Genomic DNA, 57,671 nt, shown 5'->3' on the forward strand with positions numbered 1-57,671 from the left:
GCAAAAACCTAAGTCGTTTCGACTTAGGTTTTTTTGTGTTTATTTTTATTTACCGAAGGTTAAAATCCATAAATTTAATAATCCTAAAGACGAAAAAAAGAATGAAATAGAGGCAGTTTAAAATAATGGTAATGATTTTTTGTGCTCCGGATTTTTCGAATGCTCCTAAAATAATCCCTAAGAATAGGAAAGATTATTTCTATCATAATAATGAGAGTAGAAAAAATGGGATGATATAAATAAGCATTCAATAATTACAGCAATTACTGCGATGGAGAAAAATAAATAGGATAATAGCACAGTTATTTTTTTCACGGTTATTCCTCCTTTGAAATTAAATCGTTATAATATAGGTTCTATCGATGTATAGAACACAAGAGAGTATATATATTGATTAAAACATACTGAAGTATTATATAAATAGTTATACGTAAAATAGATCTCTAGAAATATATATTCTAATTCCCTTTCCTTCTTGCATATAGTTGCAATTCTTCTTTTGAATATAACTAAAACACGAACGTTATCGATGACTAATAAAAAAACATTCGATTATTTATTGACATTGTTTATGAAATATTGTTAATATAGCCATAGAAACAATAATATATAAGACCTCATATAATCGCGGGGATATGGCCTGCAAGTCTCTACCTAACGACCGTTATTCGTTAGACTATGAGGGAAAGTCACTCGGTATTTTTCTATTCACAAGGGATACGTATGCCTGAGTAGAGCACTTTCTCTCATAGTAAAAGAGAAACTGTTCTATTTCAGGCTTTTTTTATTTGAATCGGGGGGATTCTAATATGAAATCACTAGTTGGAGTCATAATGGGAAGCACGTCAGACTGGGAAACAATGAAATATGCTTGTGACATTTTAGATGAATTAAATATACCGTATGAGAAAAAAGTTGTATCCGCTCATCGGACTCCGGATTATATGTTTGAATATGCAGAAACAGCTCGTGAACGTGGAGTAAAAGTTATTATTGCTGGAGCTGGTGGAGCAGCGCATTTACCAGGAATGGTTGCAGCGAAGACAAATCTTCCTGTAATTGGTGTTCCAGTTCAATCAAAGGCGTTAAACGGCCTAGATTCGTTATTATCCATTGTCCAAATGCCAGGAGGGGTTCCAGTTGCAACTGTTGCAATTGGTAAGGCTGGTTCAACGAATGCTGGATTACTTGCTGCACAAATACTTGGATCATTTCATGATGATATACATGATGCATTAGAGTTGAGACGAGGAGCTATTGAGAAAACTGTGCGTGAAGGTAGTGAGCTAGTATGACGAGAATCATTTTACCTGGAAAAACAATCGGCATTATTGGAGGCGGCCAGCTTGGAAGAATGATGGCGTTGGCAGCTAAGGAAATGGGTTATAAAATTGCTGTTTTAGATCCTACAAAGCATTCACCATGTGCACAAGTTGCTGATGTTGAAGTCGTTGCACCATATGACGATTTAAAAGCAATTCAGCATTTAGCAGAGATAAGCGACGTTGTCACATATGAATTTGAGAATATTGATTATAGATGTTTACAATGGCTTGAAAAACATGCTTACTTACCACAAGGTAGTCAGTTGTTAAATAAAACGCAAAATCGTTTTACAGAAAAGAATGCAATTGAAAAAGCTGGGTTACCAGTAGCATCGTATAGATTGGTTCAAAATCAAGATCAACTTACAGAAGCAATTAAGGAGTTATCTTTCCCTTCTGTCTTAAAAACAACGACAGGTGGATACGATGGTAAAGGGCAAGTGGTTTTAAAGAGTGAAGCTGATGTTGTGAGAGCAAAAGAACTTACTAATAAAGCAGAGTGCATTCTAGAAAAATGGGTGCCCTTTGAAAAAGAAGTATCAGTTATTGTAATTCGTAGTGTAAGTGGTGAAACGAAAGTATTTCCGGTAGCGGAAAATATTCATGTAAATAACATTTTGCATGAATCTATCGTTCCAGCCCGCATTACAGAAGAACTTTCTCAAAAAGCAATTGCTTACGCAAAGGTACTTGCGGATGAACTAGAACTTGTGGGAACACTAGCGGTAGAGATGTTTGCTACAGCTGACGGTGAGATTTACATTAATGAATTAGCACCAAGACCTCACAATTCAGGACACTATACACAGGATGCATGTGAAACGAGTCAATTTGGTCAACATATTCGAGCAATCTGTAATTTACCACTTGGAGAAACAAATTTGTTAAAACCAGTTGTCATGGTAAACATTTTAGGCGAACATATAGAAGGGGTCCTAGGACAAGTGAATAGACTAACCGGGTGCTATTTACACTTGTATGGAAAAGAAGAAGCAAAAGCACAGCGAAAAATGGGGCATGTTAATATTTTAAATGATAATATTGAAGTCGCTCTAGAAAAAGCGAAGAGTTTGCATATTTGGGACCATCAAGAACAACTGTTGGAGGGAAAAAGATGATTAATCGTTATACACGCCCTGAAATGGGTGCGATTTGGACGGAAGAGAACAAATTTAAAGCGTGGTTAGAAGTTGAGATTTTAGCGTGTGAAGCATGGGCTGAGCTTGGCGATATTCCAAAAGAAGATGTGAAAAAAATTCGTGAACATGCATCATTTGATATTGATCGTATTTATGAAATTGAAAAAGAAACACGTCATGACGTAGTTGCTTTCACTCGTGCTGTATCAGAAACACCAACATTAGGCGAGGAACGTAAATGGGTTCATTACGGTTTAACATCTACAGACGTAGTAGATACAGCGTTATCTTATATCTTAAAACAAGCAAATGAAATCTTGTTAAAAGACTTAGAAAACTTTGTTAGTATTTTAGCTAATAAAGCGAAAGAGCATAAATACACGATCATGATGGGAAGAACACACGGTGTACATGCAGAGCCAACAACATTTGGTTTAAAACTTGGTCTTTGGTATGAAGAAATGAAACGTAACGTAGAGCGTTTCAAACAAGCTGCTGATACAGTTCGCGTTGGTAAATTATCTGGTGCGGTTGGTACATATGCAAATATTGATCCATTCGTAGAAAAGTATGTTTGTGAAAACTTAGGATTAGAAGCAGCACCAATTTCAACACAAACATTGCAACGTGATCGTCATGCACATTACATGTCAACACTTGCACTAATCGCAACATCTGTTGAAAAGATGGCAGTTGAGATTCGTGGTTTACAAAAGAGTGAAACACGTGAAGTTGAAGAGGCTTTCGCAAAAGGTCAAAAAGGTTCTTCTGCAATGCCACATAAACGTAATCCAATTGGATCTGAAAATATGACTGGTTTAGCTCGTGTTATCCGCGGTTATATGATGACAGCTTACGAGAATGTTCCGTTATGGCATGAGCGTGATATCTCTCACTCTTCTGCAGAACGCGTAATTTTACCAGATGCTACAATCGCGTTAAATTACATGTTAAATCGCTTTGGTAATATCGTTAAAAACTTAACTGTATTCCCAGAGAATATGAAACGCAATATGACAAGAACATACGGCTTAATTTACTCTCAGCGCGTAATGCTTACACTAATTGACAAAGGTCTGGTACGTGAAGAAGCTTATGATATCGTACAGCCTAAAGCAATGGAAGCTTGGGAAACACAAGTACAATTTAAAGAGCTTGTAGAATCTGACGAGCGTATTACAAGTAAGTTAACGCAAGAAGAAATTAACGAATGTTTCAATTATGAACATCATATGCAACACGTTGATACAATCTTTGAACGCCTTGGATTAAACGAAGCGTAAAATTTCATATGGCACAGAATAGAGTCATTCTGTGCCATTCTTTATAAAAATATTATTCACATTTTTCAAACTACAGGGGGCTTGCGAAATGCAAAAGCTAGAATTGCTGTATGAAGGTAAGGCAAAAAGAATTTATCGTACAGAAGCAGCAGATATGGTTTGGGTAGAGTACAAAGATAGTGCGACTGCTTTCAATGGGGAGAAAAAAGCGACAATTACAGGAAAAGGTCGTTTGAACAATGAGATTACAACTTTATTGTTCAGAAAGTTACAAGAAGTTGGAATTAAAACACACTTTGTGGAGAAGTTATCTGATACAGAACAACTTGTCAAAAAGGTGAGTATTATTCCATTAGAAGTTGTCACAAGAAACGTAATTGCAGGTAGTCTTTCAAAAAGACTAGGAATGGAAGAAGGAACTGCTCTTACAACACCAATCGTAGAATTTTACTACAAAGATGATGATTTAGGAGATCCACTTGTAACGGAAGATCATATTCGTTTGTTAAATGTTGCAACACCAGAGCAAGTAAGCGTATTACGAGATGCAGCTCTACAAATCAATCAAGTGATGATTGAGCATTTCGCAAGCTGTCGTGTAAGATTAGTAGATTTTAAATTAGAGTTTGGCGTAACAGAAGAAGGGGAAATCATATTAGCAGATGAAATTTCACCAGATACTTGCCGTTTATGGGATGAAACGAGCAATGAAAAATTTGATAAAGATGTATTCCGTCGTGATCTTGGGAATTTAACAGAAGCATATGAAGAAATTTTAAAACGTTTAGGGGGAGCTTCACATGTATAAAGTTAAGGTATATGTAACGTTAAGAGAAAGTGTATTAGATCCACAAGGAACTGCGGTAAAGGGAGCGCTTCATAGTCTTTCGTTTACAGAAGTACAAGACGTTCGAATCGGAAAATATATGGAATTAACAATTGATAAATCAGTATCTGATCTGGATAGCAAGGTAAAAGAAATGTGTGAAAAATTATTAGCAAACGTTGTAATGGAAGACTTCCGTTATGAAGTTGAGGAGGTTGTCGCACAGTGAAATTTGCAGTCATAGTATTCCCAGGTTCGAACTGTGATGTCGATATGTTCCATGCAATTAAAGATGAGCTTGGTGAAGAAGTAGATTACGTTTGGCACGATAGAGAGAATTTAGATGAATATGATGCAATTTTACTACCAGGTGGATTCTCTTACGGTGACTATTTACGTTGTGGTGCTATTTCTCGCTTTGCTAACGCAATGAAAGCAGTGCAAAAAGCTGCTGAGCAAGGAAAGCCAATTTTAGGAGTGTGTAATGGATTCCAGATTCTTGTTGAATCAGGATTACTACCAGGAGCATTAATGAGAAACGAAAACTTAAAGTTTATGTGCCGTACGGTTCAGTTACGTGTTGAAAATAATGAAACTATGTTTACATCACAATATGAAAAAAATGAAGTAATCAATATTCCAATTGCACATGGTGAGGGGAATTACTATTGTGATGAAGCAACTCTTAAACAATTAGAAGAGAATAATCAAATTGCATTCCGTTACGTAGAAAATCCGAATGGAAGCGTTTCAGATATTGCAGGTATTGTAAATGAAAAAGGAAATGTTCTTGGTATGATGCCACACCCAGAGCGTGCTGTAGATGAATTACTTGGCGGTGCTGAAGGGTTAAAAGTCTTTCAATCTATCTTAAAACAGTGGAGGGAAACATATGTCGTTAATGCTTGAGCCAAATCCAACACAAATTAAAGAAGAGCTTATATATGCGGAAATGGGGCTAACAGACGAAGAGTTTGCCATGGTTGAAAAGATTTTAGGCCGTTTGCCGAATTATACAGAAACGGGACTATTCTCTGTTATGTGGTCTGAACATTGTAGTTATAAAAATTCAAAGCTAGTTCTTCGTAAGTTTCCAACGACAGGTGAGCGTGTCTTACAAGGACCTGGAGAAGGCGCTGGAATTGTAGATATCGGTGATAATCAAGCGGTTGTATTTAAAATGGAAAGTCATAACCATCCTTCTGCAATTGAGCCATATCAAGGGGCAGCGACAGGTGTCGGTGGTATTATTCGCGATGTATTCTCTATGGGAGCACGTCCGGTAGCTCTATTAAACTCACTTCGCTTCGGTGAATTACAATCACCACGCGTGAAATATTTATTTGAAGAAGTAGTAGCAGGAATCGCAGGATACGGTAACTGCATTGGTATTCCTACTGTTGGCGGCGAAGTACAGTTTGATCCATGTTATGAAGGAAATCCACTTGTAAATGCAATGTGTGTAGGCCTAATTAATCATGAAGATATTAAAAAAGGGCAAGCACATGGTGCTGGTAATACAGTAATGTACGTAGGAGCATCAACTGGTCGTGATGGTATTCACGGTGCAACATTCGCATCTGAAGAGTTATCTGAAAGCTCAGAAGCGAAGCGTCCGGCAGTTCAAGTAGGGGATCCATTTATGGAGAAACTTCTTATTGAAGCATGTTTAGAACTTATTCAGTCTGATGCACTTGTTGGAATTCAAGATATGGGAGCTGCTGGTTTAACATCATCTTCTGCAGAAATGGCAAGTAAAGCAGGTATGGGTATTGAAATGTACTTAGATGATGTACCGCAGCGTGAAACTGGAATGACTCCATATGAAATGATGTTATCTGAATCACAAGAGCGTATGTTAATCGTTGTGAAAAAAGGTAGAGAGCAAGAAATAGTAGATTTATTTGAGAAGTATGGTCTTGCAGCAGTTACGATGGGGAAAGTAACTGAAGATAAAATGCTTCGATTATTCCATAAAGATGAAATGGTAGCTGAAGTACCAGCGGATGCTCTTGCAGAAGAAGCACCAATTTATCATAAACCGTCAAAAGAAGCAGCATACTTTGCTGAGTTCCAGCAGATGAAAATGGAAACACCAAAAGTAGAAGATTATAAAGAAACGTTATTAGCTCTATTACAACAACCAACGATTGCAAGTAAAGAGTGGGTATATGATCAATATGATTATCAAGTGCGCACTAGCACAATCGTTACACCAGGTTCAGATGCAGCGGTTATACGTGTACGCGGCACAGAAAAAGGATTAGCAATGACGACAGATTGTAACTCTCGCTACATTTATTTAGATCCAGAAGTGGGCGGTAAAATTGCAGTAGCAGAGGCAGCACGTAATATCGTATGTTCTGGCGGGGAGCCACTTGCAATTACAGATTGCTTAAACTTCGGTAACCCAGAAAAACCAGAGATCTTCTGGCAAATTGAGAAATCAGTAGACGGTATGAGTGAAGCTTGCCGCAAGTTACAAACGCCAGTTATCGGCGGGAATGTATCAATGTATAACGAGCGTAGTGGTGAAGCTGTATATCCAACACCAACTGTTGGGATGGTTGGACTTGTACACGATTTAAAACACGTAACAACACAAGAATTTAAACAAGCTGGCGATTTAGTTTATGTAATTGGAGAGGCGAAAGCTGAGTTTGGTGGAAGTGAATTACAGAAAATGATCTACGGAAAAATTTTCGGTCAATCACCAAGCATCGATCTAGATGTAGAATTAAAACGCCAAAAGCAAGTACTAGCAGCAATTCAAGCTGGCCTTGTTCAATCTGCACATGATGTTGCAGAAGGTGGTTTAGCAGTTGCAATTACTGAAAGTGCAATTGGTGCTAACGGTTTAGGTGCTACTGTGAAATTAGACGGAGAAGCAACAGCAGTATTATTTGCAGAATCACAATCGCGCTTCGTTATAACTGTAAAACGTGAAAATAAAGAAGCATTTGAGAAAGTGGTTGAAGCAATTCAAGTTGGAGAAGTGACAAATACAAATGAAGTAACAATTCATAATGAAGAAAATGAAGTATTACTTACAGCAAATGTAGATGAAATGAGAAAGGCTTGGAAAGGGGCAATCCCATGCTTGCTGAAATAAAGGGGTTAAATGAAGAATGTGGCGTTTTTGGAATTTGGGGGCATGAAAATGCAGCACAAGTTTCGTACTACGGATTGCACAGTTTGCAGCACCGTGGGCAAGAGGGCGCAGGCATTGTTGTAAATAATGGGGAAAAAATCATCGGTCACAAGGGGTTAGGTTTAATATCAGAAGTGTTTTCAAGAGGTGAGCTAGAGGGATTAAACGGGAAATCAGCAATTGGACACGTACGATATGCAACAGCTGGTGGAAGTGAAGTTGCTAACGTTCAACCATTATTATTCCGTTTTTCCGATCATAGTATGGCGTTAGCTCATAACGGAAATTTAATTAATGCAAAAATGCTTCGTCGTGAATTAGAGGCAGAGGGAAGTATTTTTCAAACAAGTTCAGATACAGAAGTACTTTTACACCTCATTAAGCGTAGTACAAAAGATTCTTTAATTGATAGTGTAAAAGAGGCTCTAAATAAAGTGAAAGGTGCGTTTGCATATCTTTTACTAACTGGAAATGAAATGATCGTTGCGCTAGATCCAAATGGATTCCGTCCTCTTTCAATTGGAAAGATGGGGGATGCTTACGTTGTAGCATCGGAAACATGTGCTTTCGATGTAGTTGGTGCAACATACATTCGTGATGTAGAACCTGGTGAATTGCTTATTATCAATGATGAAGGAATTCACGTAGATCGTTTTACAAATGAAGTAGACCATGCGATTTGCAGTATGGAATACATTTACTTTGCACGTCCAGATTCTAATATCGCTGGTATTAATGTTCATGCAGCACGTAAAAACATGGGGAAACGTTTAGCGGCGGAAGCTCCTATTGAAGCTGATGTTGTTACTGGTGTACCAGACTCTAGTATTTCAGCAGCAATTGGTTATGCGGAGGCGACAGGAATTCCGTATGAGTTGGGGTTAATTAAAAATCGTTACGTTGGACGTACGTTTATTCAACCTTCTCAAGAACTGCGTGAGCAAGGGGTTAAGATGAAGCTTTCAGCAGTAAGAGGCGTAGTTGAAGGAAAACGAGTTGTTATGATTGACGATTCTATCGTAAGAGGAACGACAAGTAAACGAATTGTTCGTATGCTTCGCGAGGCTGGAGCGACAGAAGTCCATGTAAGAATTGCTTCACCACCTCTTAAGTATCCATGCTTCTATGGCATTGATATTCAAACGAGAAAAGAATTAATCGCAGCAAATAATTCAATAGAAGAAATCCGTCAAATCATCGGAGCAGATTCACTAACATTTTTAAGTGAAGATGGATTAGTAGATGCAATTGGACGCCCATATGAAGGGAAATACGGTGGTCTATGTATGGCTTACTTCAATGGAGACTATCCAACAGCTCTTTATGATTATGAGCAAGAGCTTTTAGAAAGTATGAAATAAGAAGAAAAAAGCTTCTACTTCTTTTGATGTAGAAGCTAGCTTCTTTCTTAAAACGGCCGCCCTGGATGGGGAGAAATTAAAAGACGAGGTGTAAATAACGATGGCGAATGCATATAAGCAAGCAGGAGTAGATATTGAAGCTGGATATGAAGCGGTATCTCGCATGAAAAAACACGTACAAACAACAATGAGAAAAGAAGTGCTAGGCGGTTTAGGCGGTTTTGGAGGTATGTTTGATCTATCAAAATTTGCATTAGAAGAACCTGTATTAGTATCTGGAACAGATGGCGTGGGAACGAAATTGATGCTCGCTTTTATGGCAGATAAACATGACACAATTGGTATTGATGCAGTAGCAATGTGTGTAAATGATATTGTTGTCCAAGGAGCAGAGCCGCTTTTCTTCCTTGATTATATTGCTTGTGGTAAAGCTGAACCTAGTAAAATTGAAAACATCGTCAAAGGTATATCAGAGGGCTGTCGCCAAGCTGGTTGTGCATTAATTGGTGGAGAAACAGCTGAAATGCCAGGAATGTATTCTACGGAAGAATACGATTTAGCTGGTTTTACAGTTGGAATTGTTGATAAAAAGAAAATTGTAACAGGTGAAAAAATTGAAGCTGGTCACGTATTAATTGGCTTAGCATCTAGCGGTATTCATAGTAACGGTTATTCTTTAGTAAGAAAAGTGCTACTAGAAGATGGAGAACTATCTTTAGATCGTATTTACGGACGCTTAGAACTACCTCTTGGTGAAGAATTATTAAAACCAACGAAAATTTATGTCAAACCTATTTTAGAACTATTGAAGAAACATGAAGTATACGGTATGGCACATATTACAGGTGGTGGATTCATTGAAAATATTCCACGTATGTTGCCAGAAGGAATCGGTGCGGAAATTGAATTAGGATCTTGGCAAGTTCAACCGATTTTTAGTTTACTTCAAGAAGTTGGAAAACTAGAAGAGAAAGAAATGTTCAATATTTTTAACATGGGTATTGGTATGGTAGTAGCAGTAAAGGAAGAAGAGGCAAAAGATATTGTTCGTCTTCTTGAGGAACAAGGCGAGAAAGCTCATATTATTGGACACACTGTACAAGGGTCTGGTGTTACCTTTATTGAGGGAACAGAAGTATGAGTAGATTAGCAGTTTTTGCTTCTGGGAGCGGCTCTAACTTTCAATCTCTCATTAATGCGGTAGAAGACAAAATATTGGATGCAGATATTAGTTTATTAGTATGTGATAAACCAGAGGCACGCGCTATTGGACGGGCACACTATCACCATATTCCGTGTTTTTCCTTTTCAGCGAAAGCATATGAGTCAAAAGAAGCATTTGAAAAAGAGATATTAAAAAAGCTAGAAGAGTATGAAATTGATTATGTTATTTTAGCTGGATATATGCGTTTAATTGGAACGACTTTACTAGAAGCGTACGGCGGGAAAATTATTAATATTCATCCATCACTACTACCGAGTTTTCCAGGGAAAGATGCTGTTGGTCAAGCGTTAGAAGCGGGTGTGAAAGTAACCGGAGTAACGATTCACTATGTAGATGCAGGTATGGATACAGGTCCAATTATTGCGCAAGAAGCAGTAGTTGTTTCTGAAGGGGATACGAGAGAAGGCTTACAAAAGAAAATTCAACAAGTTGAACATAAATTATACGTAAATACAGTGAATCAAATTGTTCAGTCTGTGAAAAAAACAACTGTTAACTAACATATAACCAGGGGTGAAGGATAAATGAAAAAGCGTGCATTAGTAAGTGTTTCAGATAAAACAGGAGTAGTAGAATTTGTTAAAGGTTTACTTGAACAAGGGATTGAAGTTATTTCAACAGGTGGTACGAAAAAATTATTAGAAGAAAACGGCTTGCAAGTAATTGGTATTTCTGAAGTAACTGGTTTCCCAGAAATTATGGATGGTCGTGTAAAAACATTACATCCAAATATTCATGGTGGTCTATTAGCAGTTCGTGATAATGAAATGCATGTAGCGCAAATGAATGAATTAGGTATAGAGCCAATTGACTTTGTTGTTGTTAACTTATACCCATTTAAAGAAACAATCACTAAGCCTGATGTAACATTTGCTGATGCAATTGAAAATATTGATATCGGTGGCCCAACAATGATTCGCTCTGCTGCGAAAAATCATAAATTTGTATCGGTAATTGTAGATCCAGTAGATTATGATGTTGTATTAGCAGAACTGAAAGAGAACGGTGAAGTAACAGAGGAAACGAAACGTAAATTAGCAGCGAAAGTATTCCGTCATACAGCGGCATATGATGCGTTAATTTCTAACTACTTAACAAAGCAAATGGGCGAAGAAAGCCCTGAAACAGTAACGGTGACATTTGAGAAAAAACAAGATTTACGCTATGGCGAAAATCCACATCAAAAAGCGACATTCTATAAAACGCCATTCGCAGCAACTTCTTCTGTTGCATACGCAGAACAATTACACGGTAAAGAATTATCTTATAACAATATCAACGATGCGGATGCAGCACTTAGCATCGTGAAAGAATTTACAGAACCAGCAGTAGTAGCGGTAAAACATATGAATCCATGTGGTGTTGGAGTAGGAACTGATATTCACGAAGCATATACTCGTGCTTATGAAGCGGATCCAGTATCAATCTTCGGCGGTATTATTGCAGCAAATCGTGAAATTGATAAAGCTACAGCAGAAAAGTTACACGAAATTTTCTTAGAAATTGTTATCGCTCCTTCGTTCTCGCCAGAAGCTTTAGAAGTGTTGCAAAGTAAGAAGAACTTACGCTTACTAACTGTAAATATTGAAAAAGCGACAAGTGCAAGCAAAAAACTAACTTCTGTACAAGGTGGTCTTCTTGTTCAAGAAGAAGATACGTTATCATTAGATGAGGACGCAATTTTAATTCCAACGAAACGTGAACCATCAGAGCAAGAATGGAAAGATTTAAAACTAGCTTGGAAAGTTGTAAAACATGTGAAATCAAATGCAATTGTTTTAGCGAATGATAACATGACAGTTGGTGTAGGCGCGGGACAGATGAACCGTGTAGGTTCTGCAAAAATCGCAATTACACAAGCTGGCGAAAAAGCACAAGGTAGCGCACTTGCATCTGATGCTTTCTTCCCAATGCCAGATACAGTAGAAGAAGCAGCAAAAGCTGGAATTACAGCAATCATCCAACCAGGCGGATCGATTCGTGATGAAGATTCTATTAAAATGGCAGATGCGTATGGGATTACTATGGTGTTCACTGGCGTACGTCATTTCAAACACTAATAGAGGATGTTAAAAAAGTCCGGTCAAGATAACTGTCGCATGTCGTCGTTGCAATGCCAGTGCGGTACTCATGTAGGAAAGCTACACTCCGTGTCCTCCTGGCGAATGCGCCTTGACCTGCTCGGTTCTCTTGATCCTCCTTTTTAACTTTCTATTGATACGGTTGTTAAAAAAGTCCGGTCAAGATAACTGTCGCATGTCGTCGTTGCATAGCCAGTGCGGTACTCATGTAGGAAAGCTACACTCCGTGTCCTCCTGGCAAATGCGCCTTGACCTGCTCGGTTCTCTTGATCCTCCTTTTTAAACTTTTATTGATATGAAAACAAACTAGGAGCATAGCTTCTAGTTTGTACTTATTTAATTATTGGGGGATGAAATATGAATGTTTTAGTAATCGGCCGTGGTGGACGTGAGCATGCTTTAGTTTGGAAATTTGCACAATCTGAAAAGGTAGAAAAAGTATATGTAGCGCCAGGTAATGAAGGTATGCGAGATGTTGCAACACCAGTTGATATTGATGAGAATAATTTTGATGCATTAGTCTTATTCGCAAAAGAAAACAATGTAGGCTTAACTTTCGTTGGACCAGAAATTCCACTTATGAATGGAATCGTTGATCGCTTTAAGGAAGAGGGACTTCGTGTATTTGGACCTAATAAAGCGGCTGCGGTTATTGAAGGTAGTAAAGCTTTTACAAAAGAATTGATGAAAAAGTATGGTATTCCAACTGCGGCATATGAAACTTTTACAGACTATGAAGAGGCAGTAAAGTACATTCAGAAAGTTGGTGCACCGATCGTAATTAAGGCAGATGGGTTAGCTGCTGGTAAAGGTGTAACAGTAGCAATGACGCTTGAAGATGCATTACAAGCTGTGAAAGAAATGCTGCAAGATGTGAAATTCGGTGAAGCAAGCAAGAAGGTCGTTATTGAGGAGTTTCTAGATGGACAAGAATTTTCATTAATGGCATTCGTAAATGGAACAACCGTACATCCGATGGTAATTGCTCAAGATCATAAACGCGCTTTTGATGCTGATAAAGGTCCGAATACAGGCGGAATGGGTGCATATTCTCCAGTACCACAAATTCCAGAATCAGCAGTTCAAGAAGCGATTCAAACAGTATTACACCCAACTGCCAAGGCGATGATTGCAGAAAACCGTTCGTTTACAGGTATTTTATACGCAGGTCTTATTTTAACAAATGATGGTCCAAAGGTAATTGAGTTCAATGCACGCTTTGGCGATCCTGAAACGGAAGTTGTATTACCACGCTTAGAAAATGATTTAGTTGATGTATGTAACGCTGTATTAGATGAAAGTGAATTAACGTTACAATGGTCAAAGGAAGCAGTTATTGGTGTCGTACTTGCTTCGAAAGGATATCCAGAAGCATATAAAAAAGGTGAAATTATTAACGGATTAGATGCACTGCAAGATGTAATAGTTTTCCATGCGGGTACAGCGATGAAACATGGTGACTTTGTAACAAACGGTGGCCGTGTATTATTTGTTGCTTGTAAGGCGAATAGTTTACAAGAAGCGAAAGATAAGGTCTATAAAGAAATCGGTAAAATTGAGAGTGATGGTTTATTTTACCGAAGTGATATAGGATATCGTGCAATTGGGCATGAGATGATGAAAAGCTAATGTATAAAAAATCCCGCTGATTTCTCAGCGGGATTTTTATGCATCTTTATCTTTTTTTAATTTCCCTTTTTGCTTTGCCATTTCTCGAAGTAAATACTCGATGTGTGCATTGACGCTACGAAACTCATCATTCGCCCATTTTTCGATGACTGCGTGTAATTCAGGATCAATACGTAATGGAAAGCTTTTCTTTTTGGCCATAATCACTTACAACCTTTAGTATAGGCTTCCTGTATTAATAACTGGTTGCGCACCTTTATCTGAAACGATGGCAACTAATAAATTGTTCACCATATTTGCTTTACGCTCGTCATCGAGTTCCAGTACGCCTTCTTCATCTAACATATGGATTGAATCTTTCGCCATCTTCACAGCACCTTCAACAATCTCTTTTCTAGCAGCTAATACTGCTTTTGCTTGTTGACGCTGGAGCATTGCATGGGCAATTTCTGTTGCGTAAGCTAAATGTGTTAAACGAGTTTCTAATACTTCTACGCCAGCGATTTCAAGTCGTGCTTCTAACTCACGCTTTAATTCTTCAGAGATCTCTTCAGTATTTCCTCGTAACGTGATGCAAGTTTCATCTTGGAAATTATCATAAGGATATTTTGTAGCAACGTGGCGGATTGCTGTTTCACTTTGAATTTCTACGAATCGATCGTAATGCTCAACACCAAACATTGCTTTTGCGGAATCAACAACTTTATATACGATAACGGCTGCAATTTCAATTGGATTGCCCTCAACATCGTTTACTTTTAATTTCTTACTGTTAAAGTTTTCAACACGTAAAGATACAGTTTGACGAAAAGCGAATGGAATTGTTAAAAATAAACCATTTTGACGAATTGTTCCTAAATAACTACCGAAGAACGTAATAACTTTCGCTTGATTCGGTTGAACGATACCGATACCTGTAGCTAAAACAGATGCTAATATGAGAGCTAAAATAGCTATTACAAACATTTCTTGTACAAGGCAAAATACACCGATAGCGGCTAAAACTAAAATTCCAATAACGCCGAGAAATCCATTAACATAAAATACTTGTTTTTCTTTCATATGATCGCCTCCTTGATATAAAAATGATATCACTTTTATATCATTACATGCAAGAGGGTTACACCTAATTTTCTGAATTTTATTGTTTGATATCTTTTATGTACGTTTTAAGGGCAAAAGAAAGAATGTACGTTCTGTTTCGTGGTAAAATAAAGAAGACTTAGCTGCCCACTGCAGCAGCTAAGTCCCTTTGAGAGCATCTTGCATCGTGACAAATGATTCAAAGCGGTTTTGCCAGGATTAATTCTTCAATCGCTGACTCAATCTCTTTGTCAGAAGTGTCATAACTTCCATCTGACTTTGACTTTGGCTTGTCATGACTGGAAGCTGAATTAACTTCTTCTTTATTATGTCCTTTTTCAGTGAAATTCATGCTAGGCATTTTAAATGCGCTCATATTCATATATTTTCCAAACTTACAGGCTTCAACAATAGGGCAGAAACGAACGATCCCCTCCGCAATTTTCATGGCACCAATCCATAGCAAAACTTTAGACCAAGTGCACCAAGGTTTACGTACGAGTTTAGCTGTACTACAACCGAAGAGGATGAGTCCGAGTGTAATTCGAATTAGAGCACTAATTGTGCCGATGTTTTGCTTCATTAGAAAAACACTCCTTTTTAATTAACTTCGAAATAGAAAATACTATTTCATTTGTTAGTATTCCGTATAAGTTTTTTGATATGTAATCCAACATTTGACGTTGAAAAAGATGTTGGATTGGGCGTGTGTGTAGGTAGTTTTTTTTGTTATAATGAAAGAATGCGTAAAAGGAAGTTCAAAAAGTCCGGTAAAGATAGCTGTCGCATTTCATCGTTGCATACGCCAGTCTGGTAAAGATATAGCAAGGAATGTAAAAAATCTTGATAAAAATTAACTGTTATTTTGAACAGAAATTATATAACTAGAGAAAAGAAAGGGTGTTTTCATGTACGATATTTCCAAATGGAAACATGTATTTAAGCTTGATCCAAATAAGGAGTTAAGTGACGAACATTTAGAAATGATTTGTGAATCTGGAACGGATGCTGTTATTGTAGGCGGAAGTGACGGTATAACAATTGATAACGTATTACACATGCTAGTTAGCATTCGTAGATATGCAGTGCCTTGTGTGTTAGAGGTTTCTGATGTGGAGGCAATTACACCAGGATTTGATTTTTATTACATCCCAAGTGTTTTAAATAGCCGAAAAGTAGAATGGGTAACAGGTGTTCATCATGAGGCATTGAAAGAATTTGGGGATATTATGGACTGGGACGAAATTTACATGGAAGGGTATTGTGTTTTAAACCCAGAAGCGAAAGTAGCCCAGCTTACAGATGCAAAATGTGATTTAACAGAAGATGATGTTATTGCATATGCGCGTTTAGCAGACAAGCTATTACATTTACCGATATTCTATTTAGAATATAGCGGGACGTATGGAGACATTGAGCTTGTTAAAAATGTAAAAGCAGAATTGAAACAAGCTAAGCTATATTATGGCGGTGGTATTTCTAATGCAGAACAAGCGAAAGAAATGGCACAGTATGCTGATACAGTAGTTGTTGGAAATATTATTTATGATGATATAAAATCGGCATTAAAAACAGTTAAAGCAGTAAAAGGAGAGTAGGTGCAGGCACATATGAGTACGACAGATAAGTTATTAAATGGTTTAAATCCGCAGCAACAAAAAGCAGTACAAACAACAAATGGAGCACTTCTATTAATGGCAGGCGCAGGTAGTGGGAAAACACGTGTGTTAACACACCGTATTGCATATTTACTTGGTGAAAAAGGTGTGGCGCCATGGAATGTACTAGCAATTACCTTTACAAATAAAGCTGCTCGTGAAATGCGTGAGCGTATTGATAAACTTGTTGGACCAGAAGCAGAAGATATTTGGATTTCTACGTTCCACTCTATGTGCGTACGTATTTTACGACGTGATATTGACCGCATTGGTATTAATCGTAACTTTACAATCTTAGATTCAGGTGATCAGTTAACTGTAGTAAAAAAAATTATGAAGGAGCGCAATATTGACCCGAAGAAGTTTGAGCCGCGCTCTATTTTAGCGGGTATTAGCAATGCGAAAAATGAACTGTTATCTGCAGATAAATATGCAAAAAAAATTACAACCGCTGATCCATATGAAAAATTAACGAGCGATGTATATACAGAATATCAAAAACGTCTTTTGAAAAATAACTCATTAGACTTTGATGATTTAATTATGACGACGATTCAGCTATTTGAACGTGTTCCAGAAGTACTAGAGTTTTATCAGCGTAAATTCCAATATATTCACGTTGATGAGTATCAAGATACGAACAAAGCTCAGTACCTTCTTGTTAAACATTTGGCATCACGTTTTAAAAACCTTTGTGTTGTTGGTGATTCGGATCAGTCTATTTACCGCTGGCGCGGGGCTGACATTTCTAACATTTTGTCATTCGAAAAAGACTATGAGAATGCACAAGTTATTCTGTTAGAACAAAACTATCGTTCATCACAAAATATTTTAAATGCAGCTAATGCTGTAATTGAAAAAAATTCAAACCGTAAACCGAAGAAATTATGGACAGAAAATCAAATTGGAAGCAAAATCTCGTATTATCGTGCTGCAACCGAAAAGGACGAAGCGTATTTTGTTGCGAAAAAAATTCGTGACGATATTCAAATGGGGAACCGAAAATATACTGATTTTGCAGTGTTATATCGTACAAATGCCCAGTCTCGTATGATTGAGGAGATTTTCCTAAAATCTAATATCCCTTACAAAATTGTCGGCGGTACTAAGTTCTATGATCGTAAAGAGATTAAAGACATTTTGGCGTACTTACGTTTAATTGGGAATCCAGATGATGAGATTAGTTTTGGACGTATTATAAACATGCCAAAGCGCGGGATTGGTGCGACTTCTATCGATAAAATTATTAATTATGGTGTGCAAAACGGAATCTCATTAACTGCTGTATTTGATGAGATTGAGCATGTTGGTGTAAGTGCAAAAATAACAAAAGCAGTAAAAGAATTCGCAAGTTTATTACACAACTGGGTAAATATGCAAGAGTATTTATCTGTTACAGAATTAGTAGAAGAAGTTATTGAGAAGACAGGCTATCGCGATATGTTGAAAAATGAGCGTTCTTTAGAAGCAGAAGGTCGTTTAGAAAATTTAGACGAGTTTTTATCTGTTACACAAACATTTGAATCCCAAAGCGAAGATAAGAGCCTTGTTGCATTCTTAACAGACTTAGCTCTTGTTGCTGATATTGATCGTGTAGATGAAGATCCAACTGCTGGTGAAGAAGTTATTTTAATGACGATGCACTCAGCAAAAGGATTAGAGTTCCCAGTTGTCTTTATTGTTGGCTTAGAGGAAGGGATATTCCCGCATACTCGTTCTCTTATGGAAGAGGATGAAATGCAAGAAGAGCGTCGTCTTGCCTATGTAGGTATTACTCGTGCAGAAGAAGAGCTATACTTATCCAATGCTCAAATGCGTACTTTATTTGGTAGAACAAGTATGAATGCAGCATCTCGATTTATTACAGAAATTCCAGCAGAATTAGTAGAACCATTAAACGAAACAGCACCGAAGCGTGAAACTTCGTTTGGTGCAAAAGGAAGAACGACAAGCGCAACTACAACACGTTCTCGTTCAGCTTTCGCGCGTCCGGCTGTTAAGACGACAGGTGGCGAGCAAATTGGCTGGGGAATAGGCGATAAAGCAGCTCACCAGAAGTGGGGAGTCGGTACAGTTGTAAGTGTAAAGGGTGAAGGTGATTCAAAAGAATTAGATATTGCATTCCCAAGCCCAATTGGTATTAAACGTTTATTAGCAAAATTTGCACCTGTGACGAAACAATAGGAAAGGACTGAGGATATGTCAAAAGAGATAGCCAAAAAACGTATAGAAGAATTGCGTGATTTGTTAAATACATTTAACTATCAATATCACGTATTAGACAATCCTTCTGTTTCTGATGCGGAATATGACCGTGATATGCAGGAGCTTATAAAATTAGAAGCAGAGAACCCAGAGTTTATGAGTGAAGACTCGCCCTCCATTCGCGTTGGGGGGACTGTTCTTGATATATTTGAAAAGGTAACGCATAAATCACCAATGTTAAGTTTAGGAAACGCGTTTAATGAAGGAGATTTGCGTGATTTTGATCGAAGAGTACATCAGGGAATTGATGATGCGAATGTAAGATATATATGCGAATTAAAAATTGACGGACTTGCTGTTTCACTTCATTATGAAAAAGGACGCTTCATTCAAGGAGCAACACGTGGTGATGGTATAACGGGTGAAGATATTACCCAAAACTTAAAAACGATTAAAGCTATCCCGCTGCGTTTAAATGAAGAAGTAACGTTAGAAGCACGAGGCGAGGCTTATATGCCGAAGCGTTCATTCGTTAAATTGAATGAAGAGAAAGAACAAAATGGTGAAGATGTATTTGCGAATCCACGTAATGCGGCAGCAGGATCGATACGCCAACTTGATCCGAAAATTGCAGCGAAGCGTAACTTATCTATGTTTGTGTATGGTCTTGCTAATGTAGAAGAAAAAACAATTCCATCCCACAGTGAATCACTGGATTTCTTAGGTGAGCTTGGATTTAAGACGAATCCAAATCGTCGTACATGTGAAACAATTGAAGACGTAATAGCCTATGTAGAAGAGTGGCAAGAAAAACGCCCGCATCTTGATTATGAGATTGACGGAATCGTTATAAAAGTAGACGATGTTGCTATTCAAGAAAGCTTAGGAACTACAGCAAAGAGTCCAAGATGGGCAATAGCTTATAAATTCCCAGCTGAAGAAGTTGTGACGAGATTAACAGGGATTGAATTAAGTGTCGGCCGCACAGGAGTTGTAACACCAACTGCAGAGCTGGAGCCAGTGCGAGTAGCCGGAACTATTGTCCGTCGTGCTTCTTTACATAACGAAGATTTAATTCGTGAAAAGGATATTCGAATTGGTGACTACGTTGTTGTGAAAAAGGCTGGAGATATCATTCCTGAAGTTGTGAACGTTATTTTTGATAAGCGTACTGGTGAGGAAGAAGAATATCATATGCCAACGCATTGTCCAGCATGTGAGAGTGAACTTGTTCGTTTAGAAGAAGAAGTAGCACTTCGATGTATAAATCCGACTTGCCCAGCTCAAATTCGTGAAGGATTAATCCATTTCGTTTCAAGAAATGCAATGAATATTGATGGACTTGGAGAACGTGTAATTACACAACTCTTTGATGCGGATTATATTCGTACGTTTGCTGATTTATATTCATTGACGACAGAGCAATTATTAGAACTAGAACGTTTCGGTGAAAAATCAGCAACAAATTTAGTCCAAGCAATTGAGAATTCTAAGGAAAACTCATTAGAGCGATTATTATTCGGTCTTGGTATTCGTCATGTCGGTGCGAAAGCGGCACGTACATTTGCTGAGCATTTCGAAACGATGGATGAGCTTGTGAAAGCGACGGAAGAAGAATTAAAAACAATTAATGAGATTGGTGAAAAAATGGCTCAATCCGTTGTAACGTATTTCGATAATGAAGACGTATTAGAGCTATTACAACAATTTAAAGAGTATGGCGTGAACATGGCATACAAAGGTATAAAAATTGCTGATTTACAAAATGTTGAATCGTACTTCGCAGGAAAAACTGTCGTCTTAACAGGGAAATTAGAAGTTATGGGCCGCGGTGAAGCGAAGAAGAAAATTGAGGCATTAGGTGGAAAAGTAACAGGAAGTGTTAGTAAAAGTACGGATTTACTTGTTGCTGGTGAAGCTGCAGGCTCGAAATTAGCGCAAGCAGAGAAGCACAATGTTGAAGTTTGGAATGAAGAGAGGTTCTTACAAGAGCTGAATAAGTAAGAGGTGCAAACTTACGATGAAAAAAATAGCGTTAGCAGTATTAAGTCTTAGCCTACTTGTAAGTGGGTGTAGCATTGGTTCTAATAAAGATGAAAAAACAGTTGAGAAATCGGGGAAAGCGAAAGAGCAAGCTGTTATCCCGAAATACTCGATTTCGGATGAATATTATAAGACAACAGTTCCATTTAATGCAGGATCTGCACGTGGTTTAGTTGTGCAAGGTTTAAATAGTCGTCTAGATGTAGATGAATTTGAAACAGGATTAATGCGTATTGCCAAAGAATCATTTAGCACGAAAGATTATTTCTTTAAAGGCGGAGACGTTTTAGATACTCAAAGTGTTCAAATGCTTGTAAAAAGAAAGCGTACAGACGCTGAACAAAAAGAGCTAGAGGACAAGTTGAAAAAAGATGCAGTTAAATTTCCGAATGTAGGGTTGAATCCAGCCTTAAGTGAAGGATCAGAATCGCTAGAAGTAAAGAATAAAAAAAGTCCAATGTATATCTCAAATATTTTAGAGCATGATTATTATGTAAGAAAAGGTGAGAACGATGTTGAACGTGGTGGCATTGTAGTTGGATTAGCGATGAATTCTGTTCAATATTATGAGGAAGAGCATGGTTACCCGCGTGAGGCTGCAATTCCAGATGTAAAAATGTTAGCTGAAGGGAAAAGGATGGCCCAAGAAATCTTGAAAGTAATGCAGCAAAAAAAGCCTGAAATAAAAAATATTCCGGTTACATTTGCGATTTATCGTCAAGGTCCAAAGTCTTCGCTTGTACCAGGGAATTTTGTTTCTTATGCTAAGGTAGAAAAAGGTAGTGAAACGGTTGAGGATTGGAAACCAATCAATGAGAAATATTATTTGTTCCCGTCAGAACAGGCAAAAGCGGATAATAAACGTGAAGACCTTGCAAGGGTGTCAAACTTTAAAGCGAAGTTAAGTGAGTATTTCCAAGGCGATTATACAGCTGTTATCGGTACTGGAATGTATAGAGATGATGAATTAAGAGAAATGAAGCTCGATATTCCTGTCCAATTCAATGGGAAAGCTGAAGTAATTGGTTTTACACAATATGTAGCTGGACTTGTTATGGAATACTTCCCGAATTATATGAAAGTACAAGTAACAATTAAATCTGTAGAACGTCCAGAAGCAATTATTATACGTGAAGCGAAGCAAGATGAACCATTTGTGAAAATTTTAGATTAAAGATGAGAGCTGTTCCATAAAGGAACAGCTTTTTTTCTTGAAAAATTTTGTTATAATTTTAAATGTTACAAATAAAGGGGTAAGGGGCAAAGTCATGGAAGAACTAAGCTTTCAAGTCATTATTTTATTAATTGCATTCGGATTTTTAGCTGCTTTTATTGATTCGGTTGTTGGAGGAGGAGGGTTAATTTCGCTTCCTGCACTTATGTTTGTTGGTTTATCACCAGCTTCGGCAATCGCAACGAATAAATTAGCTGCAACGATGGGGACGCTTACGAGCACAATTTATTTTATTCGATCAGGTAAGGTGAATTTTCGGATTGTAGGAAAGTTAATCCCGTTAACTATTATTGGAGCAGTCGCAGGGGCTTTAGTAGTAAAGTTTATTCCGCCTGATATTTTGCGTCCACTAGTGCTCGTAATGTTGGTTTTTATTGCCATTTATATTATTGCGAAAAAAGATTGGGGAAGTGCATCTACCTATAAAAAGATGACCAAAGGAAAAACATTAATGTTTTTCTTTGTTATTTTAATGATAGGATTTTATGATGGATTTTTTGGACCAGGGACAGGATCCTTTTTAATTTTTGCATTTTTATTAATTGGTTTGGATTTTATTCAAGCGGCAGCATCTGGAAAACTTTTGAACTTCGTTAGTAATATCGTATCTTTAATTACTTTTTTATTTTTAGATGTGATTCATTTTGAATACGGTATAATTATGGGCTTATCAATGATTTTAGGTGCTTATTTTGGATCGAAGTTTGCGGTTCAAAAAGGTGTTGGATATGTAAGGACTTTATTTTTATTAGTTACTATTTTATTAATCGGGAAAAATGTTTTGGAATATACTCATATTTTTTAGATTCATACGTATGTATGAATCTCTTTTTTATTATATTTTAAAAATTTATTAATTTTTAAAATATAAGTCTAGGAATATTTGAATAAATCTAAATTATCGTGTAGAATAATGTTGTAAAATGTAAACGTTTTTCTAAGGGGAGGCTAAAAAGATGGTAGTAGCATACAAACATGAGCCATTTACAGATTTTTCAGTAGAGGCTAACAAATTAGCGTTTGAAGAGGGTTTAAAGAAAGTAGAATCTTATCTTGGACAAGACTATCCATTAATTATCGGGGGAGAAAAAATCACTACAGAAGACAAAATTGTTTCTGTAAACCCTGCAAATAAAGAGGAACTTGTTGGTCGTGTTTCAAAAGCAAGCCGTGAATTAGCTGAAAAAGCAATGCAAGTAGCGGATGCAACATTCCAAACTTGGAGAAAGTCAAAACCAGAAATGCGTGCAGATATTTTATTCCGTGCTGCAGCAATCGTTCGTCGTAGAAAACATGAGTTCTCTGCTATTCTTGTAAAAGAAGCAGGTAAACCATGGAATGAGGCAGATGCTGATACAGCAGAAGCAATCGACTTTATGGAATATTATGCTCGTCAAATGTTGAAATTAAAAGACGGTATTCCAGTAGAAAGCCGTCCAATTGAATATAATCGTTTCTCTTACATTCCATTAGGAGTAGGTGTTATCATTTCTCCTTGGAATTTCCCATTCGCAATTATGGCAGGTATGACAACAGCTGCTGTAGTTTCTGGTAACACAGTATTACTAAAACCAGCTAGTACAACTCCTGTAGTAGCAGCGAAATTTATGGAAGTATTAGAAGAAGCTGGTTTACCAGCTGGCGTAGTAAACTTCGTTCCAGGTAATGGTTCTGAAGTTGGTGACTATTTAGTAGATCACCCTCGTACACGTTTCGTTAGCTTCACTGGATCTCGCGATGTAGGTATTCGTATTTACGAACGTGCAGCAAAAGTAAACCCAGGACAAATTTGGTTAAAACGTGTTATCGCTGAAATGGGCGGTAAAGATACAATCGTTGTTGATAAAGAGGCAGATCTTGAATTAGCAGCTAAATCTATCGTTGCATCAGCATTCGGATTCTCAGGACAAAAATGTTCTGCATGTTCTCGTGCAGTAATCCATGAAGATGTATACGATCATGTATTAAATCGTGCTGTTGAATTAACAAAAGAATTAACAGTAGGTAACCCAGATGCAAAAGATATTAACATGGGACCTGTTAATGACCAAGCTGCATTCGATAAAGTAATGAGCTATGTTGCAATTGGTAAAGAAGAAGGTAAAATCGTATCAGGTGGCGAAGGAGACGATTCTAAAGGCTGGTTCATCCAACCAACAATCGTTGCTGACGTTGCAGAAGATGCTCGTTTAATGAAAGAAGAAATCTTTGGACCAGTAGTAGCATTCTGTAAAGCAAAAGACTTTGATCATGCACTTGCAATTGCAAATAATACAGAATACGGTTTAACAGGAGCAGTTCTTTCTAACAACCGTGACCATATTGAAAAAGCACGCGAAGACTTCCACGTTGGTAACTTATACTTCAACCGTGGATGTACTGGTGCAATCGTAGGTTACCAACCATTCGGTGGCTTTAACATGTCTGGTACAGACTCTAAAGCTGGTGGCCCTGACTACTTAGCACTTCACATGCAAGCAAAAACTACTTCTGAAACTTTATAAGAAATAGTAGAAAAGATCTTCACAGACTGTGAAGATCTTTTCTTTTTGAGAAACTCTCTATAGCAGAAGTAATCGATTTTATAGAAGCTAGTTAATTTCAATCAAGAAAAGATTGCCAAATATTACTATTTGTTCTTTTGAATTAGTTAAGCCCTATTAATATCGGGATAAACATGAAAATAGAAACAAAACAGCGAGAAAAATTGACTTATTAGTCATATTTTTTAGTATTCATTTTGAGGATTTCCTGTATAATACAATTTGAAAGAAAATCTATGGTTAGACAAGAGAACACTCCTTTCGGCTTTGCTAACTGAAAGGGGTGTTTTTTTAGGTCGCTAAAAACTCTTCTGTACTCATTATATTTGCGTATACTCCATTTAAACTCGCCAAAATTGTATTATGAATATAAACAGCTGGTATAGTAGCATTCTTAAATGAAAGATCTTTTGTAGCACAAGCATCGTGTATTACGGTACAGTGAAGGCCAAAATCAAAAGCAGCTCTTACTGTAGCATCAATACACATATGGGTCATCATCCCGCATATTACGACGTGCTCAACTCCTGAACGTTGTAATTGTTCTAGAAGATCAGTTTCTCGGAAGCTATTTGGATAATGTTTAAGGATAACGGTTTCCTCTCTAAGTGGACGGACATTTTCGTGAATATGGACACCTTCTGTATTGGGTAGGAAAAAAGTAGCGCTATCTTTTATAGCTACATGTTGGATATGAAAAATAGGTTCGTTTCTTATTCTAAAATGTTGTAGTAGCTGACTAGCATATTCACTTGCTTCTACTGGATTACGTAATTCCATCATTCCGCTTGGAAAATAATCATTTTGAATGTCGACGAGCAAAAGAGCTGTTTTCATATATCTATCTTCCTCCGATTTCATATTCAAATAATGTTATTCAATGAGTAGAGAAGATTCTCCTTTTTAAAAGTATGAGTGAGAAGGATTTTACATAACTTTAAAAATCACTATTGTATTGTTACTTCTTATTTTAAAATTCAAATAGAGAAATAATTAATATTTTTCCGAAAAATGTATCGACTCTCATTATTCTGAGTTCTATAATAAGACTTAATTAAACGACAATTAAATCGATACACTCTTATCCAGAGAGGTGGAGGGACTGGCCCTACGATACCTCAGCAACGGGTTTTTTAATACCGTGCTAACTCCAGCAAGCCTATAAAGGCTTGGAAGATGAGAAGATGTGAATGAGTACATATAAAAGTGCTCTCCTTCTTATCTTTTATTACTGATAAGAAGGAGAGCACTTTTTATTTTACCTCGAAAGCTCTACTTCAAGTTTTTACAGCATATAGGAGGGAAGAAAATGATTTCTTTTAACAATGTAAGTAAAGTATATGAATCAGGTGGGCAATCTGTTCATGCGGTTGAGGATGTAACGCTGTCAGTTGAAAAGGGCGAAATTTTTGGCATTATCGGATTTAGTGGTGCTGGAAAGAGTACGTTATTACGTTTAGTAAATATGTTAGAAAGACCAACTGCAGGAACAATTTCAATAGATGATAAAGATATTACATCATTATCGGCGAAAGAATTACGGAAACTAAGACAAAGAATTGGGATGATTTTCCAAAGTTTTAATCTATTTAATTCAAGAACGGTGTTTGGGAACATTGCTTATCCATTAAGGTTAGCGAAATTGCCGAAGAATGAGATAAAAGAAAGAGTGAATGAACTACTAAAATTTGTTGGTTTAGAAGATAAAGCGAACTATTATCCAGAACAGTTATCAGGTGGACAAAAGCAGCGTGTTGGGATTGCAAGAGCACTTGCGACATCACCGGATATTCTCATATGTGATGAGGCAACATCAGCTTTAGATCCGGAAACAACAACAGAAATCTTAAATTTATTAAAGAAAGTAAATAGAGAGTACAATTTAACGATCCTACTTATTACACATGAAATGCACGTTGTGAAAGAAATTTGTCACCGTGTAGCCGTTATGGAAAAAGGAAAAGTAATTGAGGAAGGAAAACTGTTTGACGTTTTCACACAACCAAAAACAAAGACCACTCAAAATTTTGTACGCTCTGTTATTAATGATCACTTACCAGAAAGTGTTCTAGCGAAAATTCAAAACGGAGGTCAGATTTATCGCCTGACTTTTACTGGGGAAGAGACAGGACAGCCTGTACTATCATATATTGCGAAAAACTATAACGTCGATGTAAATGTTCTTTATGGAAATATTATTGAACTCCAAAATGTGCTATTTGGAAATCTTCTTGTAGAACTACAAGGTGAACAGAAAGAAATTCAAAAAGCATTACAACATCTAAGACTGCAAGTGCAGCTGAAGGAGGTAGAAGCTCATGCGAGTTGATTGGAGTATATTTTGGCCTCGCATATTAGATGCGACGGGGGATACCCTCTTAATGGTAATTGTAACCCTTATATTCGCTACAATTCTTGGTATACCTCTAGGTTTACTATTGTATGTAACGAGAAAAGGGAATTTTTTAGAAAATAAATGGGTCTTTTCTATTCTTAATATCATAATTAATACAATTCGTCCGGTTCCATTCATTATCTTTTTAGTAGCTTTAAGCCCACTAACAAGAAGTGTTATTGGAACGACGATTGGAACGGCTGCAGCAATCTTCCCAATGACGTTAGTTGCATCAATTGGTATTGCTAGAATGGTTGAAACCAATCTTGTTTCTGTTCCGAAAGGAGTAATTGAAGCAGCACAAGCAATGGGCGCTTCACCACTTAGAATTGTTTTTGAAATCCTCGTACCAGAAGCTTTAGCACCATTGATCCTAGGTGTCACGTTTATGACGGTCGGTTTAATTGAATTTTCTGCAGTCGCAGGACTTGTCGGTGGTGGCGGTCTTGGTGACTTAGCAATGACATATGGTTATCAACGCTTTGATACGTCAGTTATGTTTGTAACGGTCGTTTTACTTATTATTCTTGTACAGGTGGCTCAAAATTTAGGGAACTACTTTGCGAAAGTCTTTTTACGCAGATCATAAAAAGGAAGAGGGGAAAAGAAAATGAAGAAAATTTTAGCATTTGCATTATCAGCGATCGTAGGAATTACAGCATTAAGCGGCTGCTCAGGTGGAGACACAGGTGCAGGAGCGAAAGAGAAAGTAGTTCGCGTCGGTGTAACTGGAACAGATGGAGACGTTTGGGAAATTTTAAAGAAAAAAGCTGAAAAAGAAGGGATTAAAATTAAACTGGTTGAGTTCTCTGATTACACAACACCCAACAAAGCGTTAGCTGATGGAGATATTGAACTAAACTCATTCCAGCACATTGCTTTCTTAGAGCAATTTAAAAAGGAGCATAAGTTAGATATTACAGCTGTTGGTACAACGCAAATTGCACCGATGGGCTTATACTCTGAAAAATATAAGAAAGCAAATGAAATCCCAGATGGTTCGGAAATTGCTATTCCGAATGATCCAACGAACCAAGCACGTGCATTAAAACTTCTTGATGCAGCTGGCTTATTAAAGCTTAAGAAAGATTTTGGTCTATTTGGGGATCCAAGCGGTATCGCTGAAAATCCGAAGAAGCTAAAAGTTACACCGGTTATCGCACAGCAAACACCTCGTGTGTTAAAAGATGTAGCGGCTTCAGTTATTAATAACGGTGTTGCTGGTCAAGCTGGATTAGACCCAGCGAAGGATCCAATTTTCTTAGAAGATCCAAATAATGAAAATGCAAAGGCCTATATTAATATTTTCGCAGCTCGTACGAAAGATAAAAATGATCCAACACTGAAAAAAGTAATTGAGTTATACCATTCAAAAGAAGTAACAGATGCAATTAAGAAAGAAACAAATGATGGTTCAATTTCAGTAGATCTTTCACTTGATGAGCTTGAAAAAATCGTAAAATAATTATTGAGTTTAACGACTAACAGTAGGAACCCCTCCGCTGTTAGCTCGTTCAACATATAATCTACTTAACAAACAAAACCCTAATTCTGTACCTTCTAATTTTGTATAACATAGAATCCAATGTTTGTTAAGTAGAGTGATGGACCAGGAGTTTTCCTGGTCTTTTTTTAATTAAAGCAGCTGGCTAATAATAAGGAAATCCAAATTATGATTGGGTAAGAGATTAAACTAAAAATGAGTGTACTTGCTAATTTCTTTTTAGGGATTAATAGTTTCTTTGATGAAAATAAGAAAAGAGAAAATAGGATAATGATAGATGCTGAGATTACTCCTGGATTATAAGAACGATAAATGAAATACAAGATAATATGCTGAACGGCGTTAAAGAAGATACAGCCCTGTATAAAAATGATCAAATAAATAGAAGATATGATGCTTAATTGATATAGAATGACTATGAGTAAGACGAAGGTTGTTAATATGGAAATTGCAATGAAAAATTGTTTGTTAGTTATAAAATGGATCGAAAATCGATTAGCGATATATTGTGGCATTTGGAAAGCTTCTTCAAGGTTATGAAAAAAGAATAGAAGGGGGATTAGCCAGATTGTATTAGTGGTGAAATGTCTTGTTGAAGATGTTTTTATCAACTTATATCAGCTCCAATAAAGGGATAGAAAGCCTATAAGAAAAGGCTTTCTACAAGGGTATAGTTATTCAATTATGATGCTTTTTAAATTACTCTCAGGTTGCGGTTGTTCTTCAGCATAAGAGGAGAGCTCCTCTTGCAAAATATTTAGTGCGTGCTTAGCTGATTGCTGAATCGGATTCGGTAGCTCTTCTAATATACGCATACCGATTTTTATTTTTGTACGAATTACCTTTCTTAGTAATTCATCATGCATGTACTACACCTCCAAACCGAATGTTTAGTACATCATCTTCAAACTTAGCCCCTTGAATAGAAAGGTGTGTTAATGTTTTTGGTAAGGTGATATTTCGCTTCATAGAGCCGGCTCGAATAATAAGTTCATCACCTTTTTGATTTAATGAAAGTTCACTTTTGTTTGAGAAGGGAATGGACAGAACGAAAATATACTCATCGCCATCTTTTTTTACATATTGTGTGCGGCCATTAAATTTCACTTCAGTAGGAGAGGGGTCTGATTTAAATAAAGCATTTCCTACACGCTCTAACATAGGTAAACCAACAACTTCTTGTTCAAACATGGGAGCTTCGTAAATAGGAAGTGGCTGAAAACTATCTTTAATTAACGTCTTATATTTCTTTTGTGTATCTTTCCATGCCTGAAAGTAAGGGTCGGTAACAGTGTTAGGGATGACGCGGTTAATCATAATGGCATCTACGTTATAATCGTATAAGTTTAAATAAGTAAAACTGCGCTGAGCTTCTTTAATGACCATTTTTTCAGGATTTACAACAACGCGAATACTCGTTACTTCTCGGTTTGATAAAATATCTCTCATTTCTCCAAGTTGTTCAAGCGTATTCGTTAATTCGTCCATAATATCATCAGTTGGAAGGGGGACACCAAGAAGTGGTTGAGCTACAGGACGAACAACTTTTAAAATCTTCCTTTTAATAGGAAAGAGTTTTTCCATCCACCAGCCGAGCATGTCTGGAAAGCTAAGCATTGCTAAAGTTTCTCCAGTCGGTGCGCAATCAATAATGATGACGTCGTAAGTGTTGTGTTTATAGTAATCGAGTACTCGAAGTAAGCTAATTAAATCTTCCATACCAGGGAACATCGTTAATTCTTCTGTTGTAATATCATCAGCTGCTTTTGAAGTGAAGAGTAGTGTAATATATTTCTGCAATTTCCCCCAGCCTTTTTCCATTTCATAAATAGTGTTAATTTCTTGTGCCCACAAGTTTTCGCGAATTTCTAGTGGCTCAGAAGATAGTTTTATGCCAAATGAATCCCCTAAACTATGAGCAGGATCTGTACTCATTACTAATGTTTTTAATCCTTGTTTTGCACTTTGGATTGCTGTTGCTGCTGAAATGCTAGTTTTTCCTACGCCGCCTTTACCTGTATACAGAATAATTCTCATCATTAATATCCCCTTTGTTTCGAATGTCGAATATTACGAGTGTCGAAATATTTAATTGAATAAAAACCCAACTAGGGTCTTATCCCGCATTAACGGGCAGTAAGACTCCCGCCCAAAAATTCGACTGGAACAAACAAATTAGGTGGGAGGTCAACTGTCCGTAAATGCCCGATTGGTTCAACTAATAATCAGTGAGGGATGAGAAAAACCCCCACTGATTAAAGTTTCACTTTATTCAATCGGAATGTTTTTCATTTTAGGTGTAGAAACCTTTTCTTCTGTTTTTTGCTGTGACGTAGCAATGTGATTCATGATCTTTTGGAATATTTGTAGTAAGAATGCTTTTTCTTCTTCTGACAATGCATCTGTCACTAGGCTAAAGTAATGGGCCGCATTTTGTTTTACTTCTTGAACGAGCATTACGCCGTTTTCTGTTAAACGAATTAATACAATGCGTCGATCGCTTTCATTCCGGTAGCGTTCAATATATCCCTTTTTTACAAGGCGATTTACAACGCCCGTTGTTGTACTCATCGGTATATCAAGAAGATCAGCAATTTTTGTCATTGTAATATCCGTATTTCGCTCCATCCAAAGTAAACAAAATACTTCTGTCTTGGAAAGTGTTAAATCAAGGCTTACCCATTCTTCAGGATAGAAAAGTTTCTTGGCGTTATCTAGCAGTAAGTCTAAAAAATGTTCATATTGTAACAATTATTTCCACTCCCGTATATTTCGAGGTTCGTAATATTTGTTTTTATTTTATGTGGAATTGAAATAAATGTCAATATTTTTAACTGTTTTTTCAGATTAGAAAGAAAATTATCTTCAAAATAGAAATTTTTTGTGATAGATTAATAAATAGAAAAATTATTTTACATAAAAACCCATTGTGATAAATATATTTATCTATAATAGGTGTACAGCTAACGAGGGGGAGAACGATGAGAAGACGAAATACGCAAGCGTTCACGTTTTTAGCATGGACTTCATTTGTTTGTGCGCTTTCAGGAATGCTAATTGGGATTTATACGCTAGATGAAACGCTTAGTGTAAAAGGATACTATTTAATTGGAACATTATTTTTAACGATGTCTTGTTTTGTATTACAAAAAACAATTCGTGATAATGAAGAAGATAACGAGAGATTTCCGAAAAATAAATCGTTAGATAAAGAGTAAATTGTAAAGAAAGGCATTTGCCTTTCTTTTTTTATGTAAAAATACCGTAAGTGCCGTGTGTTGACTTGCTTGAAGTACTGGAAATTTGGTATCATCAATAGTATTGTAGATTGAACGATATATTATGGAGGTGGCCTAGCCGTGTCAAGAATTTCCGTTGAGAATGTAAAGCACGTAGCACATTTAGCACGTCTTGCAATTACTGATCAAGAAGCAGAAAAATTTCAAAAACAACTAGATGCAATTGTTACATTTGCAGAACAGTTAAATGAATTAGATACAACTGATGTAAAACCAACAACTCATGTATTAACTATGAAAAATGTTATGCGTGAAGATGTGCCAGAAAAAGGTTTACCAGTAGAAGAAGTATTAAAAAATGCACCGGATCACAAAGATAATCAAATCCGTGTTCCAGCAGTATTAGAATAGAGGAGGGAATTTCGATGTCATTATTTGATCATTCTGTATCAGAGTTACATAAGAAGTTAAACAACAAAGAAATTTCCGTTACGGATTTAGTAGAAGAATCTTACAAACGTATTTCGGATGTTGAAGATAACGTAAAAGCTTTTCTTACATTAGATGAAGAAAATGCACGCGCGAAAGCGAAAGAATTAGATGCAAAGATTGGTGCTGAGGATAATGGTTTATTATTCGGTATGCCAATTGGTGTAAAAGATAACATTGTAACTAACGGTCTTCGTACAACTTGTGCGAGCAAAATATTAGCAAACTTCGATCCAATTTACGATGCGACAGTTGTACAAAAGCTAAAAGCTGCTGACACAGTTACAATCGGTAAATTAAATATGGACGAGTTCGCAATGGGTTCTTCAAATGAAAACTCAGGCTTCTACGCTACAAAAAATCCATGGAACTTAGATTACGTTCCAGGCGGATCAAGTGGTGGTTCTGCAGCAGCAGTAGCAGCAGGAGAAGTATTATTCTCTCTAGGTTCTGATACGGGTGGTTCTATCCGTCAGCCAGCTGCATATTGCGGCGTTGTAGGTTTAAAACCAACTTACGGACGCGTATCTCGTTACGGATTAGTAGCATTCGCATCTTCACTTGACCAAATCGGACCGATTACACGTACAGTAGAGGACAATGCATACTTATTACAAGCTATTTCAGGTATTGACCGTATGGATGCAACTTCTGCAAACGTTGAAGTAGGAAACTACTTAGCTGGTTTAACAGGCGATGTTAAAGGTTTACGTATTGCTGTACCGAAAGAATACTTAGGCGAAGGTGTTGGCGAAGAAGCTCGTGAGTCAGTACTAGCTGCTTTAAAAGTATTAGAAGGTATGGGCGCAACTTGGGAGGAAGTATCTCTTCCGCATTCTAAATACGCTCTAGCAACGTATTACTTATTATCTTCTTCTGAAGCATCTGCGAACCTTTCACGCTTTGATGGCGTACGTTACGGTGTTCGTTCTGATAATGTAAATAACTTATTAGATCTTTACAAAAACACACGTAGCGAAGGTTTCGGTGATGAAGTAAAACGTCGTATTATGCTTGGTACATTTGCTCTTAGCTCTGGTTACTATGATGCATATTACAAAAAAGCACAACAAGTACGTACATTAATTAAAAATGACTTTGAAAATGTATTTGCTAACTACGATGTTATTATTGGACCAACAACGCCAACTCCAGCATTTAAAGTGGGCGAAAAAGTGGACGATCCAATGACAATGTATGCAAATGACATTTTAACAATTCCAGTAAACTTAGCGGGTGTTCCAGCGATTTCTGTTCCATGTGGATTCGGTGCTAACAACATGCCACTTGGTCTACAAATCATTGGTAAACACTTCGATGAAACGACGATTTACCGCGTTGCACATGCGTTTGAGCAAGCAACAGACTATCATACAAAAAAAGCAAGTCTGTAAGGAGGCGAGCATAGATGAATTTAGAAACAATTATTGGTTTAGAGGTTCACGTTGAGTTAAAAACAAATTCGAAAATTTTCTCTGCGAGTCCAACAGAATTCGGAGCGGAGCCAAATACACAAACAAGTGTAATTGACTTAGGATACCCAGGGGTACTTCCTACTTTAAATAAGGAAGCAGTTAACTTTGCAATGAAAGCTGCAATGGCATTAAACTGTGAAATCGCAACGGAAACGAAGTTCGACCGTAAAAACTATTTCTACCCAGATAATCCGAAAGCTTACCAAATCTCTCAATTTGATAAGCCAATTGGTGAAAATGGTTGGATTGAAATCGAAGTAGACGGTAAAAAGAAACGTATCGGTATTACACGTCTTCATTTAGAAGAAGATGCTGGTAAATCAACGCATGCAGCTGACGGTTCATTAGTAGACTACAACCGTCAAGGTATGCCTTTAATCGAGATCGTATCTGAGCCAGATATGCGTACTCCAGAAGAAGCATATGCGTACTTAGAGAAGTTAAAATCAATCATTCAATATACAGGTGTATCTGATTGTAAGATGGAAGAAGGTTCTCTTCGTTGTGATGCGAATATTTCACTTCGTCCAGTTGGACAAGAGAAGTTCGGTACAAAAGCAGAACTGAAAAACTTAAACTCTTTCACTTACGTGCAAAAAGGTCTTGAGCATGAGCAAGTGCGCCAAGAAAAAGAATTATTATCTGGTGGTATCATCCAACAAGAAACACGTCGTTATGATGAAGCAACGAAGAAAACAATCTTAATGCGTATAAAAGAAGGATCTGACGATTACCGTTACTTCCCAGAGCCAGACTTAGTTGAACTTTACATCGACGATGAGTGGAAAGAAGAAATTCGTGCTTCTATTCCAGAACTTCCAGATGCACGTAAAGCTCGCTATGTTGAAGAAGTTGGCTTACCAGCTTATGATGCGCATGTATTGACATTAACGAAAGAGATGTCTGATTTCTTTGAAGCAACAGTTGCAGATGGTGCTGATGCGAAATTAACATCAAACTGGTTAATGGGTGAAGTACTTGCATACTTAAACAAACAACAAAAAGAATTAAAAGACGTTGCATTAACGCCAGCTGGCTTAGCTAAAATGGTTCAATTAATTGAAAAAGGTACAATTTCTTCTAAAATCGCGAAGAAAGTATTTAATGAATTAATTGAAAAAGGTGGAGACCCAGAAGAAATCGTTAAAGCGAAAGGTCTGGTTCAAATTTCTGACGAAGGAACACTTCGTAAGGTTGTAACAGAAATTCTTGATAATAATGAGCAATCTATTGAAGACTTTAAAAACGGTAAAGACCGTGCAATTGGCTTCTTAGTTGGTCAAATTATGAAAGCTACAAAAGGACAAGCAAATCCACCACTTGTTAATAAAATCTTACTTGAAGAGATTAATAAGCGCTAAAAAAAGAGAAGAATTCTTATTTTTGAACGCTAAAATAGTATAGGTTCTTAAAGATTAAACAGAAAAAACACCCGTATTTGGGTGTTTTTCTGAGTTAATCAAACGTTTGTTTAAATGATGAAAAATAATTTAAACAAACGTTTGATTAACTGTCAAAAGTGAAAAAATGTTTGTATAGCAACTATGGTATGATAGTTGCAAAAAGGTGGGAATAATGATAAATCTAGACATAGAGAGTTTTTTCATCTCATGAAATAATAGATAATTATTATTCATTATATGTAAATTGATGTGAGAGAATGGATAGACATAAAGTGAAACTTTAATCAGTGGGAGTTTTACTGCCTGCAAATAGCGGGATAAATTTCTTGGTTAAATAAAGCAAAACTATCAGGAGTGAATAGTTACTTTTGATGGGCTACACGAATCGGGTTCTTACTGCCTGTTTGAGCGGAATTAAAGAAGGATAGGAAGATGAGAGGAGGTAAGCATAGGGATACTGAATAAGGGTTCGGTGTATTCGTTTTTCAATGAATAAGGAATTTCCTGTGCTAATAAATGATGAAGCGAGCAAGAATTATTTATAATCCTACTTCTGGGCGCGAGCTATTTAAGAAGAGCTTACCAGAAGTATTACAAAAATTAGAACAAGCTGGATATGAAGCGTCTTGTCATGCGACAACTGGTCCTGGAGATGCGACTGTGGCAGCGAGGCAAGCTGCGGATCGTAAGTTTGATGTTGTTATCGCAGCTGGTGGTGATGGTACGTTAAATGAAGTAGTGAACGGTTTAGTAGGACATGAGCATCGTCCAAAGTTTGGAATTATTCCAGTTGGAACGACAAATGATTTTGCGCGTGCGATCGGTGTACCTCGTGTTATTGAAGAGGCTGCGGATATTATTTGTGAAGGAACAACGGTACCGTTAGATCTTGGTAGAGCAAATGATACATATTTCATTAATATCGCTGGTGGCGGCCGTATTACAGAATTAACATATGAAGTACCAAGCAAGCTAAAAACGGTATTAGGCCAACTTGCTTACTATTTAAAAGGAATCGAAATGTTACCATCGTTACATCCAACATATGTTGAAATTGAGTATGATGGGAAGTTGCTACAAGAAGAAATTACGATGTTTTTAATTACGAATACTCGTTCAGTTGGTGGATTCGAAAAAGTAGCACCATATGCATCTATTAACGATGGATTATTTGATTTATTAGTACTGAAAAAAGGTTCTATCGCTGATTTAATTAAAGCAGCAACACAAGCGCAGCGTGGGGAACATATTAACAATCCGAAAGTACTATATACACAAGCGAATCGTATTAAAGTGCATTCACCTGATAAATTAATGATCAACTTAGATGGTGAATATGGCGGAGATGCACCAATGGAATTTGAAAATATATATCATTGTCTGGAACTATTTGTTCCTGAACATCAAGAGGATGCCCTGTAAAGGCATCTTTTTTTGTTTTCACCTCACTATTTGCGAGCAATAAGATTCCCCCACTGATTAAAGTTTCTCTATGTGCAGATGAATTGTAAATTGTAAGTTAGTTTGATTTTTATGGTATTTTTACAATCCGTTTATTTTATATCCATATTTTATTGATACACTGGAAGAGATAAGAAATGAGAGGTAGGGTGCTATGGAGAAGGTAAAAGCAATACTATTTGATAAAGATGGGACATTAATGGATTTTCATTCAATTTGGATAAAAGTAGCTGAAAAGCTTGTTGCAGAATGTATAAATTTATATCAATTACCAGAATCAATGCAGCAGGCTTTATTAAAAGAGATTGGCGTAGATGGAGCATTTGTTCACCCGCGTAGTGCGCTCGCTGCTGGAACGAGTCTTGATGTGGCCAAGGGGCTTTGTAAGTATATTGCATCATCTAGAGAAGAAGAGATGCATCAATGGGTGAGTGAAAAGTTGTTTGCTCTTATGTACGAGCATCGTTCACATATGAGAATGACGGCAGATTTACCGAAAGTTTTACAAGCGTTAAAGGATAGAGGGTTTATTCTAGGTGTCGTTACAGCTGATGATTTCGCGCCGACAGAATTATTTTTAAAGCAATATCAATTGGAAGCTTTTTTTGATTGTGTTATAGCTTCAGATACATTTCCAGCACAGAAGCCAGATAAAAAAATTGTAGAATCGTTTTGTGAGAGATTTAATTTAGAGACATGTGAAGTAGCAGTCATCGGGGATACACCGACGGATTTACATTTAGCGAAAAATGGTGGCGACTGTTATGCGATTGGCGTACTATCTGGTACGGGTGATCGTCAAACGTTAGAACCACTTGCAGATTTAGTATTACAATCTGTTGAAGATTTAATTTCTCATTCAGGTGAGTTTATTTGGGAACAAGGAAAGTCTAATGTATAAATGAATAAGTCTATAAGGACTCTATATGAGTCTTTATAGACTTATTTTTTATGTCGAGATAGTAAGAGAATGGGATGAGTACTAGAAAGAGGAAGTTGGCATACATCTTGCAATATAAAGAGAAAACATTGTATAGAAAAGGATGGGGTACACAATGAACACAAAAAAATTTGCTAAAGTAAATGAACAAATTCCAGGACCGAAAGCAGCGTCTTTATTAGAACGCCGCCAAAATATAGTACCAAAAGGAGTAAGTAATGGTATTCCAACATTTGTACAGTCTGCAAATGGTGCACTCGTAACAGATGTGGATGGAAATCAGTACATTGATTTCGCAGGAGCAATTGGGACAATTAATGTAGGACACTGTCATCCAGCTGTTAAAGAAGCGCTTCATAAACAAGTAGATCAATATATTCATACTGGATTTAATGTGATGATGTATGAGCCGTATATTGAATTGGCAGAAAAGCTTGCTGCATTAGCGCCAGGTAATTTCGATAAACAAGTGCTGTTTTTAAATAGTGGGGCAGAAGCGGTTGAAAATGCAGTGAAGATTGCTCGTAAATATACGAAGAGACCTGGAATTATCGCATTTTCTAAAGGATTTCATGGGCGTACATTAATGACAATGACGATGACAAGTAAAGTAAAACCATATAAATTTGGATTTGGCCCATTTGCTCCAGAAGTATATAAAGCGCCATTCCCATATGAATACCGTCGCCCAGAAGGTTTAACAGAAGAGCAGTATGATGACTTTATCATTGAAGAGTTTAAGAACTTCTTCATATCAGAAGTAGCACCAGAAACAATTGCAGCAGTTGTAATGGAACCTGTTCAAGGGGAAGGCGGATTTATCGTTCCAAGTAAGAAATTCGTTCAAGAAGTACGCAGCATTTGTTCAGAGCACGGTATTTTATTTGTAGCTGATGAAATTCAAACAGGCTTTAGTCGTACCGGAAAATACTTTGCAATTGATCATTATGATGTCGTTCCAGACTTAATTACGGTATCTAAATCATTAGGTGCTGGTGTACCGATAAGTGGCGTGATTGGACGTAAAGAAATTATGAATGAGTCTGCACCGGGAGAACTGGGCGGAACATATGCAGGAAGCCCACTAGGATGTGCGGCTGCATTAGCTGTGCTTGATGTAATAGAAAAAGAGAAATTAAATGATAGAGCGATAGAAGTAGGGAAAGTCGTAATGAACCGATTCCAAGAGATGAAAAACAAATATAATTGCATCGGTGATGTGCGCGGCTTAGGGGCAATGTGTGCATTCGAGCTCGTTCAAGATCGCAAGACGAAAGCGCCTGATAAAACATTAGCGTCTAATTTATGTGCAGAAGCAAATAAGCATGGATTACTTCTACTATCAGCAGGAACATATGGAAATGTTATTCGTGTTTTAATGCCATTAGTGATTACAGATGAGCAACTTGAGGAAGGTTTAACAATAATTGAAGAATCATTGCAAGCTTGTTATGAGCAAGCAAATATCGCTCGTGTTTAAAGAATTGGGATAACTTAAAAAAGGGCATAAAGCTTTTCTTTTTAGGCGGAAGAGAGCATCTGGTCATATATAGAATCGATCAGCCCCTTTTCCTGCCCCATGCCAAGCTAAAACAAAGTGAGGGTGTGGTTGCGATGGTATTCTGTATTTTTCAAGGCAGCGAATTATGTGTTGAAAAATATAAATAGATTTGTATAAATAACAAATTGAAAACATTCTAGCTTACTCTATATAAAATGCAGAAAATTCACTTTATAATAAAGGTAGTGAAGTGAATCGATGGATTTAAAGCAAGGGGTGGCTAGGATGGTTGCAGAAAAGGAACGAGTGTTGATGGATTTACAAGATGTATTTGAATATGCATTTGACGAAATTTTTGTTACGGATGATAAGGGAATCGTTGTACGTGTAAATAGCATGTGTGAAAGACATTACCAGCTCTCTGCTAAGGAATTAGTAGGAAAGCATGTAAAAGAACTACAAAAAGAAGGGGTTTTTTATCCGTCTGCAACGTTAGAAGTAATTGAAAAGAAAAGGCCAGTTGAACTTGTTCAAACAACGAAATCAGGAGAGTATTTGCATGTTCGTACAAGGCCTGTTTTTGATGATGAGGGAAATTTAAGAAGAGTGATTAGTTATTCTCGTGATCTTACAGAACTCTATCAATTACGTCAAAAGGTAGAGGAAATGGATAATCAGTTAAAAACATATAAAAAAGAATTAAGAGAAACATATGAACACGAAGGACTTATTTTTAAAAGTATCGCTATGCAAAAAATAATCGAAACAATAAAAAAAGTATCAGTAGTAGATAGTACTGTTCTCGTATTAGGTGAGACTGGAGTGGGGAAAAGCCGATTAGTACGCCATTTGCATGAAGTGAGTCACCGGAAGAATGAAAGTTTCTATGAAATTAATTGTGCGGCATTGCCGACGAATTTAATCGAATCTGAGCTTTTTGGATATTCAGGTGGGTCTTTTACAGGTGCAAATCGTGAAGGGAAAAAGGGGCTATTAGAATCAGCGCATAAAGGAACCCTTTTCTTAGATGAAATTGGTGAAATGCCGCTTGAAATTCAAGCGAAGCTTTTGCAAGTATTGCAAGAAAAAACGTTTCGTCCTATAGGCGGAAGAGAATTAAAAAAGGTGGACGTTAGAATTGTAGCGGCAACAAATAGAGATTTAAGTACGATGGTGAAACAAGGAACATTCCGGAAAGATTTATACTATCGTCTGAATGTCATTCCAATTTCAATTCCACCACTTCGGGAGAGAACAGAAGACATTTTGCCGCTCATCTATCATTATTTACAGCATTTTAATAAAAAGTACGGACGGGATGTAAAGTTAGCTCCTAGTACGTTACAAATGTTTGTAGGGTACCCTTGGGAAGGAAATAATAGAGAGATTGAAAATGTAATTGAACGAATTGTTATCACTGCAGATGATTTTGTAACGGTAGAAGATTTGCCACTATCTATGCAAGAGGCCACAGTTGAACAATCCGGACAAAGTCTTTATAGAATGCTGGAAGAGGTAGAGAGAAATATTATTCTTAAAGCGTATAAAACGTATGGATCAAGTTATAAAGTGGCTGAGTTTTTGCAAATAAGTCAATCTGCTGCCACTAGGAAGATTAAGAAGTTCATAGAGGAGGAAGAAAACATTGGATAAAAAAGCGACGTTCGTAAACTTAGAGAAAAAAGCGATGTATATAAATGGTGAGTGGATTACACTGCAAGAACAAATCGAAGTGAATAATCCAGCGACAAAGGAAGTATTTGCAACTGTACCAAAGGGCGGGATTACAGAGGCAAAGCAAGCAGTTGATGCTGCACATGAGGCTTTTAAATTATGGTCAAAATTAACGGCAGCGGATCGCGCAGTAAAGTTGAAAAAATGGTTCACGCTCATTGATGAAAATAAAGAAGAAATTGCAGCAATCATGACGAGAGAGCAAGGGAAGCCGTTTGCAGAAGCACTTGGTGAAGTGAATTATGCAAATAGTTTTGTTGAATGGTACGCAGAAGAAGGAAAGCGAATATACGGTGAAATGATTCCTGCTTCTCATCCGAATAAGCGTATTTTAGTTATGAAGCAACCAGTTGGGGTTATGGCAGCTATTACGCCTTGGAATTTCCCGGCTGCTATGATTACGAGAAAGGTAGCTCCAGCACTTGCAGCAGGCTGTACGGCAGTTGTGAAACCAGCGAGTCAAACGCCATTAACTGCATTGAAGTTAGTTGAATTAGCACATGAAGCAGATATTCCAAAAGGTGTAATAAATATTGTAACAGGTAGTGCAAAAGCAATTGCTGATACGTGGATGGAAGATGAGCGCGTTCGAAAAGTTTCCTTTACAGGATCAACTGAAATTGGAAAAGAATTAATGGCTAGCGCTGCGCAAACGATGAAAAAGGTTTCGCTTGAATTAGGTGGTCACGCTCCATTTATTGTTATGAATGATGCTGATTTAGATAAGGCGGTAGAAGCGGTAATTGGTTCGAAATTCCGTAACGCAGGACAAACGTGTATATGTACAAACCGCATCTTTGTTCAAGAAGAAGTGTATGAAGAATTTGCAGGGAAGTTCACAACAGCTGTAGAGCAGCTGAAAGTCGGAGATGGATTCGGCGAAGGAACAACTGTAGGTCCACTTATTGATGCGAATGCAGTTTCGAAAGTACAAGAACATATTGAAGATGCAATTCAAAAGGGCGGAGAAGTTTTATACGGTGGCCATAAATTTGCAGAGTTAGATGGTTATTTCATTCAGCCAACGGTAATTGGATTGGCAAATGACACGATGCTTTGTATGAATGAAGAAACATTTGGACCGGTTGCACCAGTTGCGAAATTTAAAACAGTTGAAGAAGTAATCGAACGAGCAAATAATACACCATATGGCTTGGCTGCTTATATTTTCACAAAAGATATTAGCCAAGCATTCCAAATTAGTGAAGCGTTAGAGTACGGAATTATCGGTTTAAACGATGGCCTTCCATCAGTTGCACAAGCACCATTTGGGGGCTTTAAAGAAAGTGGTATCGGCCGTGAAGGAGGCCATTTCGGTATCGAGGAATATTTAGAAATTAAATATATTTCGTTAGGACTATAAGTAGTATACTAGAATCTCTATAAGGTAACAGAGAAGGAGATTCTAGTATGGTATATTGGCTATTATTACTCGTAACAATTATTTTTGAAGTAGCTGGAACGATTGCGATGAAGTTATCGAACGGTTTAACAAAGCTTGTTCCAAGTGTACTTATTTTTGTCTTTTACGGTATTTGTTTCAGTATATTTGCTATCGTCGTAAAGAAGATTAACTTAAGTATTGCTTATGCGATTTGGTCGGGCTTAGGGACCCTTCTTATTACGATTATTAGTGTGTACTTTTTTAAAGAGCATATTAATTTATTCCAAGCATTTTGCATTTTATTTATTGTTTTAGGAGTAATTGGACTGAAAGTGTCATCGGCATCATGAAAGCTATCTTTTGTAGAAGATAGCTTTTTTCTATTTGTGTAGTTAGCAATTACTACGACAAAATATGACAAGAAAACGTAAAGAGTTTTGCTATGATAAAGTGAAACTTTAATCAGTGGGGGTTTTGTTCATTCCCCACTGATTATCAGCCCGCACCAATCGGGCGTTTACGGGCAGTTGATCTCCCACCTAACCTCTTTGCTCCAACTGAATTTTGAGGTGGGAGTTTTACTGCCCGTTAATGCGTGATAAATATAAAAATCTTGTCTCATATGGGGGGAAGAGTATGTTAAAGAAGGTGAGCCGAATTGTTTTAATTTGTGGCATGGCTTTTAGTTTAAGTGCTTGCACAGAAACTAAAAATAGCGATGAAAGTAAACAAGAGGACGTTCAAGATAAAGTTTATAAAATAGGAGAGACGGTGGACGTGGATGGTTTGCAAGTAACTCTCGATTCAGTTCAATTAGGGTATCCAGATTACACTACAGATAAAAAGAAAGATGATATTTTAGGGATTGTTTTCACGGTGAAAAATAATAGTAAAAAAGAAATACCTTTTGCATTTTACGAATTTGAGATTACAGATAAGAAAGGTACAAAGTTTAAAGAGTATAAATATGATAGTTTCACTAGTAAAAAGGTAGCACCGGATGAAAAAATTCAAGATGTAATGCTATTTGATGTAACAAAAGAAAATACATATATCGCTACGTATAGGCCTGAGTTTACGCATGAGAATAGAACGATAAAATTTGAATTGAAGCCGAATAAATAAAAACACATTGGGTAATCCAATGTGTTTTTATAATGGTTAATTTAAAACGCCCAGTTACCTTTACGGAAAATCGGCTCATGTCTTCCATCAGCTGTAATACCGTCGATATCAAGCTCAGCTGATCCAATCATGAAGTCTTCGTGTGTAATACTAGCGTTTGCACCATTTTCAGCAAGTTCTTCTTTAGACATTGTTTTTCCGCCAACTAAGTTAAATGCATAAGCATTTCCGATTGCAAGGTGGCAAGATGCATTTTCATCAAATAGCGTATTGTAGAATAAAATATTTGTGTTTGAAATTGGTGAATCATGAGGTACTAAAGCTACTTCGCCTAAGAAGTGAGAACCTTCATCTGTTTCTACTAAATGTTTTAAAGCCTCTTCACCAGATTCAGCTTTATAGTCTACGATACGTCCGTTTTCAAATGTTAACGTGAAGTTATCAATAATGTTACCTGCAAATGCTAACGGTTTTGTGCTAGATACTTGGCCGTTCACACCTGTTTTAAGAGGCATTGTAAATACTTCTTCAGTTGGAATGTTAGCCATAAATGCTACGTTCTTTTCATTTAAGCTACCAGCACCAGCCCATACATGCTTCTCTGGAAGTTCGATTGTTAAGTCTGTTCCAGGGCCTGTATAGTGAAGAGCTTTATAATGTTTTTCGTTTAAGTAATCTACTTTTGTATGTAGTGTTTCATCATGTTCTTTCCATGCTTCCACAGGATTTTCTAAATCAGCACGAGTAGCTTTGAAGATAGCATCCCATAGCTTTGTTTCTTGTTCTTCTGGCGCTACGTCAGGGAATACTTTTGCAGCCCATTCTTTCGTAGGAACAGAAATTACACACCAGCTTACTTTATCTGCTTGTACATAATCACGGTATACTTTCATCGCTTCTCCAGCTACTTTATGAGCTGTTGCAATTTTCTTTGGTTCTACACCTTTTAATAGATCAGGATTCTCTGCATAGATGGACATAAATGCAGCGCCTTCTTTTGCTAATTCTTCACGAGCATTTGCTTTCCAAGAAGGGAATTCAGAGAAAGCTTCTTCAGGAGCTAGATCGAACTTTAAGCGTGTTAACGTCTCATCATTCCAATCAACATATACGTGTTTTGCACCAGATTTATATGCTTTTTCTGTAACTAGGCGTACAAACTGTACAGCCTCAAGAGGTGCACTGATTGATAAAGTTTGTCCGGGTTGAATATTAACACCAACATTGACTGCAAGGGCAGCATATTTCTCTAACGTTTGTTCAAATGACATATGTATAATCTCCTTTAGTTTGAAAGATTTCTTACTATATATAATACAAGAAAATTCTAAAAATATATACAAATATAACGTAAAAAGAGAGCTCAAAATGTATTGAGCTCTAATAGTTATTTAATCGAAGAAGCAAATTGTTCTACAGTCGTTGTATGGTGTATGCGAACACGCTTCATTTTTAACAACTCATCAGGTTCACCCTTCGTAATGAATTGTCCAGGCTTCGTTGTTGTTGCAAATTGATAGTGTTTCTTTGTTTCTGCGACAACTTTATCATCTACATGACCGAAAGGATAAGCAATTGAGATAACAGGCTTACCTGTTATTTTCTCTAGCTTTTCTTTTGATCCTTTTAACTCTTCATCATAGTTTGTAATTTTCGGCAAGTCTGCGTGTGTTGCTGTGTGAGATTGTACAGAAAAAATACCTGAATCAACCATTTCTTTTATTTCAGATGTAGAAAGAGCTCCTTCTACATCAACGTTATCAATAATCATATATTCTGTTGCCGCTGGTTTAAATGTATCGTCTTTTAGTTTTTGTAAAACATGAAATGCATTCATATTATTTTTCATACCGTCATCAAATGTAACGAAAATCGGCTTGTTTACTTTATTTATATCGCCCCAGCGTTCAAACGTTAACAAAGTATAACCATTTTCTTTTAAATACTTCATTTGTGCTTCAAAGTTAGCAGGCGATACGAATAAATCTTTAATACCTTGTCCATGATAATCATCAATTGCGTGGTACATAAGAACAGGAACTTTTTGCTCGAAAGTAATAGTAGATTTCGTAAGTGGAATAGCTTTTCCACCCTCTGTTGTTCCTGTTGCTTCAATTTGGTATTCACCGCGTTTTCCTTCAAATTCTTTTATATCAAAGGGAAGTGTAAATTGTTGATCTTTCTCTTTAGAAGAAAAAGATTTAGCACTTTCCTTTCCATCAGCAGTGCGCCAAATTTTATATTGTACTTCGGTTAAAGAATCTTTTATGTCTGTAATATGAATATTTGCGTTTGTAGATTCGTGCGTAATTGGATTATAAGAAATTTTACCTTGTTCCCGCACCGTCTCTTCTTGTTTTTTGACCTCTTGTACCTTTTTCTCTTTTTTAGGTTCTTGGCTTACATTGCTAGTATTACAGCCTACTAGAATAGCAGATGTACATAAAGCAATCGCTGCGTATTTTCTCATAAAATCACCTTCTATTGTGTATTATGTTGCATGCTTACATTAAAATCCCCACCGCTATAAGAGAGGTGGGGATATACCCTTGTTCATCATATCATTTTTAGGTGAATGGTAGGTTAGTGACTTTGAATAGAGGTATTCTTGCGTTTCTTATTTGATTTGATAATGATATAACCTACTACAAAAATAAGAGGGATAATGAATATATAGATTGGCATTCCCCATACATAATAGCTTTTCATGCTTAAAACTAGTAAGTGTAAGAAGTCGAAAAGGGCGTGAGCTTTCATAATATCCTCCAATATTTTTTTACAAATTATAACATTGTTCATTTGTAATTTGTATATTTTGGTAAATAATTTAAGTTAATTTTAAAGTAAGAGAAAGGTTTATTAATATGCAATTTTGCATATGTAGAGTAGTTTCTATTAAAATATCAGGATCTTGGACTATAATAAGAACCGCTATAAATGTAAGTAAGAATGATGTACGGAGTGGAGAACAGAAATGAAATATAAAAAACTAGTATATATCCTTTTCATATCGCTATTCATAGTCGGTTGTCAAAGTGAAGTGAGTAAAGCGAATAGTGTGGAGGAGTATATTCCACCGCATCTTATGAATGCGGAAGTGACGGCGGATATTATGACGATTGAGATGGATCGTGATACTCGTAAAAAAGTAGAGGTTATTACTAAAAAAATGAGTGATCATGTGAAAAATGATAAAGAGTGGTATGTAAACTACATATCGGGGCATATAGATAAACAGGTGAAGCCATATCATCCTAATTTTGGTATTACAGAAGAAGAATATAACTTTTTTAGGAACGCCGTTGAGAATAGTAGTTTATCTAATACAAGTGATGGAAAACTGCAATTTAAACAAAAAAGTAACCATGAGATAGAAATTGTTTCAAGCAAAAACTTAGAGCTATTTCGAAATATAGTAATTGATACGGAGAAAAATATAGTAAAAACTTCGTTTGGAGAATGTCAGTATGTTGGAGAAGAAAAAACATCTTTGGAACAAAAGATAACGGGGCCCTGGCATGGCAAGCAATGGATGCTAAAAGAACAAAATTTAATTTATATATTTTCTTTGGGTAAGCTTGAAGGAGAGGATAAATCCATTATTGATATTTCGGTAAAAGGTATACACGAAGGAAAACTTATTAGTAAAGAGGAAGTAATTGAATTCCGTTCTATTTCATAAGGAATCAAAAAAATCACCTTACTTAAAAGAGTAAGGTGATTTTTTATTAAATAAACAATCCAGCGATTGTTGCAGATAAAATAGAAGAAAGTGTTGATGCAAATAGCATTTTCCAACCGAATTTTGATACGATGCTTCCTTGCTTTTCAGAAAGGGCACGGATTGTACCAACGATTGCACCAATTTGGCTAATACTTGCAAAGCTAATTAAGAATACAGTAACGATTCCAACTGTACGTGGATCTAATGTTGCAGCAGCGCCTTTTAAATCAAGGATTGCTACAAACTCGTTTAATACAATCTTCGTACCCATAATACCACCAGCTGGGATAATATCATGAGTTGGGATACCCATTAAGAATGCGAATGGAGCAAGTATATAACCGAAGATTTGTTGTAAAGTAACAGCATATCCCATTGCACCTGAAGCAGCGCTAATTACGTAGTTTACAACTTCCATAACACCAATGAAGGCAATCATTAACGCAGCAACGATACCAGCTACTTTTAAACCATCAAGCGCACCGTTAATCATAGCGCCGATAAAGCTGTCTCCGAATAGAGTTCTATCAAATTTTTGAATCACTTCATCTTCCTTTTTCGTATCAACTGGTGTTAATAACGAACAAACGATTAAGCTTGAGAATAAGTTTAGTGGAAGAGCTGCTAGTACATATTTCGCATCTAACATCATTACGTATGATGCTGTAACAGAAGCAGAAACTGAGCTCATCGCAGAACAACAAATGATAAACATACGGTTTTTATTAAAATGCTGTAAATCGTTTTTAATAACGATTAACGCTTCACTTGAACCGAAGAATACAGAGTTTACTGCGTGGAATGATTCAACGCGTGGTAAACCAGTAATTTTTGAAATTGCACCGCCAACAACGCGAACGATGAATGGTAAAACACCTAAATAACTAAAGATAGAAAGTAGTGCTGAGAAAAATACGATAATTAATAATACATTTAAGAAAAAGACAAAATCTCTTTGAATTCCATTAAAGAGAAAATCGACACCTGTCGTACCAAGTTTAATTAGTTTGTTGAAAACTTTACTAATGAAGATGATAATTTGTTGACCAATTTTTGTGCCAAACATAAACCAACCGATTAAAATTTGGAAACCAATCATAATAGCAATTGCACGGAAGTTGATTTTACTTCTATTGTTTGACAAAGCAAAGCATAAACCTAAAACGACAAGAATACCGATAATGCTCATTACATATTGCATGTAGTTGCCCCTTTCAGAAGTTCGTATAAAGTTTTTACATAAAACGCTCGTTATATTACTAAAAATAAAGTAATGGAAGTTTCATGTCATACGTAAGATGTCTGACCTTTTTGAAAAATAAAAAAAAGACCCCTATGGATTTACTTTCATCTATGAGAGAAAGCTAATCAATAGGAGTCTTTTTTATACATAGGCTAATATTCATTAGTTTTCCCCATAGTCCAGCAATTTAAGGTTGCCGGGTAGAAACTCTCGATCCATATTATCGACTATATATGAGGTAACATCGTCCGTATTAAATTAGTAGTAGCGTAACATTACTAGAGAACTATCGTCAATAGCTTTTTTTCTTCCAATAGAAAAAGACCATATAAGTATGATAAAATGTAACGCAGTGTTATGAAAAAGAGAGGTCGGAAAATGAGTATAAAAATGACGCCACCAGTTGAAAAAAACGAGTTTATAGATGTAGTGTTTGAAGATTTAACACATGATGGTGCCGGTGTTGCGAAAGTGAAGGGATATCCTATTTTCGTAAAAAACGGATTACCAGGTGAAGAAGCGCAAATTAAAATTATTAAAGTGAAGAAAAACTTCGCGTTCGGTCGTTTAATGAAGCTTCATCAAGAAAGTCCATATCGTAAAGATGCAGAATGCCCCGTGTACAACGAGTGCGGAGGTTGTCAACTTCAGCACTTAACATATGAAGGACAATTAAAAGCGAAAGAAAAACAAGTACGTGACGTTATGCAGCGCATCGGTGGATTAAGTGATGTTCCTGTTCATCCTGTACTTGGAATGAAAAACCCGTGGGTATACCGCAATAAAGCACAAGTGCCAATTGGAGAACGTGAAGGTGGACTTGTAGCTGGTTTCTATCGTCAAGGAACGCATGACATCATTAATATGGAATCATGCTTAATTCAGGCGGAAGAAAACGATACATTAATTCAAGAAGTAAAACGTATTTGTGAAAAGCACGGTATTTCGGCTTACAATGAAGAGCGTAACAAAGGAACACTTCGCCACGTAATGGCTCGCTACGGACAAGTAACAGGGGAAATTATGCTTGTCTTCATTACACGTACAGCTGAATTGCCAAATAAAGAAGCAATCATTGAAGAAATCGCAGCGAAATTCCCAGAAGTAAAATCAATCGTTCAAAACGTAAACACGAAACGTACAAACGTTATTTTCGGAGACAAAACGACAGTACTGTACGGATCAGAATATATTTATGACTTTATCGGTGACATTAAATTTGCGATTTCAGCACGTTCATTCTATCAAGTAAACCCAGAACAAACGAAAGTGCTATACGATAAAACGTTAGAATACGCAAAATTAAATGGTAACGAAACAGTAATTGATGCCTATTGCGGAATTGGATCAATCTCCTTATTCCTAGCACAAAAAGCGAAAAAAGTGTACGGCGTTGAAATCGTCCCAGAAGCAATCGAAGACGCAAACCGAAACGCAGCACTAAACAACATGACAAACGCTGAATTTGGCGTAGGAGAAGCAGAAGTAGTCATTCCAAAATGGTACAAAGAAGGCGTAATCGCCGACACAATGGTCGTAGACCCGCCGCGTAAAGGCTGTGACGCAGCACTACTAAACACAATCATCGACATGAAGCCAAAGCGCGTCGTATACGTATCATGTAACCCAGCAACATTAGCACGCGACTTAAAAGTACTAGAAGAAGGCGGATATAAAACGCAGGAAGTACAACCTGTTGATATGTTCCCGCATACTACGCATGTGGAGTGTGTGGCTTGGCTTAAGTTGGTATAATAGAAAAGCAGTTGATATAGAAAAAATCTATACCATCTGCTTTTTGGTTTATAAAAATACCATTCAGCAACGATTTTAGTTAAAATAAATATTACTGATTTTCACAAATTATAAATGCCCAAATGTACTTTTGCTATTTGGCTTTATATTTTTAAATTGAGAGTTTGAAATTGTATTCATATTGAGAGGATTTGAATTTGAAATGATAGATAATTTTTGGAATGATTTACCACGACCATTTTTCGTACTTGCACCCATGGAAGATGTGACAGATGTTGTTTTTCGTCACGTAGTAAGTGAAGCTGGTAGCCCAGATGTATTTTTCACAGAGTTTACAAACTCGGATAGCTATTGTCATCCAGAAGGTATGAAAAGTGTACGTGGCCGTTTAATTTTTACAGAAGATGAACAGCCGATAGTCGCACATATTTGGGGAGATACTCCTGAATATTTCCGCCAAATGAGTATTGGTATGGCAGAGCTAGGATTTAAAGGTATCGATATTAATATGGGCTGCCCTGTACCGAATGTAGCATCAAGAGGAAAAGGTAGTGGCCTTATTCTACGTCCAGACGTTGCGGCAGAACTTATTCAAGCAGCAAAAGCGGGCGGACTACCTGTCAGCGTAAAAACACGACTTGGCTTTAAAGAGTTAAGTGAGTGGGAAGATTGGTTAACGCACATTTTCAAACAAGATATTGCGAACCTTTCTATTCACTTACGTACAAGAGAAGAAATGAGCCAAGTAGATGCGCACTGGGAACTAATTCCGGAAATTAAAAAATTACGTGACCGTATCGCACCAAATACGCTAATAACAATCAATGGAGACATTCCTGACCGTCAAACTGGAATGGAACTTGCTGAAAAATACGGTATTGATGGCGTTATGATTGGACGAGGTATCTTTAAAAATCCATTTGCCTTTGAAAAAGAGCCAAGAGAACATAGCAGTCAAGAACACCTTGATCTTCTAAGACTGCAGCTTGATCTTCAAGATCAATATGCAGAAGTACTACCACGCTCAATCACAGGGCTTCATCGCTTTTTCAAAATTTATGTAAAGGGATTCCCTGGAGCTGCTGAATTAAGAAATCAATTGATGAACACGAAATCAACTGATGAAGTGCGTGCGTTGCTTGATAAGTTTGAGGCTAGTGTTGATAAGGATGGAGATAGTGAAACAGTGTAACTTTTGAAAGTTAGAGGGGATAGGGTGTAGCGATTTTATGAGTGTTTGTTTCATTTTAATTAAGGTGAACCATATCATAAGTAAGTGAGATATTCTATGTAAAACAAGGGTAAGAAAAGAATACAGGAGAAAATTGAAAATGACAGGTTGGTCTTGATTTTCACTGATATTATCATGTTTATTTTATTATGCCTATAACTTGGAGGCTATGTGAATGTTAAGTGATCAGACGAGATATTCTAGGCTCGCGAATATAACAAAAATAATAAATACAAAATTAGAACTACGTGAAGTATTGCAGCGTGTAACAATGGCGATATCAGAGGAGATTGTTAGGTGCAACGCTGTTGGAATTTATTTACCCCAGGAAGATGGAACATTTAGAGGGTTTGCAGGGAAACCAGAGACCATAAATGGCGTAACGCTCGATACTCAGGTAATTGATCCTGAAATAGACTTATTGGCAAAAGAAGTTATTGAAACAAAAAAAACCATCTATATCCCTGATACCTCAAAGGATCCTCGGCCGGATCCAAGACCAGTTGATGCGTTCAAAATTAAGTCCTTATTAGCCTTGCCTATCTCATTTGGACAAGAGTTATTTGGTCTGGTTTTTTTATTTGATTATGGAGTTCCAATGAACTTAACAGATTCAGAGATTCAAAGTGTTGAAGCTTATGTAAATATGGCTGCGGTCGCAATTCAAAACGCAAATAATTTAACACAAAAGGAAAACCTTATTGCCGAGAAGCAGCTGTTACTAGATGTTACCCGTGATTTATCAATGTGTTCCTCGATACAGGAGAGTTTTGATAAATGTTTTTTTTACTTAGGACAGATTTTAGAGAGTAAAAACATGGCTGCCCACCTTTTAGACCCGCTAGACAAAACAACGATTAAAACAACGAAGTTAAGCAAGGACTGTGATTGGACAGAAGTGGATTGGATGGAGAAAAGCTATGAAGCCAAGATCCAAGAGGTTATTCAAACAAAAAATATAGATAGTAAGGGTCTACTGATGATTCCATTGGTTTCAATGGGAGAAGTATTAGGGGTAATCGTAGTGGGCAAAGAGGGAAAAGCTCACAATTATGATAATTCCCAAATTCAACTGGCAAAATCTATCGTTGATGCCACAGCTCCTACGTTTTCAAACTTGTTATATATGGATCAACTTGAAAGCATGGTGGAAGAGCGAACGAGAGAACTAGCTGCTGCTAATGAAAAAGTTACAAGTGTGATTGAAATTATTACGGATGGATTCTTTACTTTGAATAATAAATGGGAATTCACGTACGTAAATAAGCATCAATATTTTCCACAAAGAAAAACAGCAAAAGATGTATTAGGTAAGAATATATGGGAGGTCTTCCCGAGTAGCGTCGACGCAGTTATGTATAAGGAATTTCATCGTGCAATGTCAGAGCGAATTACAGTTCATTTTGAATTTTTTTCTATCTCTGATGAATATTGGCACGAAGTTATTGCATACCCGTATGATGATGGTATTTGTTGTATTTTTAAAAACATAACGGAAAAAAAGCAATATGAGCAGGAATTGAAAAGGTTATCCAACATAGATTTAATAGGGCAAATGGCAGCAGGTATCAGCCATGAGATTAGAAATCCAATGACAACAGTAAGAGGATTTTTGCAGTTATTAAAAGAAGAGCACACCTATGAGAAACATAATAAGTACTTTAAATTAATGATTGAAGAACTTGACCGTGCCAATTCTATTATTACTGAATTTCTCTCAATGGGTAATACAAAGAAATCGGATTTGCAGATGTTAGATTTAAATTCAATTATCCACGATATTATTCCTTTAATAAAGATTGATACGTATAATCAAAATAAATATATTCAAGTCGATACAAATGACATTCCAGAATTACTTTTAAATCGTAATGAGATACGGCAATTATTAATAAACCTATACCGTAATGGCTTAGAAGCGATGAGCACAGGAAAAATTCTAACCATTAGCACCTACAAGGAATGTCAAAATTGTGTGGTGCTTGCAGTGCGGGATCAAGGAAAAGGTATCAGGCCTGAAGTATTAGAGAAACTGGGTACTCCATTTTACACGACCAAAGATAATGGAACTGGATTGGGATTAGGCGTATGTTATGCTATTGCTACCCGGCATAATGCGAAAATAGAAATTCAAACAGGCTCGGAAGGCACTACCTTTTTTGTTAAATTTAATTATGAAAATAATGAACAATAACCTCATTTAGATTAGTTACGGTGAACCGTACCACAAATAAAAAGGAAAACCTAAGTAAACACAATCAATATATTTCACCTGAATTTTGCGTAACATTCATGTTTGAGTTGCCCACTAAATTAGAGTTGCATAAAAAGAAATGGACTAACCTATATCAGGTTAGTCCATTTTTAAGTGTGTTAATTAATAGTAAATCCCCATACGTAATTTTGCGCGATTATCCCACCCTTTTTTGCTGTTTTAAAATCATCCCCAAAAGCATTAATCCACCTAAGACTACAAAACCTACCTCTAAAATGTTAAAGTAGTAACTTAACGATATTAATTTATACATGCTAAAAGCATTACTATAATCAACATTTCAGGAGGAAATACAATGGCAATGAGCAACAACGATATATTAAAAAGAGTAAGATACGCTTTAGATATAAGAGATATAGATATGGTAGAAATCTTTGAACTTGGCGGGGTGGAAGTAACGAAAGAGGACGTACTTGATATGCTTACAAAAGTAAAGAGAAGTCCACAACATGAAGCGGAAGATGATGATGTAATCGAAGATGAGTACGTATTAACATGCAACATGATGATGCTAGAGGCATTTTTAAATGGATTTATTACTTTAAAAAGAGGGAAGCAAGATCCGAAACCAGGGCAACCGGCACCTGTACAGAGCAAGGAGAGTGCCAATAACCTTCTTTTAAAGAAAATGAAAATAGCACTATCTTTAACGAGTGAAGATGTGCTTGATATATTAGATAGCGTAGGCGTCATCGTAACAAAAGGAGAGTTAGGCGCTTTATTAAGAAAGAAAGGCCATAAGCATTACAAAGAGTGCGGCGATAGATACGCAAGGAATTTCATTAAGGGATTAGGTGTAAAGTACAGAGGATAATAAGTTCGGTGAAACAGTAAATGATATAATAGATAGAGTAGGGCGTTTGTGTCCTATTCTTTTTTATTTGTAAAATAATATACTAGGTGATGAAATGGTACATACATATTTAGGTGAGACAATTAATTTTCATATAACTTATAAGAAGAAAAAGACGGCGCGTCTTTTTGTAGATTCGTATGGGAATGTGGAAGTGCAGGCTCCGAAAGGGACACCTGTTGAATACTTAGTCCAATTGTTAGAGGAGAAATGGGATTGGATTCAGGCAACACGTAAGGAAATGCAGGAGCGAGCGCTTGGACCACAGGAAAAGGGTTATGATCAAGGAGAGGGCTTTCTGTATTTAGGGAATACGTATCCGATACAGATTTCTCAAGATGCAAGTATTACGCAAGACAATGCAGTTTTTGAAGGGGATAAGCTACACATTTATGTGAATGAGCTTAAGGATGAGAAAATACAACAAGCGTTAAAACGTTTTTACTATAAACAGTGCAAGGCATTAGTAGAAAAGAGTATTAAAGCACATCAAAGCAACTTTAAAACAAAGCCTCGTTCTATTCGTATTACAGATAGTAGTCGTACGTGGGGAACTTGTGATTCAAATCTACAACTAACATTCAATTGGAAGCTAGCGATGGCACCACAGCAAGTAATTGACTATGTAGTTGTTCATGAAATGTGTCATATGGTTCATTTAAATCATGATCGATCTTTTTGGCGTCTTGTTGGGAAGATAATGCCTGATTATAAGGAAATGGAAAACTGGCTAGCGTTATCGAGTTGGAAGATGACGGTTTAGTAGTGCGATTTATATAGGTTGCGATTATTGTCAATACTTGTCGGTAAGTCGATATATTTCAAAAATCGCTGATAAATTTGGAGTTGCGGTCAATATATTCAAAAAATCGCTCATATAATCTCATTTACCAGGTAATTATTGAATGAGGAGAAAGTAAAAGGAGATGTCACAGTGGACATCTCCTTTTACGGGTGTAGGAATTATCGTCCAAACTTCACAACGAAATTCCCATCTATTTTCTCCATCTCATATCCGCGATATCCCTCCGAAAGTAACGCTTGCTTTTCACTAACATCACTCATCGGAATATCTTTAACATCCGTCCAATCTCTTTCTGTATCCTTACGCAATTCCTTCACAAAAACATACCGCATACTACCGCCATACTTCTCCTTCAGCGCAGCAATTTCCATTCCTTGCGCGAACTTATCTTTTAAACTAGGAATGTTGAAAGGTGCAACGGTGCAGCAAACGTAATCGTATTTGCTGTCTTCTTTTTGTAATTCATCCATGATGACTGTGGCTAATATTTTTTGCATGCCATTTCCTCGGCAGTTTGGATGAACGTTTGAGATTTCTTGATAGATGACGCGGTGTAGCTGACTTTCTGGTAGACCAATATCAAGCCCTAAATGTTCATCGTCGATAGGAGGGACTAGTAGGGCACGAAATGCGATGAGCTCGTTTTGTATAAACGCACCGATCATCATGCCGTTTCCTTCTAGAATGTATTGAAATTCTTCTAGCGAGAGTGGTTGTAAACGACCTTTATCTTCTAGCGCTTCAACTATAACGTTTTGTAATGATAAAATTTGTTCCATATGTTCTAAAGATAGTAATGTAATGTGAAATGAATCGTTGTTTTGTTTTAATTTTCCTTCGTAAAGAATCGTCATGCGTTAGTCCTCCTTTAGCGTACAACGTCTTGAAAGACGGTTAGTTCTTGTAATATATTTTCGTTTATTTCAATGCCAAGTCCCGGCTTTTCGTTTAAGCGAATAAATGGTACGTCGTAATGTAAGTTTCCGATGTCTTTCGTGAATTTTAATGGTCCTGTTAGCTCGACGCTAGTAATGATTTTTTTTGAGAAAGCGACATGGAATCCTGCGGAAGAGGCAACAGATGATTCGACCATGGATCCAACTTGGCATTCAATGCCTGCCATTTCAGCTTGATGAGCGAGTTTTACAGCTGGATATATGCCGCCGCATTTCATTAGTTTTATATTCACTTTATCAGCTGCGTCTAATTTAATAATTTGGCGCATTTCACGAGAGCCTTTTAGTCCTTCATCAATCATAAGCGGAAGATCTGTTTTCGAACGAATATGAGCCATTGCGTCAATATCATCCGCTACAACAGGTTGTTCAATCCAGTCGATGTTTAAATGACCTAATGAACGAAGTGCTGTTAATGTGTTTGCACTATTTTTCCACCCTTGGTTTACATCAACGCGAATCGCGATATCATTTCCTACACGTTCACGTACAGCTTCAATTCGTTTTACATCTTCTTTTACATTCGTGCCGACTTTCATTTTGAAAGATTGGTAACCTTTTTGAATCATAGAGGCAGCTTCTTCAGCCATGTCTTCTGGATCTGCAATACTTAAGACGTGAGTGACAGGAAACTCTTCATGATAGCGTCCGCCAATTAATTGATATACAGGTTGATTTAATTTTTTGCCCATTATATCAAAACAAGCGATATCAATCGCAGCTTTCGCTGTAGGAACACTGTAAATCGTATTGTCCATCATATCGTGTATTTTTTCGATATTCATTGGATTTTTCCCAATTAGAGCAGGAGCTAGTGTATGTTTTAAAACATGGAAAGTACTTTCCCATGATTCACCTGTAACGTGATCATCAGCAACGCCTTCACCGTAACCGATAATGCCTTCATCTGTTTCCATTTTGACGATAATAGAAGGCATATCAGAATAAGAACCATAACTAATAACAAACGGATTGCGAAGTGGTAAACGAATTGCGTAAAGATGAATAGCTGTAATTTTCATTGAATAAAGACCCCTTCCTGTTTACAATGGTTTTGTACATTTGATATAGTTGACGTTAAATAGTCGTTAATTAATGATAAGGAGTTAGAGAAAATGATGATAAAAATTGCAGTTGTCGGTTCAAAAGAGTTTATGGAGAATCTTTTACCTATTGCTCATAAACTAGAAGAAATAGAGATTGATCCATATATTTACCTTCATCCGGCAGAATCTTCTGAACTATTAAAGCGTTTAAAACCTTGTGATGCTATCTTTTTCTCAGGTGCCCTACCTTATTATATGGCAAAAGAAATAAGAGAACAATTACCAATTCCAAGTGTATATTTGCAGCAAGACGAGACAACTGTCGCATCTTCACTCCTTTCTATAAT

Annotated in this window: 52 protein-coding genes, 1 pseudogene and 3 riboswitches (1 of these 56 running past the window's edge); of the genes and pseudogenes, 39 read left to right on the plus strand and 14 right to left on the minus strand. The window is 36.8% G+C overall.

All coding sequences use genetic code 11. The annotated features are described in order from the left end of the window. Nucleotides 1-45: 45 nt before the first annotated feature. Nucleotides 46-315: pseudogene (locus JFT95_RS29390) on the minus strand (hypothetical protein). A 282-nt stretch (nt 316-597) separates the two neighbouring features. Beyond that, a riboswitch (purine riboswitch) is annotated at nt 598-699 on the plus strand. A 110-nt stretch (nt 700-809) separates the two neighbouring features. On the opposite strand from JFT95_RS29390, the gene purE reads away from it, so the two are divergent. From purE to purD, 12 genes are all read left to right on the plus strand, one after another. After that, nucleotides 810-1,295 (plus strand): 5-(carboxyamino)imidazole ribonucleotide mutase, encoded by a 486-nt coding sequence (gene purE, locus JFT95_RS00005; protein ID WP_201051048.1) that lies wholly within the window; start codon nt 810-812, stop codon nt 1,293-1,295. Continuing rightward, the gene (purK, locus tag JFT95_RS00010) at nt 1,292-2,443 is read left to right on the plus strand and encodes a 5-(carboxyamino)imidazole ribonucleotide synthase (RefSeq protein WP_002140188.1); all 1,152 of its coding nucleotides are present in this window, start codon (nt 1,292-1,294) and stop codon (nt 2,441-2,443) included. The genes purE and purK overlap by 4 nt, the downstream gene beginning before the upstream one ends. After that, nucleotides 2,440-3,747, plus strand: a complete 1,308-nt coding sequence (gene purB, locus JFT95_RS00015) for an adenylosuccinate lyase (RefSeq protein WP_002139387.1) — start codon at nt 2,440-2,442, stop codon at nt 3,745-3,747. Before purK ends, purB begins: the two co-directional genes overlap by 4 nt. A gap of 88 nt (nt 3,748-3,835) precedes the next feature. Continuing rightward, nucleotides 3,836-4,555 (plus strand): phosphoribosylaminoimidazolesuccinocarboxamide synthase, encoded by a 720-nt coding sequence (purC, locus tag JFT95_RS00020; RefSeq protein WP_002029482.1) that lies wholly within the window; start codon nt 3,836-3,838, stop codon nt 4,553-4,555. Then, a complete protein-coding gene (purS, locus tag JFT95_RS00025; protein ID WP_000278823.1) occupies nt 4,548-4,802 on the plus strand; it encodes a phosphoribosylformylglycinamidine synthase subunit PurS in 255 nt (84 codons plus the stop codon). The genes purC and purS overlap by 8 nt, the downstream gene beginning before the upstream one ends. Further along, a complete protein-coding gene (gene purQ, locus JFT95_RS00030) occupies nt 4,799-5,482 on the plus strand; it encodes a phosphoribosylformylglycinamidine synthase subunit PurQ (RefSeq protein WP_002140189.1) in 684 nt (227 codons plus the stop codon). Before purS ends, purQ begins: the two co-directional genes overlap by 4 nt. Next, nucleotides 5,466-7,685 (plus strand): phosphoribosylformylglycinamidine synthase II, encoded by a 2,220-nt coding sequence (purL, locus tag JFT95_RS00035; RefSeq protein ID WP_201051050.1) that lies wholly within the window; start codon nt 5,466-5,468, stop codon nt 7,683-7,685. Before purQ ends, purL begins: the two co-directional genes overlap by 17 nt. Further along, nucleotides 7,670-9,085 carry an amidophosphoribosyltransferase gene (purF, locus tag JFT95_RS00040; protein WP_002124870.1) on the plus strand — a complete coding sequence of 472 codons (1,416 nt, stop codon included), beginning with the start codon at nt 7,670-7,672 and terminating at the stop codon, nt 9,083-9,085. The genes purL and purF overlap by 16 nt, the downstream gene beginning before the upstream one ends. 100 nt (nt 9,086-9,185) lie before the next feature. Next, a complete protein-coding gene (gene purM / locus JFT95_RS00045) occupies nt 9,186-10,226 on the plus strand; it encodes a phosphoribosylformylglycinamidine cyclo-ligase (protein ID WP_002010019.1) in 1,041 nt (346 codons plus the stop codon). Continuing rightward, entirely contained in the window at nt 10,223-10,810 is a 588-nt protein-coding gene (purN, locus tag JFT95_RS00050) for a phosphoribosylglycinamide formyltransferase (protein WP_201051052.1), read from the plus strand. The genes purM and purN overlap by 4 nt, the downstream gene beginning before the upstream one ends. A 24-nt stretch (nt 10,811-10,834) precedes the next feature. Then, nucleotides 10,835-12,370, plus strand: a complete 1,536-nt coding sequence (gene purH / locus JFT95_RS00055; protein ID WP_201051054.1) for a bifunctional phosphoribosylaminoimidazolecarboxamide formyltransferase/IMP cyclohydrolase — start codon at nt 10,835-10,837, stop codon at nt 12,368-12,370. A 378-nt stretch (nt 12,371-12,748) separates the two neighbouring features. Further along, nucleotides 12,749-14,020 carry a phosphoribosylamine--glycine ligase gene (gene purD, locus JFT95_RS00060; RefSeq protein WP_201051056.1) on the plus strand — a complete coding sequence of 424 codons (1,272 nt, stop codon included), beginning with the start codon at nt 12,749-12,751 and terminating at the stop codon, nt 14,018-14,020. A gap of 36 nt (nt 14,021-14,056) precedes the next feature. Here purD and JFT95_RS00065 read toward each other — a convergent pair whose 3' ends face one another. From JFT95_RS00065 to JFT95_RS00075, 3 genes are all read right to left on the minus strand, one after another. After that, nucleotides 14,057-14,221: a type II toxin-antitoxin system antitoxin gene (locus JFT95_RS00065; RefSeq protein WP_001085171.1), complete on the minus strand. Its 165-nt coding sequence runs from the start codon at nt 14,219-14,221 to the stop codon at nt 14,057-14,059. Nucleotides 14,222-14,236: 15 nt separating this feature from the next. Beyond that, nucleotides 14,237-15,082, minus strand: a complete 846-nt coding sequence (locus JFT95_RS00070; protein ID WP_002063557.1) for an SPFH domain-containing protein — start codon at nt 15,080-15,082, stop codon at nt 14,237-14,239. A gap of 220 nt (nt 15,083-15,302) precedes the next feature. Beyond that, the gene (locus tag JFT95_RS00075) at nt 15,303-15,686 is read right to left on the minus strand and encodes a YgaP family membrane protein (RefSeq protein WP_002124877.1); all 384 of its coding nucleotides are present in this window, start codon (nt 15,684-15,686) and stop codon (nt 15,303-15,305) included. 325 nt (nt 15,687-16,011) lie between these two features. Here JFT95_RS00075 and pcrB point away from each other — a divergent pair, with 325 nt between their 5' ends. The 6 genes from pcrB to pruA all read left to right on the plus strand — a co-directional run bounded on the left by pcrB (nt 16,012) and on the right by pruA (nt 24,747). Further along, entirely contained in the window at nt 16,012-16,701 is a 690-nt protein-coding gene (pcrB, locus tag JFT95_RS00080; RefSeq protein ID WP_002029470.1) for a heptaprenylglyceryl phosphate synthase, read from the plus strand. A 12-nt stretch (nt 16,702-16,713) separates the two neighbouring features. Then, nucleotides 16,714-18,945, plus strand: coding sequence for a DNA helicase PcrA (gene pcrA / locus JFT95_RS00085; RefSeq protein WP_002010031.1), 2,232 nt, complete (start codon nt 16,714-16,716; stop codon nt 18,943-18,945). A 15-nt stretch (nt 18,946-18,960) separates the two neighbouring features. Then, complete coding sequence (gene ligA / locus JFT95_RS00090; RefSeq protein WP_201051058.1) at nt 18,961-20,970, plus strand: NAD-dependent DNA ligase LigA; 2,010 nt, start codon at nt 18,961-18,963, stop codon at nt 20,968-20,970. A 16-nt stretch (nt 20,971-20,986) separates the two neighbouring features. Further along, nucleotides 20,987-22,183 carry a CamS family sex pheromone protein gene (locus tag JFT95_RS00095; RefSeq protein WP_063217654.1) on the plus strand — a complete coding sequence of 399 codons (1,197 nt, stop codon included), beginning with the start codon at nt 20,987-20,989 and terminating at the stop codon, nt 22,181-22,183. A 94-nt stretch (nt 22,184-22,277) separates the two neighbouring features. Further along, the gene (locus JFT95_RS00100; RefSeq protein WP_201051060.1) at nt 22,278-23,048 is read left to right on the plus strand and encodes a TSUP family transporter; all 771 of its coding nucleotides are present in this window, start codon (nt 22,278-22,280) and stop codon (nt 23,046-23,048) included. A 151-nt stretch (nt 23,049-23,199) separates the two neighbouring features. Then, on the plus strand, nt 23,200-24,747 hold the full coding sequence (gene pruA, locus JFT95_RS00105) for an L-glutamate gamma-semialdehyde dehydrogenase (protein ID WP_002029484.1): 1,548 nt from the start codon (nt 23,200-23,202) through the stop codon (nt 24,745-24,747). Nucleotides 24,748-25,077: 330 nt separating this feature from the next. Here pruA and JFT95_RS00110 read toward each other — a convergent pair whose 3' ends face one another. Next, complete coding sequence (locus JFT95_RS00110; protein WP_061676182.1) at nt 25,078-25,623, minus strand: cysteine hydrolase family protein; 546 nt, start codon at nt 25,621-25,623, stop codon at nt 25,078-25,080. Nucleotides 25,624-25,864: 241 nt separating this feature from the next. Beyond that, nucleotides 25,865-25,969, plus strand: a riboswitch (SAM riboswitch). 126 nt (nt 25,970-26,095) lie between these two features. Between JFT95_RS00110 and JFT95_RS00115 the strand changes: the two genes are divergently transcribed. From JFT95_RS00115 to JFT95_RS00125, 3 genes are read left to right on the plus strand one after another with little or no spacing between them, the layout of a single operon-like run. Then, on the plus strand, nt 26,096-27,115 hold the full coding sequence (locus JFT95_RS00115) for a methionine ABC transporter ATP-binding protein (protein WP_002029486.1): 1,020 nt from the start codon (nt 26,096-26,098) through the stop codon (nt 27,113-27,115). Next, entirely contained in the window at nt 27,105-27,770 is a 666-nt protein-coding gene (locus JFT95_RS00120) for a methionine ABC transporter permease (protein WP_002091343.1), read from the plus strand. Before JFT95_RS00115 ends, JFT95_RS00120 begins: the two co-directional genes overlap by 11 nt. 21 nt (nt 27,771-27,791) lie before the next feature. Beyond that, nucleotides 27,792-28,646, plus strand: coding sequence for a MetQ/NlpA family ABC transporter substrate-binding protein (locus tag JFT95_RS00125; RefSeq protein WP_002029488.1), 855 nt, complete (start codon nt 27,792-27,794; stop codon nt 28,644-28,646). A gap of 167 nt (nt 28,647-28,813) precedes the next feature. Here the strand turns inward: JFT95_RS00125 and JFT95_RS00130 are convergent, their stop codons facing one another. From JFT95_RS00130 to JFT95_RS00145, 4 genes are all read right to left on the minus strand, one after another. Beyond that, entirely contained in the window at nt 28,814-29,296 is a 483-nt protein-coding gene (locus JFT95_RS00130) for an HXXEE domain-containing protein (RefSeq protein ID WP_002091337.1), read from the minus strand. A gap of 63 nt (nt 29,297-29,359) precedes the next feature. Further along, nucleotides 29,360-29,551: a DUF3926 domain-containing protein gene (locus tag JFT95_RS00135; protein ID WP_002091335.1), complete on the minus strand. Its 192-nt coding sequence runs from the start codon at nt 29,549-29,551 to the stop codon at nt 29,360-29,362. Continuing rightward, the gene (locus JFT95_RS00140; RefSeq protein WP_201051063.1) at nt 29,544-30,725 is read right to left on the minus strand and encodes an ArsA family ATPase; all 1,182 of its coding nucleotides are present in this window, start codon (nt 30,723-30,725) and stop codon (nt 29,544-29,546) included. The genes JFT95_RS00135 and JFT95_RS00140 overlap by 8 nt, the downstream gene beginning before the upstream one ends. Before the next feature lie 228 nt (nt 30,726-30,953). Then, complete coding sequence (locus JFT95_RS00145; RefSeq protein WP_000942491.1) at nt 30,954-31,436, minus strand: MarR family winged helix-turn-helix transcriptional regulator; 483 nt, start codon at nt 31,434-31,436, stop codon at nt 30,954-30,956. 230 nt (nt 31,437-31,666) lie between these two features. On the opposite strand from JFT95_RS00145, the gene JFT95_RS00150 reads away from it, so the two are divergent. From JFT95_RS00150 to JFT95_RS00200, 11 genes are all read left to right on the plus strand, one after another. Then, entirely contained in the window at nt 31,667-31,903 is a 237-nt protein-coding gene (locus JFT95_RS00150; protein WP_002029490.1) for a YiaA/YiaB family inner membrane protein, read from the plus strand. A 141-nt stretch (nt 31,904-32,044) separates the two neighbouring features. Beyond that, on the plus strand, nt 32,045-32,335 hold the full coding sequence (gene gatC / locus JFT95_RS00155) for an Asp-tRNA(Asn)/Glu-tRNA(Gln) amidotransferase subunit GatC (protein WP_000086999.1): 291 nt from the start codon (nt 32,045-32,047) through the stop codon (nt 32,333-32,335). Between the two features lie 14 nt (nt 32,336-32,349). Beyond that, nucleotides 32,350-33,807, plus strand: a complete 1,458-nt coding sequence (gatA, locus tag JFT95_RS00160; RefSeq protein ID WP_002010048.1) for an Asp-tRNA(Asn)/Glu-tRNA(Gln) amidotransferase subunit GatA — start codon at nt 32,350-32,352, stop codon at nt 33,805-33,807. Nucleotides 33,808-33,821: 14 nt separating this feature from the next. Further along, nucleotides 33,822-35,249 (plus strand): Asp-tRNA(Asn)/Glu-tRNA(Gln) amidotransferase subunit GatB, encoded by a 1,428-nt coding sequence (gene gatB / locus JFT95_RS00165; protein WP_002010050.1) that lies wholly within the window; start codon nt 33,822-33,824, stop codon nt 35,247-35,249. Nucleotides 35,250-35,807: 558 nt separating this feature from the next. Then, a complete protein-coding gene (locus JFT95_RS00170; RefSeq protein WP_002010051.1) occupies nt 35,808-36,713 on the plus strand; it encodes a diacylglycerol kinase in 906 nt (301 codons plus the stop codon). Between the two features lie 193 nt (nt 36,714-36,906). After that, the gene (locus JFT95_RS00175; protein ID WP_201051065.1) at nt 36,907-37,653 is read left to right on the plus strand and encodes an HAD family hydrolase; all 747 of its coding nucleotides are present in this window, start codon (nt 36,907-36,909) and stop codon (nt 37,651-37,653) included. 154 nt (nt 37,654-37,807) lie between these two features. Then, entirely contained in the window at nt 37,808-39,172 is a 1,365-nt protein-coding gene (gene gabT / locus JFT95_RS00180; protein ID WP_002124901.1) for a 4-aminobutyrate--2-oxoglutarate transaminase, read from the plus strand. Between the two features lie 306 nt (nt 39,173-39,478). Beyond that, entirely contained in the window at nt 39,479-40,846 is a 1,368-nt protein-coding gene (locus JFT95_RS00185; protein WP_201051067.1) for a sigma-54 interaction domain-containing protein, read from the plus strand. After that, nucleotides 40,839-42,290 (plus strand): NADP-dependent succinate-semialdehyde dehydrogenase, encoded by a 1,452-nt coding sequence (gabD, locus tag JFT95_RS00190; protein ID WP_002091321.1) that lies wholly within the window; start codon nt 40,839-40,841, stop codon nt 42,288-42,290. Before JFT95_RS00185 ends, gabD begins: the two co-directional genes overlap by 8 nt. A gap of 47 nt (nt 42,291-42,337) precedes the next feature. Next, nucleotides 42,338-42,661: a DMT family transporter gene (locus JFT95_RS00195; protein ID WP_002113527.1), complete on the plus strand. Its 324-nt coding sequence runs from the start codon at nt 42,338-42,340 to the stop codon at nt 42,659-42,661. A gap of 286 nt (nt 42,662-42,947) precedes the next feature. Next, nucleotides 42,948-43,436 carry a DUF4352 domain-containing protein gene (locus JFT95_RS00200; protein WP_201051068.1) on the plus strand — a complete coding sequence of 163 codons (489 nt, stop codon included), beginning with the start codon at nt 42,948-42,950 and terminating at the stop codon, nt 43,434-43,436. Between the two features lie 41 nt (nt 43,437-43,477). Here the strand turns inward: JFT95_RS00200 and JFT95_RS00205 are convergent, their stop codons facing one another. Beyond that, the gene (locus tag JFT95_RS00205; protein WP_002029496.1) at nt 43,478-44,707 is read right to left on the minus strand and encodes an aminopeptidase; all 1,230 of its coding nucleotides are present in this window, start codon (nt 44,705-44,707) and stop codon (nt 43,478-43,480) included. A 116-nt stretch (nt 44,708-44,823) separates the two neighbouring features. Beyond that, nucleotides 44,824-45,906 carry a polysaccharide deacetylase family protein gene (locus JFT95_RS00210; RefSeq protein WP_201051069.1) on the minus strand — a complete coding sequence of 361 codons (1,083 nt, stop codon included), beginning with the start codon at nt 45,904-45,906 and terminating at the stop codon, nt 44,824-44,826. 504 nt (nt 45,907-46,410) lie between these two features. Between JFT95_RS00210 and JFT95_RS00215 the strand changes: the two genes are divergently transcribed. Then, nucleotides 46,411-47,118 (plus strand): hypothetical protein, encoded by a 708-nt coding sequence (locus JFT95_RS00215; protein WP_201051070.1) that lies wholly within the window; start codon nt 46,411-46,413, stop codon nt 47,116-47,118. Between the two features lie 46 nt (nt 47,119-47,164). On the opposite strand, the gene JFT95_RS00220 is transcribed toward JFT95_RS00215, so the two are convergent. After that, nucleotides 47,165-48,361, minus strand: a complete 1,197-nt coding sequence (locus tag JFT95_RS00220; RefSeq protein WP_201051072.1) for a NupC/NupG family nucleoside CNT transporter — start codon at nt 48,359-48,361, stop codon at nt 47,165-47,167. 197 nt (nt 48,362-48,558) lie between these two features. After that, nucleotides 48,559-48,660: riboswitch (purine riboswitch) on the minus strand. Nucleotides 48,661-48,781: 121 nt separating this feature from the next. Between JFT95_RS00220 and rlmD the strand changes: the two genes are divergently transcribed. From rlmD to JFT95_RS00245, 5 genes are all read left to right on the plus strand, one after another. Then, nucleotides 48,782-50,158 carry a 23S rRNA (uracil(1939)-C(5))-methyltransferase RlmD gene (rlmD, locus tag JFT95_RS00225; RefSeq protein WP_201051074.1) on the plus strand — a complete coding sequence of 459 codons (1,377 nt, stop codon included), beginning with the start codon at nt 48,782-48,784 and terminating at the stop codon, nt 50,156-50,158. Nucleotides 50,159-50,360: 202 nt separating this feature from the next. Beyond that, nucleotides 50,361-51,350, plus strand: coding sequence for a tRNA dihydrouridine synthase (locus JFT95_RS00230; protein ID WP_063217660.1), 990 nt, complete (start codon nt 50,361-50,363; stop codon nt 51,348-51,350). 214 nt (nt 51,351-51,564) lie between these two features. Continuing rightward, entirely contained in the window at nt 51,565-53,583 is a 2,019-nt protein-coding gene (locus tag JFT95_RS00235) for a GAF domain-containing sensor histidine kinase (RefSeq protein WP_078185482.1), read from the plus strand. A 376-nt stretch (nt 53,584-53,959) separates the two neighbouring features. Further along, nucleotides 53,960-54,478, plus strand: a complete 519-nt coding sequence (locus JFT95_RS00240; protein ID WP_201051076.1) for a YehS family protein — start codon at nt 53,960-53,962, stop codon at nt 54,476-54,478. A 94-nt stretch (nt 54,479-54,572) separates the two neighbouring features. After that, the gene (locus JFT95_RS00245; RefSeq protein WP_201051078.1) at nt 54,573-55,280 is read left to right on the plus strand and encodes a M48 family metallopeptidase; all 708 of its coding nucleotides are present in this window, start codon (nt 54,573-54,575) and stop codon (nt 55,278-55,280) included. A gap of 200 nt (nt 55,281-55,480) precedes the next feature. On the opposite strand, the gene JFT95_RS00250 is transcribed toward JFT95_RS00245, so the two are convergent. Both JFT95_RS00250 and JFT95_RS00255 read right to left on the minus strand, forming a co-directional pair. Further along, complete coding sequence (locus JFT95_RS00250) at nt 55,481-56,176, minus strand: GNAT family N-acetyltransferase (protein ID WP_201051080.1); 696 nt, start codon at nt 56,174-56,176, stop codon at nt 55,481-55,483. Nucleotides 56,177-56,190: 14 nt separating this feature from the next. Further along, nucleotides 56,191-57,300: a mandelate racemase/muconate lactonizing enzyme family protein gene (locus JFT95_RS00255; protein WP_063217664.1), complete on the minus strand. Its 1,110-nt coding sequence runs from the start codon at nt 57,298-57,300 to the stop codon at nt 56,191-56,193. A 93-nt stretch (nt 57,301-57,393) separates the two neighbouring features. Here JFT95_RS00255 and JFT95_RS00260 point away from each other — a divergent pair, with 93 nt between their 5' ends. After that, a protein-coding gene (locus JFT95_RS00260) for a hypothetical protein (RefSeq protein ID WP_063217665.1) crosses the window boundary here: on the plus strand, nt 57,394-57,671 show its start. Its footprint extends 1,000 nt past the window's final position; 278 of the gene's 1,278 nt are visible here — the first part of the coding sequence; it begins with the start codon at nt 57,394-57,396; its stop codon lies off the right edge, out of view.

The organism is Bacillus sp. TH17 (assembly GCF_016651125.1).
Lineage (GTDB): Bacteria > Bacillota > Bacilli > Bacillales > Bacillaceae_G > Bacillus_A > Bacillus_A mycoides.

Excerpts from the sequence above, each read along its gene's own strand:
- JFT95_RS00185 (WP_201051067.1), top strand. The coding sequence starts at position 39,479 with ATGGTTGCAGAAAAGGAACGAGTGTTGATGGATTTACAAGATGTATTT.
- JFT95_RS00205 (WP_002029496.1), bottom strand. The coding sequence starts at position 44,707 with ATGTCATTTGAACAAACGTTAGAGAAATATGCTGCCCTTGCAGTCAAT.
- gatA (WP_002010048.1), top strand. The coding sequence starts at position 32,350 with ATGTCATTATTTGATCATTCTGTATCAGAGTTACATAAGAAGTTAAAC.
- JFT95_RS00170 (WP_002010051.1), top strand. The coding sequence starts at position 35,808 with ATGATGAAGCGAGCAAGAATTATTTATAATCCTACTTCTGGGCGCGAG.
- JFT95_RS00200 (WP_201051068.1), top strand. The coding sequence starts at position 42,948 with ATGTTAAAGAAGGTGAGCCGAATTGTTTTAATTTGTGGCATGGCTTTT.
- JFT95_RS00230 (WP_063217660.1), top strand. The coding sequence starts at position 50,361 with ATGATAGATAATTTTTGGAATGATTTACCACGACCATTTTTCGTACTT.
- JFT95_RS00255 (WP_063217664.1), bottom strand. The coding sequence starts at position 57,300 with ATGAAAATTACAGCTATTCATCTTTACGCAATTCGTTTACCACTTCGC.
- JFT95_RS00070 (WP_002063557.1), bottom strand. The coding sequence starts at position 15,082 with ATGAAAGAAAAACAAGTATTTTATGTTAATGGATTTCTCGGCGTTATT.
- JFT95_RS00210 (WP_201051069.1), bottom strand. The coding sequence starts at position 45,906 with ATGAGAAAATACGCAGCGATTGCTTTATGTACATCTGCTATTCTAGTA.
- JFT95_RS00250 (WP_201051080.1), bottom strand. The coding sequence starts at position 56,176 with ATGACGATTCTTTACGAAGGAAAATTAAAACAAAACAACGATTCATTT.
- purC (WP_002029482.1), top strand. The coding sequence starts at position 3,836 with ATGCAAAAGCTAGAATTGCTGTATGAAGGTAAGGCAAAAAGAATTTAT.
- JFT95_RS00075 (WP_002124877.1), bottom strand. The coding sequence starts at position 15,686 with ATGAAGCAAAACATCGGCACAATTAGTGCTCTAATTCGAATTACACTC.
- pcrA (WP_002010031.1), top strand. The coding sequence starts at position 16,714 with ATGAGTACGACAGATAAGTTATTAAATGGTTTAAATCCGCAGCAACAA.
- JFT95_RS00125 (WP_002029488.1), top strand. The coding sequence starts at position 27,792 with ATGAAGAAAATTTTAGCATTTGCATTATCAGCGATCGTAGGAATTACA.
- purB (WP_002139387.1), top strand. The coding sequence starts at position 2,440 with ATGATTAATCGTTATACACGCCCTGAAATGGGTGCGATTTGGACGGAA.
- purK (WP_002140188.1), top strand. The coding sequence starts at position 1,292 with ATGACGAGAATCATTTTACCTGGAAAAACAATCGGCATTATTGGAGGC.
- purS (WP_000278823.1), top strand. The coding sequence starts at position 4,548 with ATGTATAAAGTTAAGGTATATGTAACGTTAAGAGAAAGTGTATTAGAT.
- JFT95_RS00220 (WP_201051072.1), bottom strand. The coding sequence starts at position 48,361 with ATGCAATATGTAATGAGCATTATCGGTATTCTTGTCGTTTTAGGTTTA.
- purD (WP_201051056.1), top strand. The coding sequence starts at position 12,749 with ATGAATGTTTTAGTAATCGGCCGTGGTGGACGTGAGCATGCTTTAGTT.
- JFT95_RS00195 (WP_002113527.1), top strand. The coding sequence starts at position 42,338 with ATGGTATATTGGCTATTATTACTCGTAACAATTATTTTTGAAGTAGCT.
- JFT95_RS00100 (WP_201051060.1), top strand. The coding sequence starts at position 22,278 with ATGGAAGAACTAAGCTTTCAAGTCATTATTTTATTAATTGCATTCGGA.
- purH (WP_201051054.1), top strand. The coding sequence starts at position 10,835 with ATGAAAAAGCGTGCATTAGTAAGTGTTTCAGATAAAACAGGAGTAGTA.
- purE (WP_201051048.1), top strand. The coding sequence starts at position 810 with ATGAAATCACTAGTTGGAGTCATAATGGGAAGCACGTCAGACTGGGAA.
- rlmD (WP_201051074.1), top strand. The coding sequence starts at position 48,782 with ATGAGTATAAAAATGACGCCACCAGTTGAAAAAAACGAGTTTATAGAT.
- purN (WP_201051052.1), top strand. The coding sequence starts at position 10,223 with ATGAGTAGATTAGCAGTTTTTGCTTCTGGGAGCGGCTCTAACTTTCAA.
- JFT95_RS00240 (WP_201051076.1), top strand. The coding sequence starts at position 53,960 with ATGGCAATGAGCAACAACGATATATTAAAAAGAGTAAGATACGCTTTA.
- JFT95_RS00215 (WP_201051070.1), top strand. The coding sequence starts at position 46,411 with ATGAAATATAAAAAACTAGTATATATCCTTTTCATATCGCTATTCATA.
- pruA (WP_002029484.1), top strand. The coding sequence starts at position 23,200 with ATGGTAGTAGCATACAAACATGAGCCATTTACAGATTTTTCAGTAGAG.
- ligA (WP_201051058.1), top strand. The coding sequence starts at position 18,961 with ATGTCAAAAGAGATAGCCAAAAAACGTATAGAAGAATTGCGTGATTTG.
- gabT (WP_002124901.1), top strand. The coding sequence starts at position 37,808 with ATGAACACAAAAAAATTTGCTAAAGTAAATGAACAAATTCCAGGACCG.
- purF (WP_002124870.1), top strand. The coding sequence starts at position 7,670 with ATGCTTGCTGAAATAAAGGGGTTAAATGAAGAATGTGGCGTTTTTGGA.
- gatB (WP_002010050.1), top strand. The coding sequence starts at position 33,822 with ATGAATTTAGAAACAATTATTGGTTTAGAGGTTCACGTTGAGTTAAAA.
- JFT95_RS00150 (WP_002029490.1), top strand. The coding sequence starts at position 31,667 with ATGAGAAGACGAAATACGCAAGCGTTCACGTTTTTAGCATGGACTTCA.
- JFT95_RS00235 (WP_078185482.1), top strand. The coding sequence starts at position 51,565 with ATGTTAAGTGATCAGACGAGATATTCTAGGCTCGCGAATATAACAAAA.
- JFT95_RS00175 (WP_201051065.1), top strand. The coding sequence starts at position 36,907 with ATGGAGAAGGTAAAAGCAATACTATTTGATAAAGATGGGACATTAATG.
- JFT95_RS00065 (WP_001085171.1), bottom strand. The coding sequence starts at position 14,221 with ATGGCCAAAAAGAAAAGCTTTCCATTACGTATTGATCCTGAATTACAC.
- JFT95_RS00245 (WP_201051078.1), top strand. The coding sequence starts at position 54,573 with ATGGTACATACATATTTAGGTGAGACAATTAATTTTCATATAACTTAT.
- pcrB (WP_002029470.1), top strand. The coding sequence starts at position 16,012 with ATGTACGATATTTCCAAATGGAAACATGTATTTAAGCTTGATCCAAAT.
- JFT95_RS00120 (WP_002091343.1), top strand. The coding sequence starts at position 27,105 with ATGCGAGTTGATTGGAGTATATTTTGGCCTCGCATATTAGATGCGACG.
- JFT95_RS00140 (WP_201051063.1), bottom strand. The coding sequence starts at position 30,725 with ATGATGAGAATTATTCTGTATACAGGTAAAGGCGGCGTAGGAAAAACT.
- purL (WP_201051050.1), top strand. The coding sequence starts at position 5,466 with ATGTCGTTAATGCTTGAGCCAAATCCAACACAAATTAAAGAAGAGCTT.
- JFT95_RS00110 (WP_061676182.1), bottom strand. The coding sequence starts at position 25,623 with ATGAAAACAGCTCTTTTGCTCGTCGACATTCAAAATGATTATTTTCCA.
- JFT95_RS00135 (WP_002091335.1), bottom strand. The coding sequence starts at position 29,551 with ATGCATGATGAATTACTAAGAAAGGTAATTCGTACAAAAATAAAAATC.
- JFT95_RS00095 (WP_063217654.1), top strand. The coding sequence starts at position 20,987 with ATGAAAAAAATAGCGTTAGCAGTATTAAGTCTTAGCCTACTTGTAAGT.
- purM (WP_002010019.1), top strand. The coding sequence starts at position 9,186 with ATGGCGAATGCATATAAGCAAGCAGGAGTAGATATTGAAGCTGGATAT.
- JFT95_RS00115 (WP_002029486.1), top strand. The coding sequence starts at position 26,096 with ATGATTTCTTTTAACAATGTAAGTAAAGTATATGAATCAGGTGGGCAA.